Source organism: Cellulosimicrobium sp. 72-3 (genome assembly GCF_013127315.1).
Classification (GTDB): Bacteria; Actinomycetota; Actinomycetes; order Actinomycetales; family Cellulomonadaceae; genus Cellulosimicrobium; species Cellulosimicrobium funkei.
Genome location: NZ_CP053419.1, coordinates 2,179,106 through 2,236,157, shown reverse-complemented (window position 1 = coordinate 2,236,157; position 57,052 = coordinate 2,179,106). Strand labels below are relative to the sequence as shown.

Here is a 57,052-nt window from a genome sequence, read left to right as displayed (position 1 = left end):
GTGGCGTCGGCGCTCGACGTCGCACCGCGCTCGGTCACCTCGAAGGTCGACGACGCCGAGCAGGCCGGTCTCGTGCGCCGCACCCCCGACCCGCAGGACCGTCGCGCCACGCTCGTCGAGCTGACGCCGCGCGGGCGCGAGGTCGTCGAGCAGGTCGGGGCGGAGAGGTCGTCGAGCGCGGGCACCCTGCTGGCCCGCCTGGACGCGCACGAGCGCGCCGAGCTGCTCCGACTGCTGCGCGCGGTCGCGGGCGAGCGGCCCGACGACGGCGAAGCGGCCGAGGGCGCCCCGGGGGCGGGGTCCTCCCGCTGAGCGGTGGCCGGACGTGGGGCCACCTCACGCCCCGACGCGGGGCGGTGCGCCGGCTGGCAGGATGGGACGCATGTTTCGCATCGGCCTGACCGGAGGAATAGCGGCGGGGAAGTCCGTCGCCCTCGCCCGCTTCGCCGAGCTGGGCGCGGTGGTCGTCGACTACGACGCCCTCGCGCGCGACGCCGTCGCGCCCGGCACCGTCGGCCTGGACGAGGTCGTCGAGGCCTTCGGCCCCGGGGTGCTCGGGGAGGACGGCGCGCTCGACCGGCCCGCGCTCGGGCGCGTGGTGTTCGGGGACGACGCCGCGCGCGAGCGGCTCAACGCGATCGTCCACCCCGAGGTGCGCCGCCTCGCCGCCGAGCGCGAGGCCGCGGCCGGTGCGGCCGACCCGCGGGCCGTCGTCGTGCACGACATCCCGCTCCTCGTCGAGACGGGCGACCCGGCGCGGTTCCACTGCGTCGTGGTCGTGCACACGCCCGAGGACGTCCGGGTGGACCGCCTCGTGACCTCGCGGGGGCTGAGCGAGGACGAGGCGCGCGCGCGGATCGCCGCGCAGGCCGACGACACGGCGCGCCTCGCGGCCGCGGACGTCACCCTCGACGGCTCGGGCGAGCCCGACGCGCTGCGCGCGCAGGTCGACGCGCTCTGGGCGCGCGTGCGCGCGGAGGTCAACGCGGAGGCGCTCGCGGAGCTCGAGGAGCGCGAGGCGTGACGGTCGTGGTGAGCGGCTTCGAGCCCTTCGGCGGCGACGCGACGAACCCCTCGTGGGAGACCGCCCAGCTCCTCGCGGAGCGCGGCGAGGAGCTCGTGGGGGACCGCGTGGTCGCCGTCCGGCTCCCCGTGACGTTCGCCGGGGCGTGGCCCGCGCTCGACGCCGTCGTCCGGGAGCACGACCCGGAGGTCGTCGTGGCGCTGGGGCTCGCGGGCGGCGCCGGGCGCGTGCGCCTCGAGCGCGTGGCCGTCAACGTGCGCGACGCCCGGATCCCCGACAACGCCGGGGCGCAGCCGGTCGACGTGCCCGTCGTGCCGGGGGCGCCCGTCGGCCACTGGTCCACGCTCCCGCTCAAGGCGTCGCTCGTCGCCGTCCGGGAGGCCGGTGTCCCCGTGGAGGTGTCCGGGACGGCCGGCACGTACGTGTGCAACGACGTGTTCTACGCCCTCATGCACCACTGGGGCTCCGTGCCGGGCCGCCGTGCGGGCTTCGTGCACGTGCCCGACGCCGGCGCGGTGCCCGTCGAGGACCAGGTGACCGCCGTCGCGGCCGTCGTGCGGGAGGCGCTCCGTGGCGCCCCCGAGCCACGGGTCGCCGCGGGCAGCGAGAGCTGAGCGGGCGCCGGGGGCCGGCAGGTCGCCCCGCCGGCCCCGGCGCCACGGACCGTCAGCCCGCCGCGCGGCGGCGGGCGACGACCACGAGCAGCGTCGCGCCCCCGGCGAGCAGGAGCGCCGCCACCACGGCGAGCACGACGACGGACGAACCGGTCGAGGCCAGCCCGCCCCCCGGCGTCGGCTCGCTGCTGGGGGCCGCCGACGGCGTCGGGTCCGTGCTCGCGACGGGCGTCGCCTGCGGAGCGGGCGTGCTCTCCGCGGCGGGCTCGCCCGGCACCTCGGCGCCGGGGGTCTCGGTGGTCGTCGGAGGCGTCGTCGTCTCGGTGCCACCCGGGGTCGGGGCCTCGGGCGTCGGCTCCGGCTCCGGCTCCGCGGCGACCGGGACGGGCTCGCACGGGCCCGCGAACGGGTAGTTGTGGTGCTCGATGCCGGCCCCGCCGGTGTACGCGACCGCGCCGTTCGCGAGGACGCGCCCGTTCGTCGACGTGGACACCGTGAGCGTCGCGTCGGCGCGCGGGACGACGATCGTGCCGGGGAACTGGTCGTTCGTGCCGAGCGCGACCTGCGTCGCGTCCGGGAACGCCCAGAGGAAGTGGGACGACAGGTACTGCGTCGCCTGGTAGAGGCGCACGCCGCCGTACGCGACGTACTGAAGGGACGGGATGCGCACCGTCGACCCGGTGACGCTGAGCAGCACCGGCCCGGTGCCGGTGACGTGCAGCTCGCGGAGCGACGCGGCACCCTCCGCCGTGAGCGCGTACCGCGCGCCCGCCTCGACGGTCAGGGCGCCGTTCTCGGGGGCGACCTGCTCGGCGCCGTCGGTGGCGTCGGCGGCGATGCCGGCGACGAGCGCGGGGAGCTCGTCGTAGGGCGCGAGCGCCGCGTCCCGGCCGACGCCCTGGCGCACGGACCCGTGCGTGCCGAGCGCGTTCGCGCTCTCGGTGCTCGGGGCCGAGCCCGTGATCGTGCCTCCGACGACGACGTTGCCGCCGCGCGACGCGTGGAATCCGACCTGCGTGTTCCGGGCGGTGGCGAGGTCGCCGCCGACGACGAGCATGTCGGTCCCGCCCGCAGGGGTGATCCCTGACCCGCCGCCGCCCGCGGTCCCGACGTTGAGGGAGCCGGCCCCCGCGAGGTCGGCGTCCCCGCCGACCACGACGCGGCCCTCGAGCTCGGTCGCGGTCGTGACGGTGAGCCCGCCGCCGGCCCAGATGCCGACGCCCGCGTCCTCCACCGCGGTGAGCTCGTAGACGCCGACGGGACGGGTCGTGGCGTCCGCGGAGCAGACGTCGTCGGCGTCGACGGCGGGCGTCGCGCTCGCGGGCGCGACGAAGCCGGCCGACAGGGCCAGGGTGGTGAGGGCGATCAGGGGGATTCCGCGGGGGCGCGCGGGGTGCAGGCGCATGAGGGCTCCAGGTCGAGGGGTCGTTGGCCGTGCTGACGAGAGCTGCGCGCGGGCCTCCACGCCCGTGGCCGGCCGGTCGCCGGAGCTCCACGGGCATCGGGGAGCGGGCAGGTCGAGGGAACCCTAGGGGTTCGGCACCACGCCTTCCAAATTGCGCGCGGGTGAAGTCGGGTGTATAGGGTGCGCGGCCCGTCGAGGTGCTCCCGCGAACGATGTGGGTGGCTGGACGTACCGTGGACACATGCGTCCCGTGACCGATCTCCAGCGTGCCACCGCTCCGTTCGAGGTCATCTCCGAGTACCAGCCGTCGGGCGACCAGCCCACGGCCATCGCGGACCTCTCGCAGCGCGTCCGCGCGGGCGAGAAGGACGTCGTGCTGCTCGGTGCCACCGGTACCGGGAAGTCCGCGACGACGGCCTGGCTGATCGAGGAGCTGCAGCGCCCGACGCTCGTCATGGCCCCCAACAAGACGCTCGCCGCGCAGCTCGCCACGGAGTTCCGCGAGCTGCTGCCGAACAACGCGGTCGAGTACTTCGTCTCGTACTACGACTACTACCAGCCCGAGGCGTACATCGCGCAGACGGACACCTACATCGAGAAGGACTCGTCCATCAACGACGAGGTGGAGCGGCTGCGCCACTCCGCGACGAGCTCGCTGCTCACGCGCCGGGACGTCGTCGTCGTGGCGTCCGTGTCGTGCATCTACGGCCTCGGCACCCCGCAGGAGTACGTCGACCGGATGGTGCGCCTCGACGTCGGGATGCAGGTGGAGCGCGACGACCTGCTGCGGCAGTTCGTCACGATGCAGTACACGCGCAACGACATGGCGTTCACGCGCGGCACGTTTCGCGTGCGCGGCGACACGGTCGAGATCATCCCGGTCTACGAGGAGCTCGCGGTCCGCATCGAGTTCTTCGGCGACGAGATCGAGAGCATCCAGACGCTGCACCCGCTCACGGGCGAGGTCATCCGCTCCGAGCCGAGCATCCACGTGTTCCCCGCGACGCACTACGTCGCCGGGCCGGAGCGCATGGAGCGCGCGATCTCCTCGATCGAGGCCGAGCTCACGGAGCGGCTCGACGAGCTCGAGCGGCAGAACAAGCTGCTCGAGGCGCAGCGCCTGCGCATGCGCACCACCTACGACATCGAGATGATGCGCCAGATCGGCACGTGCTCCGGGATCGAGAACTACTCCCGGCACATCGACGGCCGCGAGGCGGGGTCGCCCCCGAACACCCTGCTCGACTACTTCCCGGAGGACTTCCTCCTCGTCATCGACGAGTCGCACGTGACCGTGCCGCAGATCGGCGCGATGTTCGAGGGTGACATGTCGCGCAAGCGCAGCCTGGTGGACCACGGGTTCCGCCTGCCGAGCGCGATGGACAACCGCCCGCTGCGGTGGGAGGAGTTCGTCGAGCGCATCGGCCAGACCGTGTACCTGTCGGCCACGCCGGGCGACTACGAGCTCTCGATGGCGGACGGCGTGGTCGAGCAGATCATCCGCCCCACGGGCCTCGTGGACCCCGAGGTGATCGTCAAGCCGACCACCGGCCAGATCGACGACCTCCTGCACGAGATCCGCGAGCGGGTCGACCGCGACGAGCGCGTGCTGGTCACGACGCTCACCAAGAAGATGGCCGAGGACCTCACGGACTACCTGCTCGAGAAGGACGTGCGGGTCCGCTACCTCCACTCGGAGGTCGACACGCTGCGCCGCGTCGAGCTGCTGCGCGAGCTGCGCCTCGGCGAGTACGACGTCCTCGTCGGCATCAACCTGCTGCGCGAGGGCCTCGACCTGCCCGAGGTCTCGCTCGTCGCGATCCTCGACGCCGACAAGGAGGGCTTCCTGCGCTCGCCCAAGTCGCTCATCCAGACGATCGGGCGCGCGGCCCGCAACGTGTCCGGCCAGGTGCACATGTACGCGGACCGGATCACGCCGGCGATGGCCGCGGCGATCGAGGAGACCGAGCGTCGCCGCGAGAAGCAGATCGCGTACAACACCGAGCACGGCGTCGACCCGACGCCGCTGCGCAAGCGCATCTCCGACGTGACCGACATGCTCGCGCGCGAGGACGTGGACACCGCCGAGCTCCTGGCCGGTGGCTACCGCCAGCCGGGCAAGGGCGCGAAGGGCAAGGCCCCGGTGCCGGGCGGCCCGAAGGAGGGTGCGTCGTCGGGGAACCGGCTCGCGGGCGCGGCGGCGAGCGACCTCGCGGAGCTCATCCAGGAGCTGAGCGACCAGATGCACGCGGCCGCGGGCGAGCTCCAGTTCGAGCTCGCGGCCCGGCTGCGCGACGAGATCTCGGGGCTCAAGAAGGAGCTGCGCCAGATGCACGCCGCGACGGCCTGACCGGTCCTGGGGGACCGGCCGGGCGTCGCCGCGGGCGTGCCCGCGGAACAGTCCACGGTGGCGTGGTGTTGTCACACGAGCAGGAGCGATGGCCTATGCTGGCTCCTCGTTGAAGGGGAGTATTCCTCCGCGGTGATGTCGTCATCACGGTCGGCGCAGTCGTCGGCCCGGTGTCACCGGTCCCGCAACCACCAGCCCGCGTCTCGGACGCGCGCGCATGGCGGTGCGTGGCGGAAGAGACCTTCGGTACTCAGTGCTACGTACCGGAGGTTTCTGCATGGACGTCCCCGTCTGGGCCTGGCTCGTCACCATCGGCGTGATCCTCGCGATGCTCGCCGTCGACTACGTCGGCCACGTGCGCACGCCGCACGCCCCGAGCCTGCGCGAGGCCAGCTGGTGGTCCGCGGGCTACGTCGCCGTCGCGGTGCTGTTCGGCGGCATCGTCTGGGCCGTCTGGGGGTCGACGTACGGCGGCGAGTACTTCGCCGGCTACATCACCGAGAAGAGCCTGTCGGTCGACAACCTCTTCGTCTTCGTGCTCATCATGACGAGCTTCCGCGTCCCGCGGCTGTACCAGCAGAAGGTCCTGCTGATCGGCATCACGATCGCGCTCGTCCTGCGGACGATCTTCATCCTCCTGGGCGCCGCGCTCATCGAGAACTTCAGCTGGATCTTCTACGTCTTCGGCGCGTTCCTGCTGTACACCGCGTGGACGCAGGTGAAGGCGGGCTCCGGTCACGACGAGGAGTTCCACGAGAACGGCGCGCTCAGGCTGACCCGCCGCCTGTTCCCGACGACGGAGACGTACGTCGAGGACAAGATGACGACCAAGATCGACGGGAAGCGCTTCATCACCCCGATGCTCATCGTCATGATCGCGATCGGCAGCGCCGACCTGCTGTTTGCCGTCGACTCGATCCCCGCGATCTTCGGCCTCACGCAGGAGACGTACCTCGTGTTCGCGGCGAACGCGTTCTCGCTGCTCGGCCTGCGCCAGCTCTACTTCCTCATCGACGGCCTGCTGGACCGCCTCGTCTACCTCGCCTACGGCCTCGCCGCGATCCTCGGCTTCATCGGCGTGAAGCTGCTCATCCACGCGCTGCACAAGAACGAGGTGCCGTTCATCAACGGCGGTGAGCACATCACCGTCATCCCGGAGATCCCGACCGCCCTGTCCCTCGGGTTCATCGTCGTCGTGCTCACGATCACCACGGTCGCGAGCCTCGCCAAGGACCGCGCCGACCGTCGACGCGAGGCCGAGATCTCGGAGGGCTAGCCACCGATGGTTCACGAACTTCCCGTCTGGTTCGAGTGGGCGTCGCTCTCGGCGCTCGCCGTCCTGCTCCTCGTCGACCTGTTCGTCGTCGGGCGCCGGCCGCACGTCCCGTCCATGCGCGAGAGCGCGCTGTGGGTCGGGTTCTACGTCGCGCTCGCGCTCGTCTTCGGGGCGGTCGTCGGAGCGGTGGGGGGCGCGGCACCGGCCGGGGAGTTCTACGCCGGGTGGCTCACCGAGTACAGCCTCTCGGTGGACAACCTGTTCGTGTTCGTCATCATCATGGCGCGCTTCGCGGTCCCGCGGGAGCAGCAGCAGCGCGTCCTCATGGTCGGGATCATCGTCGCGCTCGTCCTGCGGGGAGCGTTCATCCTGGCGGGCGCGGCGATCATCTCGCAGTTCGTCTGGGTGTTCTACCTGTTCGGCGCGTTCCTCGTGTACACGGCGATCAAGCTCGTGGCGGGCGGCGACGAGCCCGAGGAGTACCACGAGAACCGCGCCGTCCGGGCGCTGCGCCGGGTCCTGCCGCTCGGCACCCGGTACGACGGCGGCCGGCTGCGCACGGTCGAGGACGGCAAGCGGGTCTTCACGCCGCTCGTCGTCGTGTTCCTCGCGATCGGCAGCACCGACCTGCTGTTCGCGTTCGACTCGATCCCGGCCATCTTCGGGCTCACGCAGGACCCGTTCATCGTCTTCACGACGAACGTCTTCGCCCTCATGGGGCTGCGCCAGCTCTACTTCCTGCTGGGCGGTCTGCTCGAGCGGCTGGTCTACCTGCCGATCGGCCTGGCCGTCATCCTCGGGTTCATCGGCGTCAAGCTCATCCTCGAGGCGCTGCACGAGAACACGCTGCCGTTCATCAACGGGGGCGAGCACCTCGAGGCGGTGCCGACGGTCCCCATCTGGCTCTCGCTCGTGGTGATCGTCGGGGCGCTCGCGGTCACCACCGTCGCGAGCCTGCTGCGCACCCGCGCGCTGCACGCACGGAGCGAGCCGGCGGACGGCGAGGAGCCCGGGACCGCGCCGTCGTCCACGGAAGACGTCACGGAGGACGCCACGGAGACCGTGACCGACGAGGCGCCCGCCGCCGGGGAGACCCCGCCGCAGGGCGGCGGGGTCCCCCGTGGGGGTGCCGGGCGCTAGCGCGCGGCCCGGCTCAGACGCGGTCCGCCCAGTCGCCGATCACCGGCGACCACGGGCGGACCGCGCGCTGCGCGACCAGCCCGGCGCGCGCGAACGGGTCCTCGTCGAGGACCGCGGCGACGGCGTCGGGCGTCTCCCCGTCGAGGACCAGCAGCGCTCCGGCAGGCGCGCCCTCGTGGGCGGGAAGCGGACCGGAGGCGAGGAGCGTGCCCCGGGTGTGGAGGGCGGCGAGGAACGCGCGGTGCTCGGGTCGCAGGGCGTCGAGCTCGGCGCTGCGGTCGGCGTAGACGTAGGTGACGGCGTGGATCGGCATGGAGCCAGTGAACCAGGCCGGCCCGACGGCGCGCGGCCGGGTCCGCGCCTCGGCTGCGCCCGGTGCTGCCTGCCGCCCGCTACCGGCCGCACGCCACCGGCCGCCCGCTACCAGACCCGCGCTACCAGCCCCGCTCGCGCCACTCGGCGAGGTGCGGCCGCTCGGCACCGAGCGTCGTGTCGGCGCCGTGACCGGGATAGACCCACGTGGCGTCGTCGAACCGGTCGAAGACCCGCCCGACGACGTCGGACAGCAGGCTCGCGAACCGCGCCGGGTCGCGGTCGGTGTTCCCGACCCCGCCGGGGAAGAGCGAGTCCCCGGTGAACAGGTGCACCCGGCCAGGAACGGCCTCGGGCTCGGCGACGTCGTCCGGCTCGCGGTAGGCGAGCGCGACGGATCCCGGCGTGTGCCCGCGCAGCGCCACGACCTCGAAGTCGAGCGCGCCCACCCGCAGCACGTCCCCGTGCCGCAGGCGGCGGCCGACGGGCACGCCGGACGCCGCGGCGACCGCGTCCGCGTCGGGCTCGCCGGCGGCCGACGACGCGCCCGTCGCGGCGACGACCGGCGCGAGCGCCCGGAGATGGTCGGCGTGCCGGTGCGTCGTGACGACGCCGTCGAGCCGTCCTGACGGCGAGCCCGCCCGCACGAGGTCGAGCACGTCGTCGGGCGCGTCGGCGGCGTCGACGAGGAGCTGGGCACCGGTGCGCCGGCACGTGAGGAGGTAGACGTCGTTCGCGAGCGGCCCGACGGCGAGCTTGCGGATCTCGACCTCGTCGAGCCGTCGCAGGTCGTGCGGGCCGCCCACGGCGACCTGTCCGGTGTACGTCATGCGCCCAGTGTGCCGTCCGCTCGCGGCGGGCAGCGCGCCGCGACCCCGGCCGCGGTGACCCGGGTCACGGCGGAGAGCCCGGACGTGGGGCGATCGTGTGCGTTCGCCGGCTGCCGTGCGGAGGTGACGTCGAACACCTGTGCGAGTGTGGGTGGTCGGCCGTACGATGCTGCGGTGAGCAATCGCCTCGTCATCTCCGGTGCCCGCGAGCACAACCTGCGCAACGTCGACCTCGACCTCCCGCGCGACAAGCTCATCGTCTTCACGGGGCTCTCCGGCTCGGGCAAGTCGTCGCTCGCCTTCGACACCATCTTCGCGGAGGGGCAGCGCCGGTACGTCGAGTCGCTGTCCGCGTACGCGCGCCAGTTCCTCGGCCAGATGGACAAGCCGGACGTCGACTTCATCGAGGGCCTGTCGCCCGCGGTCTCGATCGACCAGAAGTCCACGAACCGCAACCCGCGCTCGACCGTCGGCACCATCACCGAGGTCTACGACTACCTGCGCCTGCTGTTCTCGCGCGCCGGGACGCAGCACTGCCCGGTGTGCGGCGAGCGCGTCACCGCGCAGACCCCGCAGCAGATCGTCGACCGTCTCCTCGAGCTCCCCGAGGGCACGCGCTACCAGGTCCTCGCCCCGGTCGTGCGCGGCCGCAAGGGCGAGTACTCCGAGCTCTTCAAGGAGCTCCAGACCAAGGGCTTCGCCCGCGCCCGCGTCGACGGCGAGGTGCGCACCCTCACGGACGTCCCGGCGCTCGAGAAGAAGCTCAAGCACGACATCGAGGTGGTCGTCGACCGACTCGTCGCGCGCGAGGGCGTCCAGCGCCGGCTCACCGACTCCGTCGAGACGGCCCTCGGGCTCGCGGGCGGGCTCGTCGTCGTCGAGCTCGTCGACGCGGACGCGGACGACCCGGCCCGGGAGCGCCGTTTCTCGGAGAAGCGCGCGTGCCCGAACGACCACGAGCTCGCGCTCGACGAGATCGAGCCGCGCACGTTCTCCTTCAACGCGCCGTACGGCGCGTGCCCGGAGTGCACGGGCATCGGGTTCCGACTCGAGGTGGACCCGGACCTCGTGGTGCCGGACGACGAGAAGTCTCTGCGCGAGGGCGCGGTCGCGCCGTGGGCGCAGATCTCGTCGGAGTACTTCGAGCGCGTCCTCACGGCGCTCGCGGACGACCTGGGCTTCTCCATGGACACGCCGTGGCGCGCGCTGCCCGAGCGGGCGAAGAAGGCCGTTCTCCACGGCCAGAACCACCAGGTGCACGTGCGGTACAAGAACCGCTGGGGCCGTGAGCGGCAGTACTCGACCGGGTTCGAGGGCGTCATCACCTTCCTCGAGCGCCGGCACACCGAGACCGAGTCGGACTGGTCGAAGGAGAAGTACGAGGCCTTCATGCGCGAGGTCCCGTGCCCCGTGTGCCAGGGGGCGCGCCTCAAGCCGGAGGTGCTCGCGGTCAAGGTCGGCGGCAGGTCCATCTGGGACGTGTGCCGCCTGCCCCTGCGCGAGGCCGCGGCGTTCCTCGGGTCGCTCGAGCTGGGAGCGCGCGAGCGCGCCATCGCGACCGAGGTCCTCAAGGAGATCGACGCGCGCCTCGGGTTCCTGCTCGACGTCGGCCTCGACTACCTCTCGCTCGAGCGACCGGCCGCGACGCTCTCCGGCGGCGAGGCGCAGCGCATCCGGCTCGCGACGCAGATCGGATCGGGCCTGGTCGGCGTGCTCTACGTGCTGGACGAGCCGAGCATCGGCCTGCACCAGCGCGACAACCGCCGGCTCATCGAGACGCTCACGCGCCTGCGCGACCTCGGGAACACGCTCATCGTCGTCGAGCACGACGAGGACACCATCCGCACCGCGGACTGGGTCGTCGACATCGGCCCGGGGGCGGGGGAGCACGGGGGGCGCGTCGTGCACTCGGGCGACTACGCGGGCCTGCTCGAGGCGCCGGAGTCCGTCACGGGCGCGTACCTGTCGGGGCGGCGCAGCATCCCGCTGCCGGCGCAGCGGCGCCCGACGGACCCGGGCCGTCAGATCAAGGTCGTCGGCGCGCGCGAGCACAACCTCACGGGCATCGACGTGAGCTTCCCGCTCGGCACGTTCACCGCGGTCACGGGCGTCTCCGGCTCCGGCAAGTCCACGCTCGTGAACTCGATCCTCTACACCGTGCTCGCCAACGAGCTCAACGGGGCCCGGCAGGTCGCGGGCCGCCACACGCGCGTCACCGGCCTCGAGCACCTCGACAAGGTCGTGCACGTGGACCAGGGCCCGATCGGGCGCACGCCGCGGTCGAACCCCGCGACGTACACCGGCGTGTGGGACCACGTGCGCAAGCTGTTCGCGGAGACGACCGAGGCCAAGGTGCGCGGCTACACGCCGGGCCGGTTCTCGTTCAACGTCAAGGGCGGCCGCTGCGAGGCGTGCTCGGGCGACGGCACGCTGAAGATCGAGATGAACTTCCTCCCGGACGTCTACGTGCCGTGCGAGGTGTGCCACGGCGCGCGCTACAACCGCGAGACGCTCGAGGTGCACTTCAAGGGCAAGACCGTCGCGGACGTGCTCGACATGCCGATCGAGGAGGCGTCCGAGTTCTTCGCGGCCGTGCCCGCGATCTCGCGGCACCTCAAGACGCTCGTCGAGGTCGGGCTGGGCTACGTCCGGCTCGGGCAGCCGGCCCCGACGCTCTCGGGCGGCGAGGCGCAGCGCGTCAAGCTCGCGAGCGAGCTGCAGAAGCGCTCGACGGGCCGCACGATCTACGTGCTCGACGAGCCGACGACGGGCCTGCACTTCGAGGACATCCGCAAGCTGCTGGGCGTGCTCCAGTCGCTGGTCGACAAGGGCAACAGCGTCCTCGTCATCGAGCACAACCTCGACGTCATCAAGAGCGCGGACTGGGTCGTCGACATGGGCCCCGAGGGCGGCTCCGGCGGCGGCAAGGTCGTCGCGCAGGGGACGCCCGAGCAGGTCGCGCGCGTGGAGGCGAGCCACACCGGGCGCTTCCTCGCGGAGATCCTCGAGGGGCACGACCCCGTGCCCGTCGGGCCCGCGCCGTCGGCGTCCTCCGGGGCGTCGGCGCCTGCGGCGAAGGCCGGCAGGTCGACGAAGGGCCGGTCCGCGGCGGCGCGTCGAGCGACCGACGAGAAGCCGAAGACGGGGCGCCGCAAGGCGTCCGCGGCGTAACGACGGTGCGGCGCGGGTGCGGGCTCGAACAGGCCCGTACCCGCGCGGGCCCGCACCCGCGCGGCGTGCTCGGTGCTCGCCGCGTCGGGGCCGCGTGCTCGCCGTGCCCGGCGTCAGGCGGCGGCGCGCCGGGCGGGCGCCGGCTCGACGAGCACGCGGAAGTTCACCGAGCGCGCGATGAAGCAGTGGTCGTGCGCGCGCTGGTGGAGGGTGGCCAGCGCCGCCTCGTCCGTGCCGGGTCCGTCGTCGACCACCACGCGCGGGTGCAGCGTGACGTCCGTGAACTGGCCCTCGCCCCCGGACTCGACCCGCATGGTGCCGGTCGCGTCGTCGACGTACTCGCGCACGACGACGCCCGCCGCGGCCGCGAGGTGGAGGAACCACAGCATGTGGCACTGCGACAGGCTCGCGAGGAACAGCTCCTCGGGGCTGTACCGGGTCGGGTCGCCGCGGAACGCCGGGTCCGCGGAGCCGGGCAGCGGCGGCCTCCCGTCGAGGAGCACCTCGTGGTCGCGGCTGTAGGCGGTGTAGGACGCGGTGCCGCGGTCGCCCGCGCCGGTCCAGCGGGTCGTCGCGGCGTAGCCGTGCTGTGCGCTCATGGCCGCCACCCTAACCGCCGGTGACGCGCGTCACACGGCGCCGTCCCCGCGCCACCGCGTCCGTCTTCCCGCGTCCCCGCGTCGCCCCACACCCGAGCCACCGGCGTCGGTGGCCTGACCTAGGCTGGAGAACATGGCAGATCCCGCGACGTACCGCCCTGCGCCGGGGGAGATCCCCACCTCGCCGGGCGTCTACCGGTTCCGCGACGAGCACGGCCGTGTGATCTACGTCGGCAAGGCCAAGAACCTGCGCGCGCGCCTGTCGAACTACTTCCAGGACGTCGCGAACCTGCACCACCGCACCCAGACGATGGTCACGACGGCCGCGTCGGTCGAGTGGACGGTCGTCGGCACCGAGGTCGAGGCCCTCGCGCTCGAGTACACGTGGATCAAGGAGTTCGACCCGCGGTTCAACGTCAAGTACCGCGACGACAAGTCGTACCCGTACCTCGCGGTGACGATGGGCGAGGAGTTCCCGCGCGCCCAGGTGATGCGCGGCGCGAAGCGGCCCGGCACGCGGTACTTCGGGCCCTACGGCCACGCGTGGGCGATCCGCGAGACGCTCGACCTCCTGCTGCGGGTGTTCCCCGTGCGCACGTGCTCGGCGGGGGTCTTCAAGCGCGCCCACCAGACGGGCCGCCCGTGCCTGCTCGGCTACATCGACAAGTGCTCGGCGCCGTGCGTCGGGCGAATCACCCCCGAGGACCACAAGGCGCTCGCCGAGGACTTCTGCGACTTCATGGCGGGCGACACGCAGCGGTTCGTGCGCCGGCTCGAGCGCAAGATGAACGAGGCCGCCGCCGCGATGGAGTACGAGGCCGCGGCACGGCTGCGCGACGACATCGCCGCGCTCCAGCGCGCGACGGAGAAGAACGCGGTCGTGCTCGGCGACGGCACCGACGCGGACGTGTTCGCGCTCGTGGGCGACGAGCTCGAGGCGGCCGTCCAGGTGTTCCACGTGCGCGGCGGTCGCATCCGGGGTCAGCGTGGCTGGATCGTCGAGAAGGTCGAGGACGTCACGGACGCCGAGCTCGTCGAGCACCTGCTCCAGCAGGTGTACGGCGCGGCGGAGGAGGCCGTGGCGGCGGACGCCGGGACGCGCGCCGGGCGCGACCTCGCGCGCGACGCCGTGCCGCGCGAGGTCCTCGTGCCCGTCCTGCCGCCGGACACCGACCAGGTCACCACGTGGCTCTCCGGGCTGCGGGGCGCGCGGGTCGACGTCCGGGTGCCGCAGCGCGGCGACAAGAAGGAGCTCGCTGCGACGGTCCGCGCCAACGCGGAGCACGCGCTCGCGCTGCACCGCACGCGGCGCGCGGGCGATCTCACGACCCGCAGCCAGGCGCTGCGCGAGATCCAGGAGGCGCTCGAGCTCGAGACGGCGCCGCTGCGCATCGAGTGCTACGACGTCTCGCACAACCAGGGCACGTACCAGGTCGCCTCGATGGTGGTCTTCGAGGACGGGCTCGCGCGCAAGAGCGAGTACCGGCACTTCACGGTCCGCGGCCCGGATGGCGACGGCGCGGCCGACGACACGGCGGCGATGTACGAGGTGATCTCGCGCCGCTTCAAGCGCTACCTGTCCGACCGCTCGCGCTCGGGCGAGGTCGAGCTGGACCTCGAGGCCGACGACGTCGCCGACGGGTCCGACGCCGCGGCGCGCCGGGCGGAGCGTGCCGCGGAGGCGGCGGGCTACGTGCCGCGCAGCGGCGAGGTCGACCCCGACGCGCCCGTGGACCGGCGCGCGCGCTTCGCGTACCCGCCGAACCTCGTCGTCGTCGACGGCGGCCCGCCGCAGGTCGCCGCTGCGGCGCGCGCCCTGGCCGACCTCGGCATCGACGACGTCGCGCTGTGCGGCCTCGCCAAGCGGCTCGAGGAGGTCTGGCTGCCGGGGGAGGAGTACCCCGTCATCCTCCAGCGTTCCTCCGAGGGCCTGTACCTGCTCCAGCGCGTCCGCGACGAGGCGCACCGCTTCGCGATCGCCCAGCACCGCAGGCAGCGCAGCAAGGGCATGACGGCCTCGGCGCTCGACGACGTCCCCGGCCTCGGCCCGGCGCGGCGCACCGCGCTCCTCAAGCACTTCGGCTCCCTCAAGCGGCTGCGCGCCGCGAGCGTCGAGGAGATCGCGAGCGTCCGCGGCATGGGCGAGCGGACGGCGCAGGCCGTCGTCGCGGCGCTCGGCGGCGGGACCACGGACGACCGGCCCTCGCAGGACACTCCGGCGCAGGACGAGGCCGCGGCCCGCGCGTGACGGCTGGCATGCTGGGGGCATGACCTCGGAGCCGACCCCGGACCTCAGCCCGCAGGGCCAGCCTGCCCGCGTGCCGGAGCCCTCCCCGACCACCGTCCCCAGCGGCATCCCCGCGATCGAGGCCGCGACCCACGCCCCCGAGCCGAGCGAGGCCGAGGTGCTCATCATCACGGGCATGTCGGGTGCCGGCCGCACCCGGGCCGCCGCCGTGCTGGAGGACCTCGACTGGTACGTCGTCGACAACCTGCCGCCGCGCATGATCGTCCCGCTCGTGGACCTCATGACGCGGTCCGGCTCGACGCTCGAGCGCATCGCGGCCGTCGTCGACGTGCGCGGGCGCGAGTTCTTCACCGACCTCGTCGAGGTGCTCGACCACCTGCGCCAGAGCGGCGTGTTCTACCGCATCCTGTTCCTCGACGCGTCCGACGAGGTGCTCGTGCGGCGCTACGAGCAGGTCCGGCGCCCGCACCCGCTGCAGGGGGAGGGGCGCATCCTCGACGGTCTCGCCGAGGAGCGCCGTCTGCTCGCGAGCCTGGAGGAGCGGTCCGACGTCGTCATCGACACGTCCGAGCTCACCGTGCACGACCTCGCGCGCGAGGTGCGCGCCGCCGTCGCCGACGGCACCCCCGAGACGCTGCGCATCAACGTCGTCTCGTTCGGGTTCAAGTACGGGCTGCCGCTCGACGCGGACCACGTGGTCGACGTGCGGTTCCTCGCCAACCCCTACTGGATCACCGAGCTGCGCCACCTCACCGGCCGCGACGCGCCCGTGCGCGACTACGTGCTCGGGCGCCCCGGCGCGCTCGAGTTCGTCGACCGGTACGTGAACGCGCTCGAGCCGGTGCTGGCCGGGTATCTGGGCGAGGAGAAGCGGTACGTGACCATCGCCGTCGGCTGCACGGGCGGCAAGCACCGGTCCGTCGCGATCAGCGAGGCGATCGCCGCACGCCTGCGCGCCCAGGGGCAGCGCGTCATCGTCACGGCCCGCGACCTCGGCAAGGAGTGACCGGCGCCGTGGTCAGCCTGCGCAACCCCGCCGTCGTCGCCCTGGGCGGCGGCCACGGGCTCTCCGCGAGCCTGTCGGCGCTGCGGCTCATGTCCGACCGTCTCACGGCGGTCGTCACCGTCGCCGACGACGGCGGCTCCTCGGGGCGCCTGCGCGAGGAGCTCGGCGTCCTGCCGCCGGGGGACCTGCGCATGGCGCTCGCGGCCCTGTGCGACGACTCGGAGTGGGGCCGCACGTGGAGCGCGCTCCTGCAGCACCGGTTCACGTCGGAGGGCGACCTCGACAACCACGCGGTGGGCAACCTGCTCATCGTCGCGCTGTGGGAGCTGCTCGACGACCCGGTGGCCGGTCTCGACTGGGTGGGCAAGCTCCTCGGGGCGCGGGGCCGGGTGCTCCCCATGGCGGCCGTACCGCTGCGGATCGAGGCAGACGTCTGGACGCAGGGCCGGCTCGAGACGGTCGTCGGGCAGAGCCGCGTCGCGGTCACCCACGACCGCATCGAGCAGCTCCGGCTCGTGCCCGCCGACCCGCCCGCGTGCCCGGAGGCGGTGCGGGCCGTGGAGGAGGCGGACTGGGTCGTGCTCGGTCCGGGATCGTGGTTCTCGTCGGTGATGCCGCACCTGCTCGTCCCCGAGCTCGCACGCGCGCTGCACGAGACGTCGGCGCGCCGGTGCGTCACGCTCAACCTGTCGAGCGAGACGGGGGAGACGTTCGGGCTCACCGCGACGGAGCACCTGGAGGTGCTGCACAAGCACGCGCCGGAGCTGCGGATCGACGCCGTCGTGGCCGACCCGTCCGCCGTCGAGGACACCGAGCAGCTCGCGGAGGCCGCGGCGCGCATGGGCGCCCGGCTCCTGCTGCGCCAGGTCCGTCGGGGCGACGGCACGCCGCGGCACGACGCGCTGCGGCTCGCGGCCGCCTACCGCGACGTGTTCGACGACGTCCTCGGGGACGTCGGCTCGCCCGCCCGCTGAGCCCTCGCCGCCTCCGGCGCCCGTCGTGGACCGGCGCGCGAGGGGCCCGGGCCCGGGTGCGCACCGGACATCGCGACGGCCGCCCGCGCGCTCCCGGACGCCGCCGCGACACGCTCCCATCGGTGGCAGGATGTCCCGCATGGCGCTCACGGCACAGGTGAAGGACGAGCTGGCACGACTGCGGGTGGACAAGACCTCGTGCCGCAAGGCGGAGGTGTCCGCGATGCTCCGCTTCTCGGGCGGCCTGCACCTCATCTCCGGTCGTGTGGTCATCGAGGCCGAGCTCGACACGGCCATCGCCGCGCGGCGCCTGCGCGAGACCATCGCCGACGTCTACGGCCACACGAGCGAGCTGATCGTGGTGTCCGCCGGGGGGCTGCGCAAGAGCAGCCGGTACGTCGTGCGGGTCGTGCGCGACGGCGAGTCCCTGGCCCGCCAGACGGGCCTCCTCGACCAGCGCGGCCGGCCCGTGCGCGGGCTGCCCCCGCAGGTCGTCTCCGGCGGGGTGGAGGAGGCCGAGGCCGCGTGGCGCGGCGCCTTCCTCGCCCACGGGTCCCTCACGGAGCCCGGGCGCTCGTCGGCCCTCGAGATCACGTGCCCCGGCCCGGAGGCCGCCCTCGCGCTCGTCGGCGCGGCCCGGCGCCTGGGGGTGTCCGCCAAGTCGCGCGAGGTCCGCGGGATCGACCGCGTGGTGATCCGCGACGGCGACGCGATCAGCGCGCTCCTCACGCGCCTCGGCGCGCACGAGGCGGTCCTCGTCTGGGAGGAGCGGCGCGCGCGTCGTGAGGTGCGCGGCACGGCGAACCGGCTCGCCAACTTCGACGACGCCAACCTGCGCCGCTCGGCGCGCGCCGCCGTCGCGGCGGGCGCCCGGGTCGAGCGGGCGTTCGAGATCCTGGGGCCCGACCTGCCCGAGCACCTCCGCGAGGCCGGCGAGCTGCGCCTCGCGCACAAGCAGGCGTCGCTCGAGGAGCTCGGTCAGCTCGCCGACCCGCCGCTCACCAAGGACGCCGTCGCGGGGCGCATCCGGCGCCTGCTCTCGACGGCGGACAAGCGCGCCGCCGAGCTCGGCATCCCGGACACCGAGGCGGGGCTGAGCCCGGAGCTGCTCGACCTCTGAGGAGCGCGGCCCTCCGCCCGCGACCGTCGCGCCGCGCGCCCGACGCCGCGGCGCCCGTCCACTGGACGTCACGCACCGGCGGGACGATGGTCCCGAAGCATGGGATTCAGGTCACATGACGGAGTGGTGTTGGTATAGGCTCGTCAGTGTCAGGTGACAACGACGTGCTCCTTCGCTGACACCCCTCGTGGGCGTGGGTGGTCCCGGCTGTCGCCGTGACGGTCCACGAGCACGGAGGGTGCTGTGCCGGGATCCGGGCAGCGGGGCACGGGCGCGATCACCACCTGCGTACGACGGCGTACGTGATCGTTCGGCATCAACCGTGTGCGTCGGGACAACCGGCGCGCCCTGAGGAGGGCATTGTGACCATCCGCGTCGGTATCAACGGCTTCGGTCGTATCGGACGGAACTTCTACCGCGCCATCGTCGAGTCGGGCGCCGACATCGAGATCGTCGGCGTGAACGACCTCACGGACAACAAGACGCTCGCGCACCTGCTCAAGTACGACACGGTCCTCGGCCGTTTCCCGCTGAGCGTGGACTTCGACGACGACAACATCGTCGTCGACGGCAAGAAGATCCGTGCGCTCGCGGAGCGCGATCCGGCGAACCTCCCCTGGGGCGAGCTCGGCGCCGACATCGTCATCGAGTCGACCGGCTTCTTCACCGACGCGACCAAGGCGAAGGCGCACATCGACGCCGGCGCCAAGAAGGTCATCATCTCGGCCCCGGCCAAGAACGAGGACGCCACGTTCGTCATGGGCGTGAACTCGGACCAGTACGACCCGGCCGCGCACCACATCATCTCGAACGCGTCGTGCACCACGAACTGCCTCGCCCCGCTGGCCAAGGCGCTCAACGACTCGATCGGCATCGAGCGTGGTCTCATGACCACGATCCACGCCTACACGGGTGACCAGAACCTCCAGGACGGCCCGCACCGCGACCTGCGTCGTGCCCGCGCCGCCGCGCAGAACATCGTCCCGACCTCGACGGGTGCGGCCAAGGCCGTGTCGCTCGTCCTGCCCGAGCTCAAGGGCAAGCTGGACGGCTACGCGCTGCGCGTCCCGGTCATCACGGGCTCGGCGACCGACCTCACCTTCACCGCCTCGCGCGAGGTCACGGTGGACGAGGTCAACGCCGCGCTCAAGGCGGCGGCCGAGGGCCCGCTCAAGGGCATCCTCGAGTACGTCGACGACGAGATCGTGTCGAGCGACATCGTCACCAACCCGCACCAGAGCATCTTCGACTCGAAGCTCACGAAGGTGATCGGCGACCAGGTCAAGGTCGTCTCCTGGTACGACAACGAGTGGGGCTACTCGAACAGCCTCGTCGCGCTGACCGCCCTGGTCGGCGAGAAGCTCTGAGCCACCTGCTGACGCAGCACATCCCTGCGTAGCACCATGCGTCCGCGTGCGCGTCCCGGCACCGCCCGGTGACGCGCACGCGGACGTCCTCATGTGCGGGCCGGGCCGGCTGCCGGTCGGCGTCCCGCACGACGGCGACAGAACCGTAGGAGACCGCATGAAGACCATCGACTCCCTGGGCGACCTGCGCGGCAAGCGCGTCCTCGTCCGCTCCGACTTCAACGTCCCGCTCGACGGGACGACCATCACGGACGACGGGCGCATCCGCGCCGCGCTCCCGACGCTGAAGAAGCTGACGGACGCGGGCGCGAAGGTGATCGTCACCGCGCACCTCGGCCGCCCCAAGGGCGAGCCGGACCCGAAGTACTCCCTCGCGCCCGTCGCGGCCCGCCTGGGCGAGCTGCTCGGCGTGCCGGTGCACCTGGCGCAGGACGTCGTCGGCGACTCGGCGCGCGAGACGGTCGCCGCGCTCGGCGACGGCGAGGTCGCGCTGCTGGAGAACATCCGGTTCGACCCGCGCGAGACGTCGAAGGACGACGCGGAGCGCCAGGCGCTCGCCCGCGACCTCGCGCAGCTCGCGGACGTCTTCGTCTCCGACGGCTTCGGCGTCGTGCACCGCAAGCAGGCGTCGGTCTACGACGTCGCGCAGGTGCTCCCGTCCGCGGTGGGCGAGCTCGTCCTCAAGGAGGTCGACTCGCTGCGCAAGGCGACGGAGGACCCGCAGCGCCCCTACGCGGTCGTGCTCGGCGGCTCGAAGGTCTCCGACAAGCTGGGCGTCATCGCGAACCTGCTCACCAAGGCGGACCGCCTGCTCATCGGCGGCGGCATGGTGTTCACGTTCCTCGCGGCGAAGGGCTACGGCGTCGGGAAGTCCCTCCTCGAGGAGGACCAGATCGACACGGTCAAGGGCTACCTCGCGGACGCGGAGAAGAACGGCGTCGAGATCGTCCTGCCGACGGACATCGTGGTGGCCGACGCGTTCGCCGCGGACTCGCCGCACGAGGTCGTCGCCGCGGACGCGATCCCGGCCGACAAGATCGGCCTCGACATCGGCCCCGAGTCGGCCAAGCTCTTCGCGAGCAAGATCGTCGACGCGAAGACCGTCGTCTGGAACGGCCCCGCCGGCGTGTTCGAGTTCGAGGCGTTCTCGGGCGGGACGCGCGCCGTGGCCCAGGCCCTGGTCGACGCGACGGCGAACGGCGCGTTCACCATCGTCGGCGGCGGCGACTCGGCCGCCGCGGTCCGCATCCTCGGCTTCGACGAGGCGGGCTTCAGCCACATCTCGACCGGTGGCGGCGCGAGCCTCGAGTTCCTCGAGGGCAAGGACCTGCCGGGGATCTCCGTCCTCGAGGGCTGACCGCCCCCCGTACCCCTCCGCGCCGCCCGCTCCCGCGGGCGGCGCGGGCCCCACAGAGAGAAGAAGGACCCGTGGCGAACACCCGCACCCCGCTCATGGCGGGCAACTGGAAGATGAACCTGGACCACCACCAGGCGACCCACACCGTGCAGAAGCTCGCGTGGACCCTCAAGGACGCGAAGCACGACTACGCGGCCGTCGAGGTCGCCGTGCTGCCGCCGTTCACCGACCTCCGGTCGGTGCAGACGCTCGTGGACGCGGACAAGCTCGAGCTCAAGTACGGCGCGCAGGACGTTTCGGCGCACGCCGAGGGCGCGTACACGGGCGAGATCTCGGCGTCGATGCTGGCCAAGCTCGGCGTGAGCTACGTCGCCATCGGGCACTCAGAGCGCCGCCAGTACCACGGCGAGACCGACGCCCTGGTGAACGAGAAGATCGTCGCCGCCGTGGGTCAGGGCATCGCCCCGATCCTGTGCGTGGGCGAGGGCCTGGACGTGCGCAAGGCTGGCGAGCAGATCCCCTACACGCTCGCCCAGGTCGAGGGCGCCCTCGCGGGCATCCCCGCCCCCCAGCTCGCGACGCTCGTCATCGCGTACGAGCCCGTGTGGGCCATCGGCACGGGCGAGGTCGCGACGCCCGAGGACGCCCAGGAGGTCTGCGGTGCGATCCGCGGAGCCCTCGGCGACCTGTACGACGCGGACCTCGCGAACGCGACGCGCGTCCTGTACGGCGGCTCGGTGAAGTCGTCGAACGTGGCCGCGATCATGGCCCAGCCGGACGTCGACGGCGCGCTCGTCGGCGGCGCGAGCCTCGACCCCGAGGAGTTCGCGAAGATCGCGCGCTACCAGTCGCACGCGACCGGCGCCTGACCTCCGCCTCGCACCCCGCACCGACGGCCCCGGGACCGCGTCCCGGGGCCGTCGGCCGCCGTCCGGGGACGGCGGCGGACGGGGTTGGCCGCGGCGGCCCCACGTCGCCTACTCTTGTCCCCTGTGCCGCGGGTCACGCCCGTGCACGACAACCGTGCGGTCGGTCCCGACATCGGTCGGGCCGGCCCTGAGCCTCAAGGACGTACTCGTGGACGTGCTGCGCATCATCCTCCAGATCCTGCTGGTGCTGACCAGCGCCTTCCTCACCCTGCTCGTGCTCATGCACAAGGGGAAGGGTGGCGGCCTCTCCGACATGTTCGGCGGCGGGATCTCGAGCTCCGTGGGCAGCTCCGGCGTCGCCGAGCGCAACCTCAACCGCATCACCGTGGCGTTCGCCCTCGTCTGGGCCGTCGTCATCGTGCTCCTGGGTCTCCTCCAGAAGGTCGTCTGACCGCACGCGCCCACCGGGGCGTCGTCGGGACGGCAGGAGAGTCCGCAGTCGGCAGGGGGCAAGCCGCGCACGGTCGCGCGGTCCGGGCAGGAACGAGTGCCGACGGCGGCACGGACGGGGGAGAGAGCACGTGGCAGGTGGTAACGCGATCCGAGGGTCGCGCGTCGGGGCGGGACCGCTCGGGGAGTCCGAGCGCGGCGAGATCGCGCCGCGCTTCTGGGTGTCGTACTGGTGCGCCAACGGCCACGAGACGCGACCCAGCTTCTCGTCGGAGGCGGGCATCGAGGCGCCGGAGACCTGGGACTGCCCGCGGTGCGGGTTCCCGGCCGGTCAGGACCAGGAGCACCCGCCGACGCCGTCGCGCAACGAGCCCTACAAGACGCACCTCGCGTACGTGAAGGAGCGGCGCAGCGACGAGGACGGCGTCGCGATCCTCGACGAGGCGCTCGCCGCGCTGCGCGCCCGCCGCGGCCGCTGAACCCGGCCGGGACGGTCCGGGTAGCGGCTCAGCCGCGCACGCGCGCGAGCACGAAGCCGTCGTAGCCCTTGGACCCGACGGTCTGCACGGCCGTGGCGTCGAGGCGCGGGTCCGCGACGACGCGATCCGCCATCTCCCGCACGCCGAGCACGTTCGGGTCGGTGCTCGCCGCGTCCGCGACGGCCCCGCCGCGGACGGTGTTGTCCACGACGAGGAGCGTCCCGGGGCGCGAGAGCCGCAGCGCGAGGTCGAGGTAGACCGGGTTCGAGGGCTTGTCCGCGTCGACGAACACGAGGTCGAACGGCTCGGCGCCGTCCGCGACGAGCCCTCGCAGCGTGTCCGCGGCCGGTCCGACGACGACGTCGACCGTCCCGGAGAGCCCGGCCGCGGCCAGGGACTCGCGCGCGACGGCGGCGTGGGCCGTGTCGATCTCGCACGTGACGAGCGTGCCGTCGGCGGGCAGGGCCCGGGCGAGCCAGATCGTCGAGTAGCCGCCCAGGGTGCCGACCTCGAGGATGCGCCGCGCGCCCGACGCGAGCGCGAGGAGCTGCAGCAGCCGACCCTGGGCGGGGGAGACCTGGATCTCCGGGAGCCCGGCGTCCCGGGCGCGCGCCGACGCGGCGGCGAGCACGTCGTCCTCGGCCACCAGGGGCGCGAAGTACGCGTCGACGGCCTCCCACGTGGCCGCGGGGTCGGCCGGGTGCTCGCCGCCGGTCGTCACGCGCGACCCTCGTCCGTCTCGGTCGGGTTCCCGGTGCCGGCCGCGGCGACGTCGACGAGCCACAGCGTGGCCTCCGTCCCCGCGACCGCGGCGGCCGGGGTCTCGTGCGCTGGCGCGCCGGCGAGCGCCGACGCGACCGCGGGCGCCTTCTCGGCACCCGCCGCGACGACCCACACCTGACGGGCCCGCGCGATCGCCTCGAAGGTCAGCGTGACGCGCTCGGGCGGCGGCTTGGGGGAGCCGTGGACGCCCGCCGTCGGGGTGCCCGTGACGTCGAGCCCGGGGTGGTCCGGGAAGAGCGACGCGACGTGGCCGTCGGGGCCCATGCCGAGCAGCAGGACGTCGAAGGCCGGGACCCGCTCGCCGTCCGGCGCGTGCTCCGCGAGCGTCGCCGCGTACGCGGTCGCCGACTCCTCGGGGGTCGCGGCCGCGTCCGCGGCCGGCATCGGGTGCACGTTCTCGGGCGGGAGGTGCGGCAGGTGGTCGAGCAGCGCCGCGCGCGCCTGCGTCTCGTTGCGCTCGCCGTCGCCGCACGCGAGGAAGCGCTCGTCGCCCCACCACACGTGCACGCCGGACCAGTCGACGGCGTCGCGCGCGGGATGGCGCGCGAGCGCGGCCAGGCTCGCGATCCCGACGGTCCCGCCCGTCAGCACGACGTGCACGGGGCGGCGGACCGACTGCACGTCGAGCAGGCGGGTCACGAGCCGCGACGCCACCGCCTCGGCGAGCACGCCGGCGTCGGGGTGCACGACGACCAGGCGCGCCGGGGTGCCCGGCCCCGCGGCGGTCACGCGCCCACCTTCTGCAGGCCCTTGGTGAGCACCTCGCCGTAGATCTCGTCGGGATCCAGACGGCGCAGCTCCTCGATGAGGGCCTCGCTGAGCGTCCGGATGGGCAGCGCGACGCGGCGGTCGGGCTTGCCCGGCTGGCTGATCGTCACCGTGCGGCCGTCGGGGCGGTCGAGGACGATCGGCCCGCTCTTGCGCTCGAGGGTCACGCGCGTGATCGCCTCGGCACCGCGCCGTCGCACCACCTGCGCCGGGCAGCGCAGTCGCGAGCCCAGCCACGCGGCGAGCAGGTCGAGCGACGTGTGCTTGGCCTGGCCCTCGACGACGACGCTCGTCACCGGCTCGTAGGGCGGCTGGTCGAGCGCCGCGGCGATGAGGCCGCGCCACAGCGTCACGCGGGCCCACGCGAGGTCGGAGTCGCCCGGTCCGTACGTCTGCGCGAGCTGTGCGAGCGTCGCCTCGGGGTCCTTCGCCGTGATCGAGTCGGTGATGCGCCGCTGGGCCATGGCGCCGACCGGGTCGTCGTCGGGGGACGCGGGCGGCTGGCCCGGCCACCACACGACGATGGGCGCGTCGGGCAGCAGGAGCGGCATGACGAGCGTGTCCGCGTGCTCGAGCAGCGGCCCGGCGGTGCGGAGCACGACCACCTCGGACGCGCCGGCGTCGCCGCCGACGCGGATCTGCGCGTCGAGGTGCGGCGTCGTGCTGCGCCCGGACGGCGCGACGACGATGACGCGGCACGGGTGCTCGCGGCTCGCGTCGTTCGCGGCCTCGATCGACGTCTCGACGTCGGACTCGCGCGCGATGACGACGAGCGTGAGGACGCGGCCCAGCGCGATCGCGCCGCCCTCGTCGCGCAGGCGCACGAGGCGCTTGTTCACCGCGTTCGTCGTCGTGTCGGGCAGGTCGATGATCATCGCGGGGTCCTCGCCGGTCGGAGGGTCGTGCCGCGTACCGGCGCACGACGGGGTCGGGGGGTCTCTCGGGTGCGCGCGGCCCGCTCGGCGGGCGCCGGCGCGGTCACGGGCGACGCCAGGCGCGGCCGTCGCGCGCGAGCATCGCGTCGGCGGACTCCGGCCCCCACGTGCCCGACCGGTACGGCTCGGGCTTGCCCTTCGCGGCCCAGTGCGCGGTGATCGGGTCGAGGATCTTCCAGGAGAGCTCGACCTCCTCGCGGGTGGGGAACAGCGGCGGGTCGCCGAGCAGGACGTCGAGGATGAGGCGCTCGTACGCCTCCGGCGACGACTCCGTGAACGCGTGCCCGTAGCCGAAGTCCATCGTCACGTCGCGGACCTCCATCGCGGTGCCCGGGACCTTGGCGCCGAAGCGCATCGTCACGCCCTCGTCCGGCTGGACGCGGATCACGAGCGCGTTGTTCCCGAGGTCCGACGCCTGCGAGCTCTCGAACGGCAGGTGCGGGGCCTTCTTGAACACGACGGCGACCTCGGTCACGCGACGCCCGAGGCGCTTGCCCGTGCGCAGGTAGAACGGGACGCCCGCCCAGCGGCGGTTGTCGATGTCGACGCGGACCGCCGCGTACGTCTCCGTCGTGGAGGTGTCGGGGATGCCGTCCTCCTCGAGGAAGCCGATGACCTCCTCGCCGCCCTGCCAGCCGGCGGCGTACTGCCCGCGGGCGGTGTGCCGGGACAGCTCGCGCGGCAGCCGCACGGCGGAGAGCGCCTTGATCTTCTCGGCCCGCAGGGAGGGCGCGTCGAACGACACGGGCTCCTCCATCGCGACGAGCGCGAGGAGCTGGAGCAGGTGGTTCTGGATGACGTCGCGCGCCGCGCCGATGCCGTCGTAGTAACCGGCACGGCCGCCGATGCCGATGTCCTCGGCCATCGTGATCTGCACGTGGTCGACGTAGTTCGCGTTCCAGATGGGCTCGAACATCTGGTTGGCGAAGCGCAGGGCGAGGAGGTTCTGGACCGTCTCCTTGCCGAGGTAGTGGTCGATGCGGAAGACCGAGTCGGGCGGGAAGACCTCCGACACGACGGCGTCGAGCTCGCGCGCGCTCGCGAGGTCGTGGCCGAACGGCTTCTCGATGACCACGCGGCGCCACGCGTCCTCCGCCGAGCGGGACAGCCCCGACTCGGCGAGCTGGCGGCACACGACGGGGAACGCGCTCGGCGGGACCGACAGGTAGAACGCGTGGTTGCCGCCCGTGCCGCGCTCGGCGTCGAGCGTCTCGACCGTCTCGCGGAGGCGCTCGAACGCCTCGTCGTCGTCGAACGAGCCCTGGACGAACCGGATGCCTTCGGAGAGCTGGCGCCACGTCGCCTCGCGGAACGGCGTGCGCGCGTGCTCCTTGACGGCGTCGTGCACGACCTGCGCGAAGTCCTGGTCCTCCCAGTCGCGGCGCGCGAAGCCCGTGAGCGCGAAGCCCGGCGGCAGCAGGCCGCGGTTGGCGAGGTCGTAGACCGCGGGCATGAGCTTCTTGCGGGCGAGGTCGCCCGTGACGCCGAAGATGACGAGCCCGCACGGGCCCGCGATCCGGGGCAGGCGCAGGTCGAGGGGGTCGCGCAGAGGGTTGTGCTCTGGCGTGATCTTGGCCGGTCTCACCTGGTGGCACCGTTCCGTTCGGGGAGGGGTCGGAGGACTGCAGAAGGACTGGGGCGTCTGCGGATCATAGGGGCGTCGCAACGGGGTGCGCCGCCGTTCCCGCAGGTCGGACGCGCGGCCGGGACGCCGGCCGCGCGCCGGGGTCAGGAGGAGGCGAGGCGGCGCAGGTTGTCGCGCGTCGTGGCGAGCAGCTCGGTCCAGCTGTCCTCGAACTTGCGCACGCCCTCGGTCTCGAGCTGGTCGGTGACCTCGACGAGGGAGACGCCGAACGACTCGACGGTCTCGATCGTGCGCCGCGACGCGGTCGCCGTGCCGGTGATCGTGTCGCCCGTCACGACGCCGTGGTCCGCGAACGCCTGGAGCGTCGCCTCGGGCATGGTGTTCACGACGCCGTCCGTGACGAGCTCGTCGACGTACATCGTGTCGCGGTACTCGGGGTTCTTCACGCCCGTCGAGGCCCACAGGGGGCGCTGGGGCTGCGCGCCGGACGCGACGAGCGAGCGCCAGCGGTCCGTCTGGCGGAACTCCTCGTAGGCCTCGAACGCGAGGCGCGCGTTCGCCACGGCGGTCTGCCCGCGCAGGTCGAGCGCCTCGGGCGTCCCGACCTTCTCGAGCGCGGCGTCCACCGCGGTGTCGACGCGCGAGACGAAGAACGAGGCGACGGAGCCCACGGGCGCGAGGTCCACGCCGTCGGCGCGCGCCTGCTCCAGCCCGATCGCGAACGCCTCCATGACGGCGCGGTAGCGCGCGAGGGAGAAGATGAGGGTCACGTTGACGCTGATGCCCTGCGCGAGCGTGCGCGTGATCGCGTCGAGGCCCGCGACGGTCGCCGGGATCTTGATGTAGACGTTCGGGCGGTCGATCGTGCGCCACAGGCGCTCCGCCGTGACGACCGTCGCGTCGGCGTCGTGGGCGAGGCGCGGGTCGACCTCGATCGAGACGCGCCCGTCGACGCCGTCTGTGGCGTCGTAGACGGGGCGCAGGAGGTCGGCGGCGGCGCGCACGTCGTCCGTCGTGATGCGCTCGACGGCGGCCTCCACGGCCGCGTCGTCGGTGCCCGCGGCCGCGAGGTCGGCGAGCTGGGCGTCGTAGGCGTCGCCCTTCGCGAGCGCCGACGCGAAGATCGTGGGGTTCGTGGTCACGCCGACGACGCCGCGCGTCGCCACCAGCTCGGCGAGGTTGCCGGTGCGCAGCCGTTCTCGGGAGAGGTCGTCGAGCCAGATCGACACGCCCGCTCCCGTGAGCTGCTCGATGGGGCCGGGGACGGTGGTGGGCTGCGTCATCGGACTTCCTCTCGTGGTGCTCTCGCTGCGGACGTGCGCCCGGGTCGCCGCTCGTGGCGGTCGTCCGGGGTGTCCCGAGGTGGGGCCGCGTGCACGGCCCCACCTCGGAATCTACGAAGGGTCAGCGCAGGTCGCCAGTGCCGCCCTCCGAGGGGGTGGGCTCGGCGCCCGGGGCGTCGCCGCCGCGCGCCGCGGCGATCGACTCGCGCGCCGCCGTCGCGACGGCCTCGGACGTGATGCCGAACTCGCGGTACAGCACCTGGTAGTCCGCGGACGCGCCGTAGTGCTCGAGGCTCACGGAGCGGCCGGCGTCGCCGACGAGCTCGCGCCAGCCCTGCGCGACGCCCGCCTCGACCGAGACGCGCGCGCGGACGGCGGACGGCAGGACCGACTCGCGGTAGGCGTCGTCCTGGCCGTCGAACCACTCGCGGCTCGGCAGCGACACGACGCGCGCCTGCACGCCCTCGGCCGCGAGGATCTCGCGCGCCTCGACGGCGAGCTGCACCTCGGAGCCGGTGCCGATGAGGATGACGTCCGGCGTGCCCTCGGTGTCGAGCAGCACGTACCCGCCGCGCGCTGTGCCGGACGCGTCGGCGTAGCCGTCGGTCCCGCGCGGGAACGTCGGCACGTTCTGGCGCGTGAGGATGAGGCCCGCCGGGCGCTCGGTGTTCTCGAGCACGGTGCGCCACGCCCACGCGGTCTCGTTCGCGTCGGCCGGGCGCACGACGTCGAGGCCCGGGATCGCGCGCAGCGCCGCGAGGTGCTCGACGGGCTGGTGCGTCGGGCCGTCCTCGCCGAGACCGATCGAGTCGTGCGTCCACACGAACGTCGTCGGGATCTCCATGAGGGCGGCGAGCCGGACGGCGGGACGCATGTAGTCGCTGAACTGGAGGAACGTGCCGCCGTAGGCGCGCGTGCCGCCGTGCAGGACGATGCCGTTGAGGATCGCGCCCATGGCGTGCTCGCGGATGCCGAAGTGCAGCGTGCGTCCGTACTCGTGGCCCGGGAACTTCTTCGTCGCGTGCTCGGCCGGCACGAACGACGGCTCGCCGTCCATCGTCGTGTTGTTCGAGCCCGCGAGGTCGGCGGAGCCGCCCCAGAGCTCGGGCAGCACGTCCTTGAGCGCGGTGAGGACCTTGCCGGACGCGGAGCGCGTCGCGACGGCCTTGCCCGCCTCGAACGTGGGCAGCGCGTCCTCCCAGCCGGCCGGGAGCTCGCGGCGCGAGAGGCGGTCGAGCAGCTCCGCGCCGGACGGGTTCGCCGTCTTCCACGCCTCGAACGCCCGGTCCCAGGCGGCGCGGGCGTCGGCCTGGCGCTCGCCGACGGCGCGCGTGTACGCGAGCACCTCGTCGTCGATCGCGAAGCTCGCCTCGGGGTCGAGGCCGAGCTCGACCTTGAGGCCCTTGATCTCGTCGGCGCCCATGGCGGAGCCGTGGATGCCGCCGGTGTTCTGCTTCGTGGGCGACGGGTACCCGATGATCGTGCGCAGCGCGATGATCGACGGCTTGCCCGTCTCGGCCTTGGCGGCCTCGATCGCGGCGTGCAGCGCGTCGACGTCCTCCGCGTAGCCCGTGCCGCCGTTGGTCCAGTCGACGCGCTGGGTGTGCCAGCCGTACGCCGCGTAGCGCGCGAGGACGTCCTCGGTGAACGCGATGTCCGTGTCGTCCTCGATCGAGATCTTGTTGTCGTCCCAGATCACGACGAGGTTGCCGAGCTGCTGGTGGCCCGCGAGCGAGGAGGCCTCGCTCGTCACGCCCTCCTGCAGGTCGCCGTCGGAGGCGATGACGTACACGTGGTGGTCGAACGGCGACTCGCCCGGCGTGGTCGACGGGTCGAGCAGGCCGCGCTCGCGGCGCGCCGCGAACGCCATGCCGACCGACGACGCGAGGCCCTGGCCGAGCGGGCCGGTCGTGATCTCGACGCCGCGGGTGTGCTTGTACTCGGGGTGGCCCGGGGTCTTGGAGCCCCACGTGCGCAGCGCCTCGATGTCCTCCATCTCCAGGCCGTACCCGGCGAGGAAGAGCTGGAGGTAGATCGTCAGCGACGAGTGGCCCGCGGAGAGCACGAACCGGTCACGACCGACCCAGTGGTCGTCGGACGGGTCGTGGCGCATGACCTTCTGGAACAGCAGGTACGCGGCGGGGGCCAGCGAGATCGCGGTGCCCGGGTGGCCGTTGCCCACCTTCTCCACGGCGTCGGCGGCGAGCGCCTTGATCGTCTTGACGGCCCGGTCGTCCAGGTCCGTCCAGTCCAGGGGCGTGTGAGCAGGGGACAACGCGTTCACCGAACCTCATTCCCGTCCGGAGCGCGCGCCCCGGATCCTCGCGACAACTCGAAGCAACCGTTGAACATTTCCCGGCCTCGCGCCTCAGGGGGCGGGGCGGCCCGGTGCCCGTCGCGCGGCCCGGAGGCCACGTCCGTGGCGGGCGGTCCGACGCGGGACGGTCGCGGGCACCAGCCTATACGCGTGCGCCGTTCCCGGCCGGGCGGTGCCCACGTGCTGGATTTCGGTCGGATGTCACACAATCGCCCGGCCCGTCCGGTCGGCCCCCGCGCAGGCGGGGACGTACGATGAGCGAGGACGACCGGCGGTCCGTCCCAGCTCGCCCCCCACCTCAGAACGGAACACCGAAGCGCGTGCACACCACGAGCCAGGCACCGATCGACGGGACCGGAAGCCCGTCGAGCGCCGCGTCGACCCAGCAGCCGTCCTCTCCGACGGCCCCCGCGACCTCCGTCGCCCCGACGGCCGAGGTCGCCGGCGCGACCCGCGCGCTGCGCGAGCGGGTCGGCGCCTACGTCGCCCTCACCAAGCCGCGCATCATCGAGCTCCTCCTCGTCACGACGGTCCCGACGATGTTCCTGGCGCAGGGCGGGCTGCCCGGGCTGGGCCTCATCCTCGCGACGCTCGTCGGCGGCACGCTCGCCGCGGCCTCCGCGAACGTCTACAACTGCTACCTCGACCGCGACATCGACGAGGTCATGAACCGCACCAAGCGGCGCCCGCTCGTCACGGGCGAGATCACCCCCCGCGCGGCGCTCGTGTTCGCGACCGTCCTCGGCGTGGTGTCGCTGGTCTGGTTCGCGCTGCTCGTCAACGTCGTCTCCGCGTGGCTGACGTTCGGGGCGATCGCGATCTACGTCGTCGGCTACACGATGATCCTCAAGCGCCGCACCCCGCAGAACATCGTGTGGGGCGGCATCGCGGGCTGCATGCCGGTGCTCATCGGCTGGTCGGCGGTCACGGGCTCGCTGAGCTGGGCGGCGCTCGCGCTGTTCCTCGTCATCTTCTTCTGGACCCCGCCGCACTACTGGCCGCTGTCGATGAAGTTCAAGCGCGACTACGCGAACGCGGGCGTCCCGATGCTCCCCGTCGTCGCGGACGACAGCCGGGTCGCGCGCGAGATGATCCTCTACGGCGTCGCGATGGTCGCCTCGTCGCTCGCGCTGTGGCCGCTCGCCGGCATGACCTGGGTCTACGGCGTCGTCGCCACGGCCCTGGGCGCGTGGTTCCTGTCGTCGTGCGTGACGATGCTGCGCCGGGCGCGAGACAAGGCCGACGGCAAGGGCGGCAAGGTGGGGGAGATGAAGGTCTTCCACGCGTCCATCACGTACCTGACCCTGCTCTTCGTCGCGGTGGCGGTCGACGTCTTCCTGCCGCTGTGAGCCCGGTCGTCCCGGGCGGGCAGTGACGCCATGAGCCCCGGCGAGGCCCACGTGCCCGAGGCGCTGGACCGCGCCGCGCGCGAGTACCTGGCGCACCTCGCCGTCGAGCGCGGGCTGTCCGCCAACACGGTCGCGGCCTACCGCCGCGACCTCGCGCGCTACGTCGCGTTCCTCGCGTCGCGCGGGAACCACGCCGTGCGCGACGTCGAGGCGGACGACGTCGCCGACTACGTCACCGCGCTGCGCACCGGGGCCGACGGCGGCGCGCCCCTGTCGCCGTCGTCGACCGCCCGGTCGGTGGCGGCCGTGCGCGGCTGGCACCGCTTCTGCGCGGCCGAGGGCCTGGCCGACGCCGACGCGTCGGCCGACGTCCGCCCGCCCGCCCAGGGCAGGCGGCTGCCGAAGGCCATCTCGACCGACGAGGTCGCGCGCATCCTCGAGGCGTCCGGCGCCGGGGACGGGCCCGGCCCCCTGCGCGACCGCGCGCTCCTGGAGCTCGTGTACTCGACCGGCGCGCGCATCACCGAGGCGGTGAGCCTCGACGTCGACGACCTGGACCTCGACAGCGGCGCCGTGCGCCTCCTGGGCAAGGGCGGCAAGGAGCGCGTGGTGCCCGTCGGGTCGTTCGCGCGCCGCGCCCTCGACGCCTACCTCGTGCGCGGGCGCGCCGCGCTCGCCGCGAACGGCCGGGGGACGCCCGCGGTGTTCCTCAACACGCGCGGCGCGCGCCTGTCCCGGCAGAGCGCGTGGGCCGTGCTGCGCACCGCGGCCGAGCGCGCCGGGATCGAGCACCCCGAACGGATCTCGCCCCACACGCTGCGGCACTCGTTCGCCACCCACCTGCTCGCCGGCGGTGCGGACGTGCGCGTCGTGCAGGAGCTGTTGGGCCACGCATCGGTCACCACGACCCAGATCTACACGCTCGTGACGCCCGACACGCTGCGCGAGGTCTACGCGGCCGCGCACCCCCGCGCGCTGGGCTGATCCCGCGCCGCGACGGGGCCATGGCGGCCCCCAGCACCGCCGCAGCACCGCCGCGAGTACCGCCGCGCCACGTCCTCCCGGAACGCGGCGCGCGGGCGCGTACGCACCGGCCCGGGCGAGGTCCTGCGATACCGTGGCGGACGTGAGCAGCCAGGCCGAGACCCAGCCCGAGACGCGCGGCGCGCACGGCTCGCACGGCGACGCCGTCCGTCCGGTCGTCCCGCAGACGTCCGCCGAGGGGGACGCGGCGCCTCCCGCCGACCTCCCCGTCGAGCAGCCCGCGGACCGTGCCGCGGCCGCCGAGCCGCGCGTCGACGTCGTCGGCCGCACCCTGCCGGAGTTCCCCGTCCCGGCCTCGCTCGCCGCGCACGGCCCGGGCCGCATCATCGCCATGTGCAACCAGAAGGGCGGCGTCGGCAAGACGACGACCACCATCAACCTCGGTGCCGCGCTCGCCGAGTACGGGCGCAAGGTCCTGCTCGTCGACTTCGACCCGCAGGGCGCCGCGTCCGTCGGCCTCGGCGTCAACCCGCACGAGCTGGATCGCACGGTCTACAACCTGCTCATGGAGCGCGGCGCGGACATCCACGACGTGCTCGTGAGCACCGACGTCGAGAACCTCGACCTGCTGCCCGCGAACATCGACCTCTCGGCCGCCGAGGTGCAGCTCGTGGGCGAGGTCGCGCGTGAGTCCGTCCTGTCGCGCGTGCTGCGCCCGGTCGTGGACGACTACGACGTGATCCTCGTCGACTGCCAGCCCTCGCTCGGCCTGCTCACCGTGAACGCGCTCACCGCCGCGCACGGCGTGCTCATCCCGCTCGAGTGCGAGTTCTTCGCGCTGCGCGGCGTCGCGCTGCTCGTCGAGACGATCGAGAAGGTGCGCGACCGGCTCAACCCGCGCCTCGACGTCGACGGCATCCTCGCCACGATGTTCGACTCGCGGACGCTGCACTCGCGCGAGGTCGTGGCGCGCGTGCACGAGGCGTTCGGCGACAAGCTGCTCCACACCGTGATCGGGCGCACCGTGAAGTTCCCGGACGCGTCCGTCGCGGCCGAGCCCATCACCGTGTACGCGCCGAACCACCCGGGCGCCGTCGCGTACCGGCAGCTCGCCCGGGAGCTGGTCGCCCGTGGCGACGCCGCCTGAGCCGCCACCACCGACGGAGCCGCCCGCGCGGGCCGGGTTCGAGGTCCGGCTCGACAACTTCAGCGGGCCCTTCGACCTGCTGCTGTCGCTCATCACGAAGCACAAGCTCGACATCACCGAGGTGGCGCTCGCGCGCGTGACGGACGACTTCATCGCGTACATCCGCGCGGCCGAGCGCGCCGCCGCCGTCGCGCGGGCCGCGGGGGAGGACCACCCCGGCTGGGACCTCGGCACCGCGAGCGAGTTCCTCGTCGTCGCCGCGACGCTGCTCGACCTCAAGGCCGCCCGGCTGCTGCCGACGGGCAGCGTCGAGGACGACGAGGACCTGGCGCTGCTGGAGGCCCGCGACCTGCTCTTCGCCCGGCTGCTGCAGTACCGCGCGTACAAGGACGTGTCGGGCCTGCTCGCCGAGCGGTTCGAGAGCGCCGGGCGCCGGTTCCCGCGCGTCGTGCAGCTCGAGCCGCACCTCGCCGCGCTGCTGCCCGAGCTCGTGTGGACCATGGGGCCGGACCAGCTCGCCGTGCTCGCGGCCCGCGCGCTCGCCCCCAAGGCGCCGCCGCCCGGCGTCTCGCTCGACCACCTGCACGCCCCGGCCGTGAGCGTGCGCGAGCAGGCGGGGATCGTCGTCGACCGCGTGCGCAGCCACGGCACGACCACGTTCCGCGCCCTCGTCGCCGACGCGGGGGAGACCGCCGTGGTCGTCGCGCGGTTCCTCGCGCTGCTCGAGCTGTTCCGCCAGGCGCTCGTCGCGTTCGACCAGGTGACGCCGCTCGGCGAGCTCACCGTGCGGTGGTCGGGCGACGACGACGCGGCCGAGCCGCCGCTCGCCGACGTCGGCAGCGAGTTCGACGAGGGCGACGAGCCCGACCCGGCGGCCATCCTCGCCGCCACCGACCAGGAGGTCCCCGCGTGACGCAGCCCCACGACGGCCCGGCCCCGGACGACGCCCGCCCGCCCGCCGTGCACGACCTCCCGGGCGGTCTGCCGTCCGCGCTCGAGGCCGTGCTCATGGTCGCGGACGAGCCGATCCCGCCGGTCGAGCTCGCGGCGGCGCTCGCGGTCCCGGTCGACGAGGTGCTGGACGCGCTGCACGAGCTCGCGGCCGAGTACCGCGGCGACGACGGCGGTCGGCCCCGCGGGTTCGAGCTGCGCGCGGCGGGCGGCGGGTGGCGCGTGTACTCCGCGCCCGCGCACGCCGAGGTCGTGGGGAGGTTCGTGCAGGGCGGCCAGACGGCCCGGCTCACGCAGGCGGCGTTGGAGACTCTGGCCGTGATCGCGTACCGTCAACCGGTCAGCCGCGGCCAGGTGTCGGCGGTGCGAGGGGTCAACGTGGACGGCGTGGTGCGCACGCTCGTGGCGCGCGGGCTCGTGGCCGAGGTCGGCCAGGACCCGCACACCGGCGCCGGCCTCTTCGGCACCACGGGGTACTTCCTCGAGCGCATGGGTTTCACGTCGCTCGACGAGCTCCCCCCGCTCGCGCCGCACCTGCCGGACATGGACGACCTCGAGGGCCTCGACGGGCTCGCCGACCTGCGCGCTCCCGCGCGGCCGCCGGACGCTCCCGACGTCGCGGCTGACGACTCGGACGGCGCACCGGCGCCGACCGCCACGACACCCGGCGTGACGCACGACGTCACGCACGGACCGACGGACGAAGGACACGCATGAGCTCGAAGGACGGACGCCGCTCCGGCGACGGAGGGCGCGGGCGCACGCCCCGCGACGGGGCGGGCGACGCACGCCGCGGCGGGAACGGCGACGCGCGTCGTGGCGGCCCGCGGGGCGGCGACGGCGCACGCGCGGGCGGCGCGCCCCGGCGCGGCGGCTCGTCCGCGCAGGGCTCGTCCGCGGGCCGCGGCGCGGGCGAGGGCCGGGAGCAGGGCGCCGGTCGTGGCCAGGGTGCCGGTCGGGCGACCGGTGCGGGCCGCGGCGCGGCCGCCGGTCGGGGTCGCCCTGCCGCCGGTCGCGGCACGTCGGCGCCTCGCGCCGGTCAGGCGGCGGGCCGGCCGCGCCGTCCCGTGCGCGGGCAGCCCAGCGAGCCCCAGCGCGACGTCCACGTCGAGGACGGCGTGCGCCTGCAGAAGGTGCTCGCGTCGGCCGGGCTCGGGTCGCGCCGCGCGTGCGAGGACCTCATCGCGCAGGGCCGCGTCGAGGTGGACGGCGTGCGGGTCACCGAGCTGGGCGTGCGGGTCGACCCGGCGCGCGCCGTCGTGCACGTGGACGGGATGCGCCTGCAGCTCGACTCCTCGCGCGTGACGCTCGCCCTCAACAAGCCGCGCGGCGTCGTGTCGACGATGCACGACCCGGACGGCCGCCCGTCGATCGCCGAGCTCGTCGCCGACCGTCCCGAGCGACTGTTCCACGTGGGCCGCCTCGACGCGGACAGCGAGGGCCTGCTGCTGCTCACGAACGACGGCGAGCTCGCGAACCACCTCGCGCACCCCTCGCACGAGGTCGCCAAGACCTACCTCGTCACGGTGCGCGGCAAGGTCGCGGGCAACGTCGCGAACAAGTTCCTGCACGGGATCGAGCTCGAGGACGGGGTCGTGCAGGCGGACGCGTACCGCGTCGTCGACCAGGTCGCGGACCAGACGATGATCGAGGTCGTGCTCCACTCCGGCCGCAACCGGGTCGTGCGGCGCATGTTCGAGGAGGTCGGCTACCCCGTGACGCGCCTCGTGCGCACGCGCATCGGGCCGATCGCGCTCGGCAACCTGCGCCCGGGCACGACGCGCGTGCTCGGACGCACCGAGCTCGGCACGCTCATGGCGGGCGTCGGGCTCTAGGCCCGCGCGTCCCGCACACCACCCCGACGGACCGCCGCGAGGCGGGCCGTCCCGCACGAAGGAGCACCATCCATGCCGGTCCGGGCGATCCGGGGCGCGACCCAGCTCGACGCCGACGAGCGCGAGCACCTGTTCGCGCGCACGCGCGAGCTCGTCCAGGAGGTGCTCGACGCGAACGCCGTCGACACCGACGCGCTCATCTCGATCCTCTTCACGTGCACCCCCGACCTGGTGGCCGACTTCCCGGCCGCCGCGGCGCGCGAGATGGGTCTCGGCGACGTGCCGCTCATGTGCGCGACGGAGATCGCGGTGCCCGGCGCGCTGCCGCGCGTGGTGCGCCTCATGGCGCACGCGGAGCTCGACGTCGACCGCGCGGCGGTCCAGCACGTCTACCTGCACGGGGCGACGGCGCTGCGCAAGGACCTCGCCCAGTGAGCGCGGGGACGCCGGGCGCGGGGAAGGGTCGCGCCGACGGCGCGCTGACGGTCGCGATCGACGGGCCGTCGGGGTCCGGCAAGTCGAGCGTGTCGAAGGGCGTCGCGCGCCGCCTCGGCCTCGCCTACCTCGACACGGGCGCGATGTACCGCGCCGCCACCTGGTGGTGCCTGCACCGCGGCGAGGACCTCGCCGACCAGGACGCCGTCGCGCACGCCGTGCGCGTCATGCCGCTCGTCATGGGCCTCGACCCGTCCGGTCCGACCGTCCACGTGGACGGGACGGACGTCGGCGAGGCGATCCGCTCGACCGAGATCTCGACGGCCGTGAGCGCCGTCGCGACCAACCTCGCGGTGCGCGCGGAGCTGCGGCGCCTCCAGCGCGCGGCCATCGAGGCCGAGCGCACGCCCGCGGGCTTCGCGGGCGGCCGCGGCGTCGTGGCGGAGGGCCGGGACATCACGACGGTCGTCGCCCCCGACGCCGACGTGCGCGTGCTCCTCACCGCGAGCGAGGAGGCCCGCCTCGCGCGCCGCTCGCTCGACGTGCACGGGACGGCCGACGCGGCCGCCGTCGAGGCGACGAAGGACCAGGTGCTGCGGCGCGACCGCGACGACGCGACGGTCTCGCAGTTCCAGGTCGCGGCCGACGGCGTCGTGACCGTCGACTCGTCGGACCTCGACCTGGAGCAGACGATCGACGCGGTGCTCTCCGTGGTCGAGCAGGTCACCGGGCGGGTGGTCGGCCCGCGCCAGGGCTCGTGAGCCGCGGCACGGGAGACGGCGTCCCGTCGCCCGCCGGGCCGGCGTGGTCGCGCTGGGTGGGCCGCTTCCTCGCGCGCGTCGTGTGGGCGACGGAGGTCGTCGGCGCGGAGCACGTCCCGGCCGAGGGTCCGGTCGTGCTCGCCGCGAACCACACCGGCGTCGTCGACGGGCCGCTCGTCCTCGGGGTCGCGCCGCGCCCGCTGCACGTCCTCGTCAAGGAGGAGATGTTCACCGGGCCGGTCGGCTGGGTGCTGCGCGCCGCCGGGCAGATCCCCGTGGACCGCACCGGCGGGCGCCCCGCGCTCGCGGCCGGGCTCGGCGTGCTGCGGCGCGGCGGCGCGGTCGGCGTCTTCCCCGAGGGCGCCCGCGGGCGCGGCGACGCCACCTCTGCGCGTGCCGGGGCCGCGTGGCTCGCGCTCAACGGTCACGCCCGCGTGGTGCCCGTCGCCGTGCTCGGCACGCGCCGCGCGGGCGAGGGCGTCAACCGGATCCCCGGGCTGCGCCGTCGGCTCGTCGTCCGCTTCGGCGAGCCGCTCACCGTCGAGCGCGCGCCCGGGGTGAGCGGCAAGCAGGCGCTCGAGGACGCGAACGAGCGCATCCGCACCGCGCTCGCCGAGCTGGTCGCCGACACCGTCGCGCTGACCGGCGTGGCGCTGCCGCTGGACGACCCGCGCGGGGACCGGCCGACGTCGTGAGGACGGACCGCCCGGTGGCGCACGTGGTGGGCGACCGCCCGGGCACCGGTCTGCTCGTCGGGCTCGCGTCGGCCCTCGCGTTCGGCGCGAGCGGACCGTTCGTCAAGCCGCTCCTCGAGGCGGGCTGGACGCCGGGCGCCGCCGTCCTCGCGCGCGCCCTGTGCTCGGCGCTCGTCCTCGCCCCGGTCGCGGCCGTCGCCCTGCGCGGCAGCCACCGCCTCCTGCGCGAGGAGTGGCGGCTCGTCCTCGGGTTCGGCCTCGTCGCCGTCGCGGGGACCCAGCTGTGCTACTTCGCGGCCGTCGCGCGCATGCCCGTCGGCATCGCGCTGCTCGTCGAGTACCTCGCGCCCGTGCTCCTCGTCGGCCTCGCCTGGGCCCGCACGCGCCACGTGCCGCCCCGGCTCACGCTCGCCGGCTGCGCCGTCGCGGTCCTCGGGCTCGTGCTCGTCGTCGACCCGGGCGGCGCCCGCCCCGACCTCCTCGGCGTCCTCCTCGCGCTCGGCGCGGCGGTCGGGCTGGGCGCCTACTTCGTGCTGTCCGCGCGCCCGACGCGCCTGCCGCCCGTCGCGCTCGCCGCGAGCGGGCTCGGCGTCGGGGCGCTCGCGCTCGGCGCGGCGGCGCTCGCGGGCGTGCTGCCCTTCGCCGCCCCGCTCGTCGACGTCACGCTCCTCGGCTCGTCGGCGCCCTGGTACGTCCCGCTCGCGGTCGTCGTGCTCGTCGCGACGGCGTTCGCCTACGTCTCCGGCGTCGCCGCGACCGTGCGCATGGGCGAGCGCCTCGCGTCGTTCGTCGGGCTGTCCGAGGTGCTGTTCGCCGTCGCCATCGCGTGGCTCCTGCTCGGCGAGGTGCCGAGCCTCGTGCAGGCCACGGGCGGCGTGCTCGTCGTCGCCGGGGTCGTGCTCGTGCGTCTCGCGGGCACGCCCGTCGCGCGGTAGGTTCGCGCTCAGGCGCCGACGCCCCGTCGCAGGGCCGGGCAGGCGCCGCCCGCGGGGGAGGGAGCACGCATGGCCGAGCCGCCCGGCAAGCCCACGACCGTCGACGAGTACCTCGCGACGCTCGCCCCGGACGCGCGCGAGGTCGTCGCGCACCTGCGCGCCGTGGTGCACGACACGGTGCCCGGCCTGGGCGAGCGCATCAGCTACGGCATCCCGACGTTCACGCGCGACGGCCGGTACGTCGTCTACCTCGCGGGCTGGGCCCACCACGTCTCGCTCTACCCCGTGCCCGAGGTCGACGACGCGCTCGCGCGCCGCATCGCGCGCTACCAGGACGGCAAGGGCACGCTGCGGTTCCCGCTGGCGGAGCCCGTGCCCGACGACGTCGTGCGGGCCGTCGTCGCGCGGCTCGCCGCCCGCCGGGACGGTGCCGCGGGCTGACGCCGGGCCCGCCGGACGGGCGCCCGCACGACGCGCCCGCGGCCCGGTTCGGAGCCTGGCCCGCGGCCTGGGAGAATGGACTTCATGACCACACCCGACCCCGCCCAGCCCGGCACGCCCGGACAGACCGACGCCGTCGGTCAGGCCGAGGAGCCCCTGGCGCCCGCGGACGCCGCGGACGACGAGGCGCGCGAGCGCGCGCTGCGCGCCGGACTCGACGACTACGAGCTCGAGGACGCCGACCTCGCGCTGCTCGACGCCGACGAGGACGCGCTCGACGGCGCGGCGCCCGAGGCGCCCCTGCCCGTGCTCGCCGTGGTCGGGCGCCCGAACGTCGGCAAGTCGACGCTCGTCAACCGCATCCTCGGCCGCCGCGAGGCCGTCGTCGAGGACAAGCCGGGCGTCACGCGCGACCGCGTGAGCTACCCGGCCGACTGGGCCGGACGCCGCTTCACGCTCGTCGACACCGGCGGCTGGGAGGTCGACGTCGCGGGCATCGAGTCCAAGGTCGCCGAGCAGGCCGAGGTCGCGATCTCCCTCGCCGACGCGGTGCTCTTCGTCGTCGACGCGACCGTCGGCGCGACCGCGACGGACGAGCGCGTCGTGCGCCTCCTGCGCGAGTCGGGCAAGCCCGTCGTGCTGTGCGCCAACAAGGTCGACGGGCAGTCGGGCGAGGCGGACGCCGCGTACCTGTGGAGCCTCGGCCTCGGCGAGCCGCACCCCGTGTCCGCGCTGCACGGCCGCGGGACGGGCGACCTGCTCGACGCCGCGATGGCGGCGCTGCCCACGGAGTCCGAGCACGGCGAGGTGCGGCCGACCGGACCGCGTCGCGTCGCGCTCGTCGGGCGCCCGAACGTCGGCAAGTCCTCGCTGCTGAACAAGCTCGCGGGCGCCGACCGCGTTGTCGTCGACGAGATCGCCGGCACGACGCGCGACCCGGTCGACGAGCTCGTGACGATCAAGAACGTCCCGTACGTCCTCGTCGACACCGCCGGCATCCGTCGCCGGGTGCACCAGACGAAGGGCGCCGACTTCTACGCGTCACTGCGCACGCAGGCCGCGATCGAGAAGGCGGAGCTCGCCGTCGTGCTCGTGGACGCGTCGGTGCCGCTCACCGAGCAGGACACGCGCGTCATCTCCCAGGTCGTGGACGCGGGCCGCGCGCTCGTCATCGCGTACAACAAGTGGGACCTCATGGACGACGACCGTCGCCCGTACCTCGAGCGCGAGATCGAGAAGGACCTCGTCCAGGTGCAGTGGGCGCCGCGCGTGAACGTGTCGGCCCGCACCGGCTGGCACACCGACCGCCTCGCCCCGGCGATGGAGCGCGCGCTCGACTCCTGGGACACGCGCATCCCCACGGGCCGCCTCAACGCGTTCCTCGGCGAGCTCGTGGCCGCCCACCCGCACCCGCTGCGCGGCGGCAAGCAGCCCCGCATCCTCTTCGCGACGCAGGCCTCCACGCGCCCGCCGCGGTTCGTCGTGTTCGCGACCGGGTTCCTCGAGGCGGGCTACCGCCGCTTCATCGAGCGCCGCCTGCGCGAGACGTTCGGGTTCGAGGGCTCGCCCATCGAGATCAGCGTCCGCGTGCGGGAGAAGCGCAAGCGGTGAGCACGGGCACGGGGCGCGCCTCCGCCGGGGCCTCCCGGCGGAGCCGCGCCCTGCGCCTGGGCGCGGCCCGGGACACCGCGGCCGTGCGGCACGTCGTGACGTTCCTCGTGGTCGCCGTCGCGACGGTGCTCGTGACGCGGTTCTTCCTCGCGGCGTCGGGGTACCCGCAGGTCGGCGGGGGAGACCTGCACGTCGCGCACGTGCTGTGGGGCGGGCTCGGCATGGCGCTCGCCCTCGTGCTGCTGCTCTCCTTCGTCGGCCCGGCCCTGCGCTCGCTCGGCGCGTTCGTGGGCGGGATCGGGTTCGGGCTGTTCGTCGACGAGATCGGCAAGTTCGTCACCGCGGACAACGACTACTTCTACGAGCCGACGGCGGCGCTCATCTACGCGACGGTCGTCGTGCTCGTCCTCGTCGTCGAGGCGCTGCACGGGTGGCGGCGCCACCACCCGGCCGAGTACCTCGCGGTCGCGACCGACCGCGCCGTCGCGGGCGTCGCCGGCGGGTTCACCGACGACGCGCGCGAGGAGGCCCGCGCGCTCGTCGCGCTGGGTCGCGGCGAGCCGGCGGCCGACGAGGTCGCGGCGCTCGTCGAGGCGGTGCCGCGCGACGACGTCGACGTGCCCGACCCGGTGCGCGCCCTCGTGCGGCGCTCGTCGGCCTGGTTCGCGCAGACGCTCCAGCGCCGCTGGGCCGCCGTCGTGGTGGTCGTGCTCGTGCTCGGGACGGCGCTGGGCTCGCTGCTCGCGGGGCTGCGCGTGCTGGTCGGCGACGTCGACGTGCCCCCCTGGGTCGGGGCCGGCATCGCCGCGGGCGTCGCCGCGACGGTCGCGTGCGTCGTCGTGGGCGTCGTGGTGTCCCGCCGGGGGCGGCCCGAGGACCGCCGGGCGGGCGCCGTGTGGGTCCGGCGCGGCGTGCTCGTCTCGCTCCTGCTCACGCAGCTCCTCGTGTTCCGCGCGCTGCAGTGGGTCGGCGTCGCCGGGCTCGTGGTGGACCTGCTCGTGCTCGCGGCGCTCGGCGCCGCCCTCGGTGGCGACGACGAGCGCCGTCGGACACCGCGCCGCTGACGCGTCGTCGCCGCGGTGGGCGACCTCTCCTGACCGACGACGGCGGCCGCCCCCGCGAGGGGACGGCCGCCGTCGGCGCTGGTGGTGGGCCGCTCAGCCGAGCGGGCCGTACATTGCGGGGGAGGTGCGGGCCTGCGTGGCCTGCTCGAGCGCGTACGCGAGGCCGAGCAGCGGGCCCTCGTCGAAGTCGCGGCCGAGCAGCTCGAGGTTGACGCCGCCGCCGGTGACGGTGCCGTCGGTCGCGACCGCCTGGCCGACCGGGACGGTCACCGCGGGCAGCCCGGTGTTCGGGCTGAGCCGCAAGTTCGTGCCGATCGTCCCGTACGGGTTGGCGCTCGGGTAGACGAGCGCGTCGAGGTCGGCGTCGTCGAGCATCGAGGTGACGAGCACCTTCCCCTCGGCGAGGACCTTCGTGTGCGACCCCTCGGGGCCCGCCCACGCCTGGTACGTCTCCTCCGTGACCGCGTCGCGCGAGACATACGTGCTGCGGCGGGACGGCACGTAGCGACCCGAGTCGACGATCCCCTGGAGCGTGCGGGCCTCGACCTGCGGGGCGAGGTGGGTCGCGACGTACGCGTCGAGGTCGTGCTTGAACTCGTTCGTCGAGCCCGACCCCTCGGAGAGGACGCTCGCGAAGCCGTTCGGCAGGACCGGCGACCACGTGGTGGGCGGCGTGACCTCGACGACGGTCGCGCCGAGCGACTCGAGCGTCGCGCGGGTCTGCGCCCACAGGCGGAGCGTCGCCGCGTTGCTGCCGAGCATGGACGGCACGTAGCCGATGCGGGTGCCGTCGAGCGCGCCCTCGTCGAGGTACTGCGTGTACGACGCCGGGACCTCGCCCTCCTGGCGCGACGTCACCGGGTCGGCGGCGTCGACCCCGGCGACGGCGTCGAGCGCGACGGCCGCGTCGAGGACGCTCCGGGCCATCGGCCCGCCCGTGTCCTGGCTCAGCGCGAGCGGGACGATGCCGTCGCGGCTCGCGAGGCCGACCGTCGGGCGCACGCCGACGAGCTGGTTGTACGACGACGGGACGCGGATCGACCCGCCCGTGTCCGTGCCGAGGCCGAGACCGGCGAGGTTCGCCGCGACGGCCGCGCCCGTGCCGCCGCTGGACCCGCCGGCCGTGCGGCTCGTGACGTACGGGCTCGCGACGAGCGTGCTCGTGCCCGCGTCCTGGAACGAGGAGAATTCCGACGCGAACCCGAACGCGAACTCGTCCAGGCTGGCCTTCGCGAGGATCACCGCGCCGTCGGCGCGCAGGCCCTCGACCATCGTCGCGTCGGTCGTCGTCCGGTTTTCGTCCCAGCAGCCGCAGCCGCCCGTGGTGGGCATGTCCTTCGTGTCGTAGTTGTCCTTCACCGCGACGGGCACGCCGAGCAGCAGGCTCGTCATGCCGTCCGTCGCGCGGACCGCGTCGGCGCGCGCGGCGGCCTCCAGCGCGACGTCGCTCGTGCTGATGATCGAGTGCAGCGGCCGCCCGCCGGCGCCCGTGTCGACGAGCGTCGTGTCGTACGCCTCGATCCGGTCGAGGTACTCCTGGGTGATCGCGACCGACGTCGTCGTGCCCGCGTTCATCGCGGCCTGCATGTCGAGCACGGACGCCTCGACGAGCTCGAACGGGCCGTCGTCGTACACGATGCGCTGCGAGACGGCGGCGAGGTCGGTCACCGTGATCGTGCCGTCCCCGTCCGTGTCGGCGGGCGCGACGTCGTCCCACACCGCGTCGGCCGACGTCGCGCCGAGCGCGGCGGCGACGACCGCGAGGTCGTCGGTCGTGACCTGCTGGTCGCCCGTGAGGTCGAGCGCGGTCCAGTAGGGGGCGAGGAGCGGCGCGGGCTCGGCGCTGGGAGCACCGGTCGCGGCGGGCGCCGTCGTGACGCCGAGGACGAGGCCGCCGATCGTCAGGGCGGCGAGCCCGCCGGTGGCGGCGCGCCGGTGGGTCGTGGTCACGGACGGCTCCTTCGAGGGGACGGGCGCGCGGTGCGCGGGCGAGAGGTCGGGGCGGGGCAGCGGGCCGGTCATCGCGTGGCCGCCCGACGCCGCGCGAGCAGGATGCCCGTGCCGACGGCGACCGCGAGGAGCGCGGCGCCGACGAACCACGCGACGCTCACCCCGGTCGACGCGAGCGCGCCGCCCGAGGCCTCCCCGGACGGGGACGACGACGAGTCGGACGCGCCGTCGTCCCCGGGGGGTGTGGTGCCGCCGTCGTCGACGGGCGGCGTGGCGGTCCCGTCCGTCGGCTCCGCCGTGGGCGGGACGTCGGCCGCGGTGACGGTCGTCGTGGCGCTCGCGGCGTCGGTGAGCGTCGCCGTCCCGGCGTCGGCGCCCACGAGCGTGGCGGTCGGGACGGCGAAGGCCGCCGCGCCGTCGGACACGGCGGTGAACGTCAGGGTCGCGAGGGTGACGTCGCCCTCGAGGCCGGGCGAGGTGCCGAGCCGCGTGTGCGTGACGACGACCGTCCCGGCTGCGTCGTCGGTCGCGTCGGCGAACCCGCCGTCCGGGGTCACGACGGAGTCGTCCACGAGCTCGACGAGGTCGGGGTCGTAGGCGACGGCGAGGTCGTAGGCGTAGAGGTCGACGGCACCGGACGCGGCGACCGTGACGGTGATCTCCGCGCCGACCTCGACCGACGCGGGCGCCGAGAGGGAGACCTGGGCGACGGACGGTGCGGCGTGCGCGGGGGCGGCGAGGGCCGCCGCGGCGCACGCGAGACCGCCGACGAGGGCGGCGCGGACGCGGAGCCGTCTGCGGGGGACGGGACGGGTCATGGGCGAGCGGTCCTTCCTCCGGGCGCGCGGAGGTACGGCGCGACCGGCGGTCGTGTGGTGGGGCCCCCTGCCGTCAGCGATGCTCACAAGTCGCTGTTTCCCGGGCGTTTCGCGACGGTTAGCACGAGCAACGAACAGGGTCTCGGTCCGGTCACGATCCCGACGACGCGGGTCAGCCGAGGACCGGCGGCTCGCCCTCGCGCACCTCGGGGTCCGGCAGGCGGCGCATGCGCAGCGCCGCGACGACGCCGAGGAGCCCCGCGACGAGCGGCACGAGGAGCGCGACCTGCAGCGCCCGCGCCCGCACGTCGTCGTTGATGGCCACGACCTCCGCCCGCACCGCAGGTGGCTCGTCGGCGAGGAGCTCGACGAGCTGGGCGTCGCTCATGATCTCGGCGTCGTCCTCGAGCACCCGGGCGACCTGCTCCTTGTCGTCCGGGGGCAGCACGTCGCTCGCCTCCGCCCGCGCCGTGAACCCCGCCGCGAGCGACGCCAGCATGACCGCGCCCGCGACGGCGAGGCCGAGCGAGAGGCCGAACGACCCGGCAGCCGAGCTCACGCCCGCGGCCTCGCTCGCGCGCTCCTCCGGCACGGGGGAGAGCGTGTACGCGTTGAGCTGGGAGACCAGGAGCCCCAGCCCGGCGCCCGCCACGACGAGCGGCAGCGCGAGCCACCAGCCCGACGACGCCCTCGGCACCACCGCGACGAGCGCCACCACGCCCACGACGAGCAGGAGGAAGCCCGCGAGCACGCGGGAGGCCGGCCGCCGTCGGCCGGGGCGCTTGCCCGCGACGAGGGCGGCGGCGAACATCGTCAGCGACAGCGGGGCGAGCGAGAGGCCCGCGAGCAGCGCGTCGTACCCGAGCGCCATCTGCAGGAAGATCGGCAGCGCGATCATCGCCCCGCCCAGCGCGACCTGCTGCAGGAGCTGCTGCGACACCCCGATCCGGAACGCGGGCGAGCGGAACAGCCCCGGGTCGACGAGCGTCGTCCGCCCCGCCCGCGCGCGGCGCACGAGCCACCACGCGAGGCCCACCAAGCCCAGCGCACCGACGAGGACGAGCGCCCCGACCGCCTCGCCGCCCTCCTGCCACACCAGCACGCCCAGCACGACGCCGCCCATCCCGACGACGGACAGGACCGTCCCGACCACGTCCACCGCGCGGTCGCCCGTGTACGGGACGTCGCGCACGAGCCGCACGCCCACGAGGACGACGACGATCACCACGGCCTCGAGCCCGAACGCCACGCGCCACGACAGCGTCGTCGTGATGACGCCGCCGAGCAGCGGCCCGACCGCCGCCGCGATCGACGCCGCCGCGCCCACGAGCGCGTACGCCGCCTTGCGCGCGGTGCCCTCGAAGTTGCCGTGCACGAGCGACTGCATCGCCGGCAGCAGCAGCGCGGCTCCGAGCCCGCCGATGACCGACCAGAAGACCACGACCGCCACGAGGCTCTGGGCGAGCGTCATCGCCACGGCGCCCGCCCCGTACGCGAGCAGCCCGACGACGTACGCGCGCCGCCGGCCCACGAGGTCGCCGACCTTGCTGCCCACGAGGATGAACGACGCCGACACGAGCGCCTCGAGCGCGATCGCCGTCTGGACGCCGCTCACGGTCGTGCCGAGGTCGCGCACGACGGCCGAGATCGACACGTTCATGAACGACGTGTCCACCACGAGCACGAACATCGCGGCGGCCAGGAGCAGCGCGAGGCGCCGGTCGGCCGCCGTCGGCCGACCCGCGGTGCGACCCGTGCTCTGCTCCACGTCGACCCCCGTCCGGGGTCCATGCTCGCCGCCCGGGTCGTCCCGGCGCCTCACCCGTCGCGGGTGCTCCGCCGCCCGCGCCGCCGAGGTCGGCGCGGGGGACTGGGAGGATCGCGGTATGGCCGCAGAGGGGTGGACGTCGCGCCACGTCACCGTCGAGGGCCGCGAGGTCTTCGTGCGCTCCGGACCCGAGGTCGCGGGCGCCGTGCCGATCGTGCACGTGCACGGCTTCGCCATCTCCGGCACCTACCTCCTCCCGACGGCCGAGCGTCTCGCCCACCGCGCGACCGCCGTCGTGCCGGACCTGCCCGGGTACGGGCGCAGCGAGGAGTGGGGCCACCCGCTCGGCATCCCCGCCCTCGCGTGGGCGCTCCTGTCGACGCTCGACGCCCTCGGGCTCGACCGGGTCGTCCTGCTCGGCAACTCCATGGGCGGGCCCGTCAGCCTCGAGGTCGCGCACGCCGCCCCCGACCGGGTCGCCGGCGTGGTGCTCGCCTCGCCGGCCGGGGGCGTGCACAACCAGCCGTTCGGGCGCGCCCTCACCCAGCTCGCGCGCGACGCCGTGCGCGAGAGCCCGCGCATGGCGCGCGTTGCCGTGCCCGACTACGTGCGGTTCGGGCCGGTCAACGCGCTCCAGCTCTTCGCCGAGCTCGCCCGGTTCCCCTCGCTCGAACGCGTGCTGCGCGTCCCCGTGCCGACGCTCGCCGTCCTCGGCACGCGCGACCCGCTCATGCCGCCGCCGTGGCGCGTGCGGGAGGTCGGGGCGCTCGCGCCCCCGCACGTGACCGTCGCGGCGATCGAGGGCGCTCCGCACGCGATGAACTTCAGCCAACCCGGCGAGCTGGCGCACGTCGTCGGGTGCTGGCTCGACGGGCGCGACATCACCGACGACCCCGACGAGCCCGGCGTCGCGCGGGTGCTCCAGGTCGCGCGCGGCGCAGGGCCGGTCGTGTGAGCCGTCGTGTGCGCCGCGGGCCGGGTCGTGGGTCGGGACGTGAGGGTGCCCGGCTCGGTACGGTGCTCGCAGGGCGTTCCGCGTCCTGGCACGGACGGGAGCGCGCGAGAGCGAGGAGCGAGCGGTGACGACGACGGCGGCTGCGGTCGAGCTGAGCATCGAGGACCTGCGGGCGGTCACGGAATACGCGGCCCGGTGCGCGGAGCCGGCGCTGGAGCTCGTCGAGGCGGTCCGGCCCGACGACGCACGCCCCCGCGAGGCGGTCGACGCGGCCCGCGCGTTCGCCGACGGCGGCGCGCGCGGCAAGGCGCTGCGCGACACGGCTTGGGCGGCACTGCGCGCGGCGAAGGAGGCGGGCGACCCCGCTGCCGCCGAAGCCGCCCGGGCCGCGATGGCGGCAGCCGGCGCCGCGTACCTGCACCCGATCGCCGACGCCCACCAGGTCAAGCACGTCCTCGGCTCCGCCGCCCACGCTGCGCACGCCGCCGCGCTCGCCGCGGGCGGGGACGGGTCCGGCGAGAGCGTCGCGAGCAGGTGGCTCGACACCGCGCGGGCGCTCGCGACGCCCGAGGTCGTCGCGGTGCTGCGTCGCTACCCGCCCGCGCCGGGCGGCGGCGGTCGTGTCGGCGAGCTGGTCCGACGGCTCGACGCGGCGCTGCGGGACGGCACGGGGCTCGGAGGGCCTCGTGACTGACGAGCGGACGTAGTCGGCACCCGCCGGGACCTCCAGGCGTCGTCAGCTGCGCCGGATCCGCTGGGCGAACAGGTCCAGGACGGCGAGGATCCCCTCGTGCTGCCAGACCCGGTTGCGCCGGAGGCCGCTGCGCTCGCGGAGGACACCCGCATCGGCGAGCTGGCTCAGCGCTCGCTGGGCGGTGACGTCACTGAACCCGAGGTGGTCGCGGAGGAACGCCGCGTTGATCACCGGATGGGCCACGAGGTGCGGCACGACGCTCCAGGCGGAGGCCTGGGGCCGTAGCCCGGAAAGCTGTTCCCGCGCTGTGGCGACCTGTCCCGCGAGGTCGTCGACGAGCCGCGCTCCGGCCGTCGCGGCGAACCGGCTCGCGCGGGAGAGCTGCTCGACGATCGGCCAGGCGTCACCGGCGCGGAACGCGGTGAGCGCGTCGAAGTAGGCCTCGGTGTCGATGAGGAGGCCCGCGGAGACCGGGGCGATGGTGTTCCGCGTGAGGCCCTTCGAGCGCAGCATGGCGTGCACGAGGGCCCGGCCGGTGCGGCCGTTGCCGTCCGTGAACGGGTGGATCGTCTCGAGCTGCGCGTGCGCGACGGCGGTCTGGACGAGGACGGGAAGGTCCTCCCGGCGGACGAAGGCCATCAGGTCCGCCATCGCTCCAGGGACGAGCTCTGGCTGGGGCCCGACGTGGGTCGCGCCTCTCGGGCTGATGCTCGACGAGCCGACCCAGACCAGAGTGCCTCGGTAGCGCCCCGCGTGGTCCTCCCAACCGGGCTGCCCGGCGAGGAGCTCGCGGTGCATCGTGAGGATCGAGGCCTCGTCGAGCCGGTCGGCGAGGTCGATCGCGGCTTGCATGGCCCGGACGTTCGCGACGACGGTGCGTGCGTTGGTGCTCGCCGTCAGGTCGATCTCGGCGAGCGCGAGCTGCTTGGCGCCGACCGTCAGGTTCTCGATCTGCGACGAGGAAGCGGACTCGGTGCGCAGCAGGATCGAGGACATCGGACCCAGGGCGGGGTTGTCCGGCCCGAGCGTTGCGCTGGCGTACGAGTCGAAGCGTGCGAGAGCGGCGGCTGCTTCCTCGGCGTCGGCGGACTGCTGCGGCGTCAGTACGGGGGAGTAGTCCGCGATGGCGGTCGGGATGGTGGACTCGTAAGGTCCCGAGCCAGCCGCCACCTGCGCACGCGTCGAGAGGCCGTCGTTCTCTGCTGTCCAGTAGTGGCTCACGTGAGCTACCGCTGGGACAGCGAGCGCTTGAACTGCTTCCATGGCGTCACGTTACTTACAGTTTCGGCGAAACTGTAAGTAACGGGCGGCGTCAACTATCACTCGAGGGTTCCGCGCTCGGTGTGTCGAACCGCACGGCCTCGGAGAGCGTTTGCGGTCGATGTCGTGCACACGATAGATGCATCATGTATCTATGCCACGCACCACCAGCGCTTCTGCCACGGAGCAGGCGTACCGGCACGTGAAGTCCCGCGTCCTCGACGGGAGCCTGCCCGGCGGGTCCATGACGAGCGAGGGCGAGATCGCCGAACAGCTCGGCGTGAGCCGCACGCCGGTCCGGGAGGCGTTCCTGCGCCTGGAGGCCGAGGGCCTGCTCCGGCTCTACCCGAAGCGCGGCGCGCTCGTCGTGCCGGTCGCGGCCGGCGAGGCCGACGACGTCCTCGACGCGCGCCTGCTCGTCGAGACGCACGCCGCCCAGTTCGTCGTCCGCCTGCCCGACACCGAGCTCGCCACCCTCGTCGCGCTCCTGCGCGACCTCGTCACCGCCCAGGAGGCCGCCGTCGCCGACGGCGACGTCGCGGAGTACGCGACGCTCGACGCGCGGTTCCACCAGGAGATCGTCGCGGCCGGGGGCAACGCGCTGCTCACCACGTTCTTCGTGAGCCTGCGCGAGCGCCAGCAGCGGATGGTCGCGCACAGCGTCCGGTGGGACCCGGGCCGGGCGACGACGTTCGTTGCCGGGCACCGCGCGCTCGTCGACGCGCTCGAGGTGCGCGACACCCGCACCTACAAGCGCCGCGTCCAGCGCCACCTCGAGGACGCGAGGGTCGGCCTGTGAGCGCGGCTGCCTCGGACCCCACGACCGAGGCCTCCGCGCCGGGGGTGAGCGCCGCCGTCGGGCCGCGGGCGTGGCTCGCCGTCGCGGCGGTGATGTTCGCCGTCGCGTGGGGCGGCAACGAGTTCACGCCCCTGCTCGTCATGTACCGGGAGGTCGGGCACTTCTCCGCGGTGACTGTCGACGCGCTGCTCGCCGCGTACGTGCTCGGGATCGTCCCCGCGCTCCTGCTCGGCGGACCGCTCTCCGACCGGTACGGGCGCCGCCCGCTGCTCCTGCCCGCCGCGCCGATCGCGCTGGCCGGGTCGCTCGTGCTCGCGGCGGGGGAGTCGTCCGCCGCGCTGCTCGCGACAGGGCGCGTCCTGTGCGGCGTCGCGCTGGGCCTCGTCATGGCCGTCGGCACCACCTGGGTCAAGGAGCTCAGCGATGTGGCCGCCCACGCGTCCGGCGTGCCCGACGGCGGCTCCGGCGCCCGCCGCGCGGGCCTCGCCCTCACGCTGGGCTTCCTCGTCGGCGCCGGCGTCGCAGCGGTGCTCGCCCAGTGGGCGCCCTGGCCCACGCACACCGCCTACCTGCTGCACGCGGCGCTCGCCGTCGCGACCGGCGTCTGGCTGCTGGGCGTGCCGGAGACGCGCGTCGTGCCCGACGGCGGAGCCCGGGGCCGGCTGCGCGACGACCTGCGCGTGCCGGCGGTCGCGCACCGGCGGTTCCTGCGCGTCGTCGTGCCCGTGGCCCCCTGGGTGTTCGGGTGCGCCGGCAGCGCCTACGCCGTGCTGCCGGGCCTCGTGTCCGCCAGCGCGGGCAGCGCGCCCATCGCGTTCTCCGGGCTCATGACCGTGCTCGGCCTCGGCTGCGGGGTCGGCATCCAGGTGCTCGGCCGCCTCATCGACACCCGGCACAGCGCGCGGGCGTCCGTCGTGGCGATGTCCATCGTCGTCGTCGGCATGGGCTTCGGCGCCTACGCCTCGGCGCGGCTCGACCTCCCGACGGCGCTCGTCGCCGCCATGGTCCTCGGGGCCGGCTACGGGCTCGCGCTCGTCGCCGGGCTCAGCGAGGTCCAGCGCATCGCGACGCCCGACGACCTCGCCGGCCTGACGGCCGTCTACTACTCGCTCACGTACATCGGGTTCTGCGTGCCCGTGGCGCTCGCGGCGCTGTCCGTGCGGTGGACGTACGCGCAGATGTTCCTCGGCGGCCTGGTCATCGCCGCGGTCTGCCTGGTGATTGTCGCGAGCGCGTGGCGCGCGCACCTGCCGACGGGGGAGCGGGACGCCGTGGCGACCTCCGGCGAGACCGACCGCACATCCCCGACCGGGGCAAACGGTGCTCTGGAGGCGTTACGGATGGGGTAGAGTATCCGAGGCTTCACGGGGTCCGAACATGCGGTGTTGTGTTGCGTGGGAGGGCCAGGTGATCCAGCCACGGGCTGTGGCGCAGCTTGGTAGCGCACTTGACTGGGGGTCAAGGGGTCGCAGGTTCAAATCCTGTCAGCCCGACACACGAAGAGGGACCGGCACCTGTCGGTCCCTCTTCTCGTCGTGCCGTGACCGGACCGGGTGGCCGCTTGCTAGGGTGGCGGCGACATGCAGCTCATGGCCGCACTCCGTTCGCTGCTCGCCGGGCGCCGGCGAGGCCTTTCGGGTGCCCTGCTGATCGCTGCGCTGCTTCTCGGCGTCGTGACGATGCACGCGATGAGCGGGTCGTCGACGGCCCACGTCGGGCCTGCGGCGGTCATCGCGGAGACGAGCCACCCCGCGGGTGCACCGGTGGCCGACGACGGCCCCGGGCACCACGAGCAGGGTGGCTGCCTCGACTGCGGCGGGCACGAGATGGCGTCGGCGATGTGCCTCATGGTGCTGGTCGTGCTGCTCGCCCTCGTGCGCCCCGGGCGCGGCCTCCTGGCACGCCTCACCCCCGTCTGGTCCCGCCTCGTCGAACCGGGGCGCGCTCAGCCCTTCGTCGGCCTCGCGCCGTCGCTGCACCTTCTCGGAATCTCTCGGACGTAGGAGCCGCACGCCGTCGACGCACCCTGCGTCGACCGATACGCCCCGCACCGGGGCGCGTGTGGTTCCTGAGTACCGAGACGAGAGGTCTGTCCCATGAAGTTCAAGAGTGTGCTGGTGCCGGCGATCGCGCTGGTGACCGTCGCGAGCCTGGCGGCGTGCTCGACCGACGACGAGCCCGGGAGCGGGGCGGCGCCGTCGTCCGCCACGACCGGGGCCGAGGAGCAGGACGGCACGGCGGAGGGCGGCACGTTCAACGACCAGGACGTGATGTTCGCCCAGATGATGATCCCGCACCACGAGCAGGCGATCGAGATGTCCGACGTCATCCTGGCCAAGGACGGTGTCGACCCTGAGGTCACGGATCTGGCGAACCAGATCAAGGACGCCCAGGGCCCGGAGATCGAGCAGCTGACCACGTGGCTGGAGGAGTGGGGCTCCCCGATGGAGGAGTCCGGCGGCATGGACCACGAGGCCATGGGCCACGGGTCGATGGACGGGATGATGAGCGAGGAGGACATGCAGGCCCTGGACGCCGCGCAGGGCGCGGAGGCGGGGCAGCTGTTCCTCGAGCAGATGATCGTCCACCACGAGGGTGCCGTCGAGATGGCGCAGACCCAGGTCGACGAGGGCGAGAACGCGGACGCGGTCGCGATGGCGCAGGAGATCGTCGAGACCCAGCAGGCCGAGATCTCCACCATGGAAGACCTGCTCGCCTCGAGCTGATCCCGCCCCGCGGGGCGTGCGCACCGACGTGCGCGCGCCCCGCGGCCCATGCCAGAGGGTCGAGCAGCGCGCCGAACATGCACGGCGGCCAGGTCGTGCGCGGCGACCCTTCACTGCTCATCGGACCCTGTTCCGGGGGATTGAACCCAGGGCAAGCCGATCCCGGGCGGCGTCGGGCCGGTCGAGCGAGCGGGCCCTCCGCTCAGGCGATATACCCTTACCGGGTATATGCGGCGGTGGTCCGCGGGTTCCGCCGGTACGACAGGAAGTAGGGCAGCCAGCATGTCCCGAGCACATCGCAGCGGGCACGGCGCGACGACGGTTCGTGACCGGGGTATTGGCGCGTGACGGCGACGATCCCGACCGACGAGCGGGCACGTCGTCCGCGCACCGCGCGCACCGTGCCCGGCATCACGGCGTGCGGGTTGTGCGCGGGGGAGACGCTGGCCGCGACCGACACCCGTCCCGGCGGACAGCTCGAGCGTCTGCGCCGGATCGCCGAGAGCGGGGACGCGCGCCTGACGGTCGTCGACTGCCTCGACGCGTGCGAGCGCGGGGACGTCGTCGTGGTGCGGCCGGTGCCCTCCGCGCGCGCCGCCGGCCCCGCCTGGTTCGAGCAGCTGGCGGGCGACGAGCTCACCGCCGCCCTGCACTCCTGGATCCGCGCGGGCGGGCCGGGCCTGGCGCCCCTGCCCGACCAGCTGGCCCCGCGGGTGATCTCGACCCAGGCCGAGGTACCACCGCCCCCGGACGCCGCCGCCGCGGGCTGAGCGTCGGTCACCTACGCTCGGGGCATGCCGACCGTCCTGCTCGTCCGTCATGGCCGCACCACCGCGAACGCGAGCGGCATCCTCGCCGGGCGGGCCGACGGCGTCGCGCTGGACGCCGTCGGGCGTGACCAGGCGGCCCGGGCGGCCGAGCGCGTCGCGGGCGTGCCGCTCGCGCGGGTCGTCACCAGCCCGTTGGAGCGGTGCCGGCAGACCGCGCAAGCCGTGCTCGACCACCAGGCGGACGACCTGGAGTCGTTGACCGAGCACGGGATCACCGAGTGCGACTACGGGCAGTGGCAGGGGCGTGCGCTGAAGGACCTCGCCCAGGAGCCGCTGTGGTCGGTCGTGCAGGCGCAGCCGTCGGCGGCCGTCTTCCCGGGCGGCGAGTCGCTGGCCGCGATGCAGGCCCGGGGCGTCGAGGCGGTCCGGCGGCACGACGCGGAGGTCGCCGCCCGCCACGGCGCGGACGCGGTGTGGGCGGCGGTCTCGCACGGCGACGTCATCAAGTCCGTGCTCGCCGACGCGCTGGGGGTGCACCTGGACCTCTTCCAGCGCATCGTCGTCGGCCCGGCATCGATCTCCGTCGTCCGGTACGGGCCGCACCGCCCGGAGGTCGTGGCGGTGAACACCGACGCGGGCGACCTCTCCTGGCTGCGCAGCGCGGCGCCCGCGGGCGACGCGCCGGTGGGCGGCGGCGCCGGGCCGGGCCAGGCCGACGCCGCGCGGTAGCCGAGCCGACGTCCGACCCGTGGCCGTCCCGTGCGGACGGGCCGTGCGCTCGTAGAGTGAGGTCATGCCCACTCTCGTCCACGAGTACGACTGGCCGGACCGCGTCGTCGTGGGGACCGTCGGGTCGCCCGGCTCCCGCACGTTCTACCTGCAGGCGCGCGAAGGCACGCGGACGACGAGCGTCGCGCTCGAGAAGGAGCAGTCCGCCGTCCTGGCGGACACGATCCAGCGCCTGCTGGACGAGCTCATGGAGGAGCCCGACAACCGGTACAGCGTCCCCGCCGATGTCCCGGCCGAGCTCGTCGACGACGACCCGCTGGACCTCCCGGTCGAGGAGGAGTTCCGCACGGGCGCGATGCGCCTGACCTGGGACCCGCGCACGGCGCAGGTCATCGTCGAGGCGTTCCCGCTCGTGGACGACGACGACCTCGACCCCGAGGCGGACGAGCCGGAGCCCGCCGAGTCGCTCCTCGTCAAGATGCCCGTGGGGACGGCGCGCGCGTTCGCGCAGCGCACGCGCGCCGTCGTGAGCGCGGGCCGCCCCCTGTGCCCGCTGTGCGGCCGGCCGGTCGACCCCGACGGCCACGAGTGCGCGCTGCCCGGCGAGGCGTGACGACCCCGCACGACGACGCCGCCGCGCCGTCCGACGTCGACCCCGCTGTCTCGCCGCCCGGCCTCGGCTCTGCCGTCCCGCCGTCCGGTCTTGACCCTGCCGGCACCCCGCTCGACGCCGCCCTGACCGAGGCGCCGCTCGACGTCGTCGGGCGGATCCGCGTCGCGTCCAACGCGACGTTCCTCGCCCGGCTGGGCGACGTCTCGGTCGTGTACAAGCCGGTCGCGGGCGAGAAGCCGTTGTGGGACTTCCCGGACGGCACGCTCGCGGGCCGCGAGGTCGCCGCGTACCTCGTCTCGGAGGTGTTCGGCGGGGGAGTCGTGCCGCGCACGTGGCTGCGCGACGGGCCGCTCGGTGTGGGCATGGTGCAGCTCTGGCAGGACGTCGACGCGGCGCAGTCCCCGGTCGACGTCGTGCCCACCGACGAGGTGCCGCGCGACGGCGTGCGGACGGTGCTGGAGGGCGTCGACGAGGACGACCGCCCGGTGAGCGTCGTGCACGAGGACTCGCCGGCGCTGCGGCGGATGGCGGTGCTCGACGCCGTCGTGAACAACGCCGACCGCAAGGGCGGGCACGTGCTGCCGCTGGCGGACGGGCGGCGCCTCGGCGTCGACCACGGCGTCACCTTCCACGTCGAGCCCAAGCTCCGCACGGTGCTCTGGGGCTGGCTCGGCGAGCCCCTCGCCGACGTCGAGCTCGCGGGCGTCGAGCGCGTGCGCGCGGGCCTCGACGGCGACCTCGCCCACCGCCTGCGCGGTCTCCTCGCACCCGACGAGGTGGCCGCCCTCGCGGAGCGCTGCGACCGGCTGCTGCGCACGGCACGGTTCCCCGCACCGGAGGGCGACATGCCCGCCGTCCCGTGGCCGCTGTTCTGACCTCCCGGGCGAGCGGCACGCGCCCCGGGTAGCGTCACGACGGATGAGCCATCTTCCCGACCCGTGGGTCTCCACCGGTACCCTGCCCGGGCGCGACGTCGTCGAGGCCGCTCTCGACGACGCGTACGAGCGCTTCCGCGACCTCGACGAGGGCACTGTCATCGAGGACGTCCCGGCGCTCGCGGGTGCGGAGCCGGACCTGTTCGGTGTGGTCTTCACCGACACGGCGGGTGCGGAGCACGCGCGCGGCGACGTGCACCACCGGTTCTCGATCCAGTCGATATCGAAGGCGTTCGTGTACGCGCTCGTCTGCCAGGAGATCGGGCACGACGCCGTGCTGGAGCGGGTCGGCGTCGACAACACGGGCGTGCCGTTCGACTCGGTCCTGGCCATCGAGCACGGCGAGGGGCACCCGATGAACCCGATGGTCAACGCGGGCGCGCTCGCGACGACGGGTCTGGTCCCCGGCGACACGGACGACGCCCGGTGGGACTTCCTCGTGCACGGTCTGTCGCGGTTCGCCGGGCGCGCCCTCGACGTCGACGAGGAGGTCTACCGGTCCGAGTCCCGGACGAGCCGGCACAACGAGGGGCTCGCCTCGCTGCTCGCGAGCCACGGGCGTCTG

54 protein-coding genes and 1 tRNA gene (2 of these 55 cut by a window edge) are annotated in these 57,052 nt (G+C 74.2%); 41 read left to right on the top strand and 14 right to left on the bottom strand.

All coding sequences use genetic code 11. The features are described from left to right. The 3 genes from HKK73_RS10170 to HKK73_RS10160 all read left to right on the top strand — a co-directional run. Positions 1-312, top strand: partial view of a MarR family winged helix-turn-helix transcriptional regulator gene (locus HKK73_RS10170; RefSeq protein ID WP_085387880.1) — the 3' portion only. The gene continues 222 nt to the left of window position 1, outside the view; 312 of the gene's 534 nt are visible here — the last part of the coding sequence; its start codon lies beyond the left edge, outside the window; the stop codon is at positions 310-312. A 70-nt stretch (positions 313-382) separates the two neighbouring features. Further along, positions 383-1,024, top strand: coding sequence for a dephospho-CoA kinase (coaE, locus tag HKK73_RS10165; protein WP_171467931.1), 642 nt, complete (start codon positions 383-385; stop codon positions 1,022-1,024). Next, positions 1,021-1,638, top strand: a complete 618-nt coding sequence (locus HKK73_RS10160; protein WP_171467930.1) for a pyroglutamyl-peptidase I — start codon at positions 1,021-1,023, stop codon at positions 1,636-1,638. Before coaE ends, HKK73_RS10160 begins: the two co-directional genes overlap by 4 nt. 52 nt (positions 1,639-1,690) lie before the next feature. Here HKK73_RS10160 and HKK73_RS10155 read toward each other — a convergent pair whose 3' ends face one another. Then, a complete protein-coding gene (locus tag HKK73_RS10155; RefSeq protein ID WP_144723247.1) occupies positions 1,691-3,043 on the bottom strand; it encodes a choice-of-anchor A family protein in 1,353 nt (450 codons plus the stop codon). A 241-nt stretch (positions 3,044-3,284) separates the two neighbouring features. On the opposite strand from HKK73_RS10155, the gene uvrB reads away from it, so the two are divergent. The 3 genes from uvrB (at position 3,285) to HKK73_RS10140 (ending at position 7,809) form a co-directional block, all read left to right on the top strand. Then, positions 3,285-5,393: an excinuclease ABC subunit UvrB gene (gene uvrB / locus HKK73_RS10150; protein WP_031315536.1), complete on the top strand. Its 2,109-nt coding sequence runs from the start codon at positions 3,285-3,287 to the stop codon at positions 5,391-5,393. A 277-nt stretch (positions 5,394-5,670) separates the two neighbouring features. Beyond that, positions 5,671-6,669, top strand: coding sequence for a TerC family protein (locus tag HKK73_RS10145; RefSeq protein ID WP_021481347.1), 999 nt, complete (start codon positions 5,671-5,673; stop codon positions 6,667-6,669). 6 nt (positions 6,670-6,675) lie between these two features. After that, complete coding sequence (locus HKK73_RS10140; RefSeq protein WP_171467929.1) at positions 6,676-7,809, top strand: TerC family protein; 1,134 nt, start codon at positions 6,676-6,678, stop codon at positions 7,807-7,809. 13 nt (positions 7,810-7,822) lie between these two features. Here the strand turns inward: HKK73_RS10140 and HKK73_RS10135 are convergent, their stop codons facing one another. Both HKK73_RS10135 and HKK73_RS10130 read right to left on the bottom strand, forming a co-directional pair. Next, positions 7,823-8,122 (bottom strand): YciI family protein, encoded by a 300-nt coding sequence (locus HKK73_RS10135; RefSeq protein ID WP_034655132.1) that lies wholly within the window; start codon positions 8,120-8,122, stop codon positions 7,823-7,825. Between the two features lie 121 nt (positions 8,123-8,243). Continuing rightward, complete coding sequence (locus tag HKK73_RS10130) at positions 8,244-8,951, bottom strand: MBL fold metallo-hydrolase (protein WP_137280557.1); 708 nt, start codon at positions 8,949-8,951, stop codon at positions 8,244-8,246. Between the two features lie 174 nt (positions 8,952-9,125). On the opposite strand from HKK73_RS10130, the gene uvrA reads away from it, so the two are divergent. Beyond that, positions 9,126-12,122, top strand: coding sequence for an excinuclease ABC subunit UvrA (gene uvrA, locus HKK73_RS10125; RefSeq protein WP_051876870.1), 2,997 nt, complete (start codon positions 9,126-9,128; stop codon positions 12,120-12,122). 113 nt (positions 12,123-12,235) lie between these two features. Here the strand turns inward: uvrA and HKK73_RS10120 are convergent, their stop codons facing one another. After that, a complete protein-coding gene (locus tag HKK73_RS10120) occupies positions 12,236-12,721 on the bottom strand; it encodes an OsmC family protein (protein ID WP_085388754.1) in 486 nt (161 codons plus the stop codon). 133 nt (positions 12,722-12,854) lie between these two features. On the opposite strand from HKK73_RS10120, the gene uvrC reads away from it, so the two are divergent. The 9 genes from uvrC to HKK73_RS10075 all read left to right on the top strand — a co-directional run bounded on the left by uvrC (position 12,855) and on the right by HKK73_RS10075 (position 22,591). Then, positions 12,855-14,969: an excinuclease ABC subunit UvrC gene (gene uvrC / locus HKK73_RS10115; protein WP_061267762.1), complete on the top strand. Its 2,115-nt coding sequence runs from the start codon at positions 12,855-12,857 to the stop codon at positions 14,967-14,969. A 19-nt stretch (positions 14,970-14,988) separates the two neighbouring features. Then, on the top strand, positions 14,989-15,975 hold the full coding sequence (gene rapZ, locus HKK73_RS10110; protein ID WP_051028082.1) for an RNase adapter RapZ: 987 nt from the start codon (positions 14,989-14,991) through the stop codon (positions 15,973-15,975). A gap of 8 nt (positions 15,976-15,983) precedes the next feature. Then, positions 15,984-16,949 (top strand): uridine diphosphate-N-acetylglucosamine-binding protein YvcK, encoded by a 966-nt coding sequence (gene yvcK, locus HKK73_RS10105; protein ID WP_198163065.1) that lies wholly within the window; start codon positions 15,984-15,986, stop codon positions 16,947-16,949. A gap of 139 nt (positions 16,950-17,088) precedes the next feature. Continuing rightward, positions 17,089-18,069: a DNA-binding protein WhiA gene (whiA, locus tag HKK73_RS10100; protein WP_034655142.1), complete on the top strand. Its 981-nt coding sequence runs from the start codon at positions 17,089-17,091 to the stop codon at positions 18,067-18,069. Positions 18,070-18,431: 362 nt separating this feature from the next. Next, on the top strand, positions 18,432-19,436 hold the full coding sequence (gene gap, locus HKK73_RS10095; protein ID WP_043654032.1) for a type I glyceraldehyde-3-phosphate dehydrogenase: 1,005 nt from the start codon (positions 18,432-18,434) through the stop codon (positions 19,434-19,436). 157 nt (positions 19,437-19,593) lie between these two features. Continuing rightward, positions 19,594-20,793, top strand: coding sequence for a phosphoglycerate kinase (gene pgk / locus HKK73_RS10090; RefSeq protein ID WP_021481806.1), 1,200 nt, complete (start codon positions 19,594-19,596; stop codon positions 20,791-20,793). Between the two features lie 71 nt (positions 20,794-20,864). Beyond that, on the top strand, positions 20,865-21,662 hold the full coding sequence (gene tpiA / locus HKK73_RS10085) for a triose-phosphate isomerase (protein WP_085387882.1): 798 nt from the start codon (positions 20,865-20,867) through the stop codon (positions 21,660-21,662). A gap of 208 nt (positions 21,663-21,870) precedes the next feature. Next, positions 21,871-22,113: a preprotein translocase subunit SecG gene (gene secG, locus HKK73_RS10080; RefSeq protein WP_021481808.1), complete on the top strand. Its 243-nt coding sequence runs from the start codon at positions 21,871-21,873 to the stop codon at positions 22,111-22,113. A 130-nt stretch (positions 22,114-22,243) separates the two neighbouring features. Then, positions 22,244-22,591 (top strand): RNA polymerase-binding protein RbpA, encoded by a 348-nt coding sequence (locus HKK73_RS10075; protein WP_021481809.1) that lies wholly within the window; start codon positions 22,244-22,246, stop codon positions 22,589-22,591. A gap of 28 nt (positions 22,592-22,619) precedes the next feature. On the opposite strand, the gene HKK73_RS10070 is transcribed toward HKK73_RS10075, so the two are convergent. The 6 genes from HKK73_RS10070 to tkt all read right to left on the bottom strand — a co-directional run bounded on the left by HKK73_RS10070 (position 22,620) and on the right by tkt (position 30,229). Beyond that, the gene (locus HKK73_RS10070) at positions 22,620-23,312 is read right to left on the bottom strand and encodes an O-methyltransferase (RefSeq protein WP_171467928.1); all 693 of its coding nucleotides are present in this window, start codon (positions 23,310-23,312) and stop codon (positions 22,620-22,622) included. Further along, positions 23,309-24,103 carry a 6-phosphogluconolactonase gene (gene pgl, locus HKK73_RS10065; protein ID WP_171467927.1) on the bottom strand — a complete coding sequence of 265 codons (795 nt, stop codon included), beginning with the start codon at positions 24,101-24,103 and terminating at the stop codon, positions 23,309-23,311. Before pgl ends, HKK73_RS10070 begins: the two co-directional genes overlap by 4 nt. Next, a complete protein-coding gene (gene opcA / locus HKK73_RS10060; RefSeq protein WP_144723242.1) occupies positions 24,100-25,017 on the bottom strand; it encodes a glucose-6-phosphate dehydrogenase assembly protein OpcA in 918 nt (305 codons plus the stop codon). Before opcA ends, pgl begins: the two co-directional genes overlap by 4 nt. 103 nt (positions 25,018-25,120) lie before the next feature. Further along, positions 25,121-26,662, bottom strand: coding sequence for a glucose-6-phosphate dehydrogenase (gene zwf, locus HKK73_RS10055; protein WP_085387885.1), 1,542 nt, complete (start codon positions 26,660-26,662; stop codon positions 25,121-25,123). A gap of 143 nt (positions 26,663-26,805) precedes the next feature. Then, positions 26,806-27,945 (bottom strand): transaldolase, encoded by a 1,140-nt coding sequence (tal, locus tag HKK73_RS10050; protein ID WP_171467926.1) that lies wholly within the window; start codon positions 27,943-27,945, stop codon positions 26,806-26,808. A gap of 121 nt (positions 27,946-28,066) precedes the next feature. Continuing rightward, a complete protein-coding gene (gene tkt, locus HKK73_RS10045) occupies positions 28,067-30,229 on the bottom strand; it encodes a transketolase (RefSeq protein WP_086150475.1) in 2,163 nt (720 codons plus the stop codon). 353 nt (positions 30,230-30,582) lie between these two features. Between tkt and HKK73_RS10040 the strand changes: the two genes are divergently transcribed. The 13 genes from HKK73_RS10040 (at position 30,583) to HKK73_RS09980 (ending at position 42,470) form a co-directional block, all read left to right on the top strand. Further along, entirely contained in the window at positions 30,583-31,611 is a 1,029-nt protein-coding gene (locus HKK73_RS10040; RefSeq protein WP_256380348.1) for a heme o synthase, read from the top strand. A 30-nt stretch (positions 31,612-31,641) separates the two neighbouring features. Continuing rightward, complete coding sequence (xerD, locus tag HKK73_RS10035; protein ID WP_074806651.1) at positions 31,642-32,595, top strand: site-specific tyrosine recombinase XerD; 954 nt, start codon at positions 31,642-31,644, stop codon at positions 32,593-32,595. Between the two features lie 331 nt (positions 32,596-32,926). Beyond that, positions 32,927-33,742: a ParA family protein gene (locus HKK73_RS10030; RefSeq protein WP_051028084.1), complete on the top strand. Its 816-nt coding sequence runs from the start codon at positions 32,927-32,929 to the stop codon at positions 33,740-33,742. Beyond that, positions 33,726-34,655, top strand: coding sequence for a ScpA family protein (locus HKK73_RS10025; RefSeq protein WP_171467924.1), 930 nt, complete (start codon positions 33,726-33,728; stop codon positions 34,653-34,655). The genes HKK73_RS10030 and HKK73_RS10025 overlap by 17 nt, the downstream gene beginning before the upstream one ends. After that, the gene (locus HKK73_RS10020; RefSeq protein WP_253705611.1) at positions 34,652-35,410 is read left to right on the top strand and encodes an SMC-Scp complex subunit ScpB; all 759 of its coding nucleotides are present in this window, start codon (positions 34,652-34,654) and stop codon (positions 35,408-35,410) included. The genes HKK73_RS10025 and HKK73_RS10020 overlap by 4 nt, the downstream gene beginning before the upstream one ends. Next, the gene (locus HKK73_RS10015; protein WP_171467923.1) at positions 35,407-36,528 is read left to right on the top strand and encodes a pseudouridine synthase; all 1,122 of its coding nucleotides are present in this window, start codon (positions 35,407-35,409) and stop codon (positions 36,526-36,528) included. Before HKK73_RS10020 ends, HKK73_RS10015 begins: the two co-directional genes overlap by 4 nt. Before the next feature lie 72 nt (positions 36,529-36,600). Further along, complete coding sequence (gene aroH, locus HKK73_RS10010) at positions 36,601-36,963, top strand: chorismate mutase (RefSeq protein WP_144683652.1); 363 nt, start codon at positions 36,601-36,603, stop codon at positions 36,961-36,963. Beyond that, positions 36,960-37,724, top strand: a complete 765-nt coding sequence (gene cmk / locus HKK73_RS10005) for a (d)CMP kinase (protein ID WP_253705610.1) — start codon at positions 36,960-36,962, stop codon at positions 37,722-37,724. Before aroH ends, cmk begins: the two co-directional genes overlap by 4 nt. Continuing rightward, entirely contained in the window at positions 37,721-38,419 is a 699-nt protein-coding gene (locus tag HKK73_RS10000; RefSeq protein ID WP_171467922.1) for a 1-acyl-sn-glycerol-3-phosphate acyltransferase, read from the top strand. Before cmk ends, HKK73_RS10000 begins: the two co-directional genes overlap by 4 nt. Before the next feature lie 14 nt (positions 38,420-38,433). Further along, on the top strand, positions 38,434-39,354 hold the full coding sequence (locus tag HKK73_RS09995; protein ID WP_171467921.1) for an EamA family transporter: 921 nt from the start codon (positions 38,434-38,436) through the stop codon (positions 39,352-39,354). 69 nt (positions 39,355-39,423) lie between these two features. Further along, positions 39,424-39,795, top strand: a complete 372-nt coding sequence (locus HKK73_RS09990) for an iron chaperone (RefSeq protein ID WP_043656988.1) — start codon at positions 39,424-39,426, stop codon at positions 39,793-39,795. 84 nt (positions 39,796-39,879) lie between these two features. Further along, the gene (gene der / locus HKK73_RS09985) at positions 39,880-41,406 is read left to right on the top strand and encodes a ribosome biogenesis GTPase Der (RefSeq protein WP_171467920.1); all 1,527 of its coding nucleotides are present in this window, start codon (positions 39,880-39,882) and stop codon (positions 41,404-41,406) included. Next, positions 41,403-42,470, top strand: coding sequence for a hypothetical protein (locus HKK73_RS09980; protein ID WP_171467919.1), 1,068 nt, complete (start codon positions 41,403-41,405; stop codon positions 42,468-42,470). Before der ends, HKK73_RS09980 begins: the two co-directional genes overlap by 4 nt. A gap of 93 nt (positions 42,471-42,563) precedes the next feature. On the opposite strand, the gene HKK73_RS09975 is transcribed toward HKK73_RS09980, so the two are convergent. The 3 genes from HKK73_RS09975 to HKK73_RS09965 form a co-directional block, all read right to left on the bottom strand. Then, a complete protein-coding gene (locus tag HKK73_RS09975) occupies positions 42,564-44,420 on the bottom strand; it encodes an amidase family protein (protein WP_253705609.1) in 1,857 nt (618 codons plus the stop codon). Positions 44,421-44,488: 68 nt separating this feature from the next. Next, a complete protein-coding gene (locus HKK73_RS09970; protein WP_171467917.1) occupies positions 44,489-45,238 on the bottom strand; it encodes a cohesin domain-containing protein in 750 nt (249 codons plus the stop codon). A gap of 172 nt (positions 45,239-45,410) precedes the next feature. Continuing rightward, on the bottom strand, positions 45,411-46,928 hold the full coding sequence (locus HKK73_RS09965) for an MFS transporter (RefSeq protein WP_083711810.1): 1,518 nt from the start codon (positions 46,926-46,928) through the stop codon (positions 45,411-45,413). A gap of 196 nt (positions 46,929-47,124) precedes the next feature. On the opposite strand from HKK73_RS09965, the gene HKK73_RS09960 reads away from it, so the two are divergent. Together HKK73_RS09960 and HKK73_RS09955 are read left to right on the top strand one after the other, a co-directional pair. Continuing rightward, entirely contained in the window at positions 47,125-47,961 is an 837-nt protein-coding gene (locus HKK73_RS09960; protein WP_171467916.1) for an alpha/beta fold hydrolase, read from the top strand. Between the two features lie 124 nt (positions 47,962-48,085). Beyond that, the gene (locus tag HKK73_RS09955) at positions 48,086-48,655 is read left to right on the top strand and encodes a putative immunity protein (protein ID WP_171467915.1); all 570 of its coding nucleotides are present in this window, start codon (positions 48,086-48,088) and stop codon (positions 48,653-48,655) included. A gap of 42 nt (positions 48,656-48,697) precedes the next feature. Here HKK73_RS09955 and HKK73_RS09950 read toward each other — a convergent pair whose 3' ends face one another. Then, on the bottom strand, positions 48,698-49,876 hold the full coding sequence (locus HKK73_RS09950) for a Fic family protein (RefSeq protein WP_253705608.1): 1,179 nt from the start codon (positions 49,874-49,876) through the stop codon (positions 48,698-48,700). A gap of 193 nt (positions 49,877-50,069) precedes the next feature. Between HKK73_RS09950 and HKK73_RS09945 the strand changes: the two genes are divergently transcribed. The 10 genes from HKK73_RS09945 to glsA form a co-directional block, all read left to right on the top strand. After that, a complete protein-coding gene (locus tag HKK73_RS09945; protein WP_171467913.1) occupies positions 50,070-50,714 on the top strand; it encodes a GntR family transcriptional regulator in 645 nt (214 codons plus the stop codon). Beyond that, a complete protein-coding gene (locus HKK73_RS09940; protein ID WP_253705607.1) occupies positions 50,711-52,063 on the top strand; it encodes an MFS transporter in 1,353 nt (450 codons plus the stop codon). Before HKK73_RS09945 ends, HKK73_RS09940 begins: the two co-directional genes overlap by 4 nt. A 70-nt stretch (positions 52,064-52,133) precedes the next feature. After that, positions 52,134-52,207: transfer RNA gene (locus HKK73_RS09935), tRNA-Pro, on the top strand. A 96-nt stretch (positions 52,208-52,303) separates the two neighbouring features. Beyond that, positions 52,304-52,717: a DUF6153 family protein gene (locus HKK73_RS09930; RefSeq protein WP_144723230.1), complete on the top strand. Its 414-nt coding sequence runs from the start codon at positions 52,304-52,306 to the stop codon at positions 52,715-52,717. A gap of 93 nt (positions 52,718-52,810) precedes the next feature. Then, positions 52,811-53,440, top strand: coding sequence for a DUF305 domain-containing protein (locus HKK73_RS09925; RefSeq protein WP_114553576.1), 630 nt, complete (start codon positions 52,811-52,813; stop codon positions 53,438-53,440). 344 nt (positions 53,441-53,784) lie between these two features. Next, positions 53,785-54,210, top strand: a complete 426-nt coding sequence (locus tag HKK73_RS09920) for a hypothetical protein (protein WP_171467912.1) — start codon at positions 53,785-53,787, stop codon at positions 54,208-54,210. 24 nt (positions 54,211-54,234) lie between these two features. Further along, complete coding sequence (locus HKK73_RS09915; RefSeq protein WP_171467911.1) at positions 54,235-54,939, top strand: histidine phosphatase family protein; 705 nt, start codon at positions 54,235-54,237, stop codon at positions 54,937-54,939. Positions 54,940-55,003: 64 nt separating this feature from the next. Then, positions 55,004-55,552 carry a DUF3090 domain-containing protein gene (locus HKK73_RS09910; RefSeq protein WP_034652290.1) on the top strand — a complete coding sequence of 183 codons (549 nt, stop codon included), beginning with the start codon at positions 55,004-55,006 and terminating at the stop codon, positions 55,550-55,552. Between the two features lie 122 nt (positions 55,553-55,674). Further along, positions 55,675-56,427: an SCO1664 family protein gene (locus HKK73_RS09905; protein ID WP_171468734.1), complete on the top strand. Its 753-nt coding sequence runs from the start codon at positions 55,675-55,677 to the stop codon at positions 56,425-56,427. A 43-nt stretch (positions 56,428-56,470) separates the two neighbouring features. Further along, on the top strand, positions 56,471-57,052 hold the 5' portion of the coding sequence (gene glsA, locus HKK73_RS09900) for a glutaminase A (RefSeq protein WP_171467910.1). Its footprint extends 411 nt past the window's final position; the window shows 582 of its 993 coding nt (coding positions 1-582); the start codon lies at positions 56,471-56,473; its stop codon lies off the right edge, out of view.

What these genes read in the sequence shown, in the direction of transcription:
- whiA (WP_034655142.1), top strand. Translation starts at nt 17,089, where the DNA reads ATGGCGCTCACGGCACAGGTGAAGGACGAGCTGGCACGACTGCGGGTG.
- HKK73_RS09965 (WP_083711810.1), bottom strand. Translation starts at nt 46,928, where the DNA reads ATGTTCGTGCTCGTGGTGGACACGTCGTTCATGAACGTGTCGATCTCG.
- HKK73_RS09970 (WP_171467917.1), bottom strand. Translation starts at nt 45,238, where the DNA reads ATGACCCGTCCCGTCCCCCGCAGACGGCTCCGCGTCCGCGCCGCCCTC.
- xerD (WP_074806651.1), top strand. Translation starts at nt 31,642, where the DNA reads ATGAGCCCCGGCGAGGCCCACGTGCCCGAGGCGCTGGACCGCGCCGCG.
- HKK73_RS09990 (WP_043656988.1), top strand. Translation starts at nt 39,424, where the DNA reads ATGGCCGAGCCGCCCGGCAAGCCCACGACCGTCGACGAGTACCTCGCG.
- rapZ (WP_051028082.1), top strand. Translation starts at nt 14,989, where the DNA reads ATGACCTCGGAGCCGACCCCGGACCTCAGCCCGCAGGGCCAGCCTGCC.
- HKK73_RS09945 (WP_171467913.1), top strand. Translation starts at nt 50,070, where the DNA reads ATGCCACGCACCACCAGCGCTTCTGCCACGGAGCAGGCGTACCGGCAC.
- uvrB (WP_031315536.1), top strand. Translation starts at nt 3,285, where the DNA reads ATGCGTCCCGTGACCGATCTCCAGCGTGCCACCGCTCCGTTCGAGGTC.
- HKK73_RS10130 (WP_137280557.1), bottom strand. Translation starts at nt 8,951, where the DNA reads ATGACGTACACCGGACAGGTCGCCGTGGGCGGCCCGCACGACCTGCGA.
- HKK73_RS10145 (WP_021481347.1), top strand. Translation starts at nt 5,671, where the DNA reads ATGGACGTCCCCGTCTGGGCCTGGCTCGTCACCATCGGCGTGATCCTC.
- tal (WP_171467926.1), bottom strand. Translation starts at nt 27,945, where the DNA reads ATGACGCAGCCCACCACCGTCCCCGGCCCCATCGAGCAGCTCACGGGA.
- der (WP_171467920.1), top strand. Translation starts at nt 39,880, where the DNA reads ATGACCACACCCGACCCCGCCCAGCCCGGCACGCCCGGACAGACCGAC.
- HKK73_RS10135 (WP_034655132.1), bottom strand. Translation starts at nt 8,122, where the DNA reads ATGCCGATCCACGCCGTCACCTACGTCTACGCCGACCGCAGCGCCGAG.
- opcA (WP_144723242.1), bottom strand. Translation starts at nt 25,017, where the DNA reads ATGATCATCGACCTGCCCGACACGACGACGAACGCGGTGAACAAGCGC.
- HKK73_RS09925 (WP_114553576.1), top strand. Translation starts at nt 52,811, where the DNA reads ATGAAGTTCAAGAGTGTGCTGGTGCCGGCGATCGCGCTGGTGACCGTC.
- HKK73_RS10140 (WP_171467929.1), top strand. Translation starts at nt 6,676, where the DNA reads ATGGTTCACGAACTTCCCGTCTGGTTCGAGTGGGCGTCGCTCTCGGCG.
- HKK73_RS10120 (WP_085388754.1), bottom strand. Translation starts at nt 12,721, where the DNA reads ATGAGCGCACAGCACGGCTACGCCGCGACGACCCGCTGGACCGGCGCG.
- HKK73_RS09930 (WP_144723230.1), top strand. Translation starts at nt 52,304, where the DNA reads ATGGCCGCACTCCGTTCGCTGCTCGCCGGGCGCCGGCGAGGCCTTTCG.
- HKK73_RS10155 (WP_144723247.1), bottom strand. Translation starts at nt 3,043, where the DNA reads ATGCGCCTGCACCCCGCGCGCCCCCGCGGAATCCCCCTGATCGCCCTC.
- HKK73_RS09960 (WP_171467916.1), top strand. Translation starts at nt 47,125, where the DNA reads ATGGCCGCAGAGGGGTGGACGTCGCGCCACGTCACCGTCGAGGGCCGC.
- HKK73_RS09910 (WP_034652290.1), top strand. Translation starts at nt 55,004, where the DNA reads ATGCCCACTCTCGTCCACGAGTACGACTGGCCGGACCGCGTCGTCGTG.
- HKK73_RS09915 (WP_171467911.1), top strand. Translation starts at nt 54,235, where the DNA reads ATGCCGACCGTCCTGCTCGTCCGTCATGGCCGCACCACCGCGAACGCG.
- HKK73_RS10015 (WP_171467923.1), top strand. Translation starts at nt 35,407, where the DNA reads ATGAGCTCGAAGGACGGACGCCGCTCCGGCGACGGAGGGCGCGGGCGC.
- aroH (WP_144683652.1), top strand. Translation starts at nt 36,601, where the DNA reads ATGCCGGTCCGGGCGATCCGGGGCGCGACCCAGCTCGACGCCGACGAG.
- uvrC (WP_061267762.1), top strand. Translation starts at nt 12,855, where the DNA reads ATGGCAGATCCCGCGACGTACCGCCCTGCGCCGGGGGAGATCCCCACC.
- pgk (WP_021481806.1), top strand. Translation starts at nt 19,594, where the DNA reads ATGAAGACCATCGACTCCCTGGGCGACCTGCGCGGCAAGCGCGTCCTC.
- coaE (WP_171467931.1), top strand. Translation starts at nt 383, where the DNA reads ATGTTTCGCATCGGCCTGACCGGAGGAATAGCGGCGGGGAAGTCCGTC.